Raw genomic sequence first — 43,332 nt, 5'->3', positions numbered from 1 at the left:
GAAAAATGGCAAAAGGAAAATTCGAGCGTAACAAGCCGCACGTCAACGTGGGCACGATTGGCCACGTGGACCATGGCAAGACGACGCTGACGGCAGCGATTGCCACGGTGCTGTCGAAGAAATTCGGCGGCGAAGCCAAGGACTACTCGCAGATCGACAACGCGCCTGAAGAAAAAGCGCGCGGTATCACGATCAACACCTCGCACGTCGAGTACGAAACAGGTGCGCGCCACTACGCACACGTCGATTGCCCCGGCCACGCTGACTATGTGAAGAACATGATCACCGGCGCGGCGCAAATGGACGGCGCTATCTTGGTGTGCTCGGCTGCTGACGGCCCTATGCCACAAACGCGCGAACACATCTTGTTGGCCCGCCAAGTGGGCGTGCCTTACATCATCGTGTTCCTGAACAAGTGCGACATGGTGGACGACGAAGAGTTGCTCGAACTGGTCGAAATGGAAGTGCGCGAGCTCCTCGACAAATATGATTTCCCAGGCGATGACACCCCGATCATTCGCGGTTCCGCCAAGCTGGCCCTCGAAGGCGACACTGGCCCGATGGGCGAAGAAGCCATCATGAAGCTGGCTGAAGCACTGGACACCTACATCCCCACGCCTGACCGCGCGGTCGACGGTGCTTTCCTGATGCCTGTGGAAGACGTGTTCTCCATCTCCGGTCGCGGCACCGTGGTGACGGGCCGTATTGAGCGCGGCATCATCAAGGTCGGTGAAGAAATCGAAATCGTCGGTATCAAAGACACCGTCAAGACCATCTGCACCGGTGTGGAAATGTTCCGCAAGTTGCTGGACCAAGGTCAAGCGGGCGACAACGTCGGCCTGCTCTTGCGCGGTACCAAGCGCGAAGACGTCGAGCGCGGCCAAGTGCTGTGCAAGCCCGGTTCGATCAAGCCACACACGCACTTCACCGCTGAAGTCTATGTGCTGAGCAAGGACGAAGGCGGCCGCCACACGCCTTTCTTCAACAACTACCGTCCCCAGTTCTACTTCCGCACAACGGACGTGACCGGTGCGATCGAGTTGCCTGAAGGCAAGGAAATGGTCATGCCTGGCGATAACGTGTCGATCACTGTCAAGCTGATCAACCCCATCGCCATGGAAGAAGGCCTGCGTTTTGCTATCCGCGAAGGTGGCCGCACTGTCGGCGCCGGTGTGGTTGCCAAAATCATCGCGTAAGTTTCAAAGGGGTATAGCTCAATTGGCAGAGCGTCGGTCTCCAAAACCGAAGGTTGTAGGTTCGATTCCTACTGCCCCTGCCACTTGAATGTGGCGCAAATCAAAGCCCACCAGTATCTGGCGGGCTTCGGCGTCTTTAGTGATGCTGAGAATCGAAGCAGGAATAAGCCAAAAATGGTTACGTCACAGGTTGAAACTGTCAGTTCTGGTGCCGATAAAGTCAAGTTTACCGCTGTGGCGGTCTTGGTCGTGGCGTCGGTGGCTGGATTTTATTTGCTGGGTAAGCAAGGATCTATTGCTCAGTGGGGTGCATTGCTGGTAGGTTTGGCTGCTGCAGTCGGTGTTTTTCTGATTTCCGAGTCTGGCAAGCGTTTGGTTGCTTTTACTCGCGATGCTTGGCGCGAGGTCAAGAAGGTTGTCTGGCCTACCCGCAAAGAAACTGTACAAATGACGGCATATGTTTTTGCCTTTGTCGTGGTGATGGCACTGTTCCTCTGGTTTACTGATAAAACTCTGGAATGGGTGTTTTACGATCTCATTCTGGGTTGGAGAAAATAAATGACGGCTGCAGTTGAGATGTCTGGTGTCGCAGGTGTTCTTGGCAATGCTGCCTTGGGCAACCCGGATCTGCGCTGGTATATCGTGCATGCATATTCTGGCATGGAAAAAGCGGTAGAGCGTAATATTGCCGAGCGCATCGGGCGCGCCAGCATGCAAGACAAATTTGGTCGTGTCTTAGTGCCGACCGAAGAAGTGGTCGAAATCAAAAATGGCCAACGCAAAACTACGGAGCGCCGTTTGTTCCCAGGTTACGTGTTCGTCGAAATGATTATGGACGACGAGAGTTGGCACTTAGTCAAGCACACTAACAAAGTTACTGGCTTTGTAGGGGGAGCCAAGAATCGTCCTGCACCGATTTCTGAGGAAGAAGTTCAGAAAATCGTCAGTCAAATGCAGGAAGGTACGGAAAAGCCACGCCATAAAGTGGAGTTTATGGTGGGCGAACTGGTGCGTGTCAAAGAAGGTCCGTTCACTGATTTCAATGGTTCTGTGGAAGATGTCAATTATGAAAAGAGCCGCGTGCGCGTTTCTGTCATGATTTTTGGCCGCTCGACTCCAGTAGAGCTCGAATTTAGCCAGATTGAAAAAACCTAAGTTTTTCAGCTGATTTTGGCCCGTACTTTTCGGCTCAGTACGGCGCTTTGAGTTTGAGTCGTTAACCCCCGGGGAGCCGAGCATTGCGCCGCAGTGCCAAGCGTTAAAACCCGCAAGGAGTAAAGCATGGCGAAAAAAATCGTCGGTTTTATCAAGCTGCAAGTTCCAGCTGGTAAGGCCAACCCATCCCCACCTATTGGTCCTGCACTGGGCCAACGTGGCCTCAACATCATGGAGTTCTGCAAGGCGTTCAACGCGCAGACCCAAGGCGTTGAGCCAGGTCTGCCGCTGCCCGTGGTCATCACGGCGTTTGCAGACAAGAGCTTCACCTTCATCATCAAGACCCCGCCTGCGGCTGTCCTGATCAAGAAGGCCATCAAGCTGGACAAGGGCTCCGCCAAGCCCAACAGTGACAAGGTAGGCAAGATCACGCGCGCTCAGCTTGAAGAGATCGCCAATACCAAGATGAAAGACATGAACGCTGCCAGCCTCGACGCTGCAGTTCGTACTATTGCTGGTTCCGCCCGTTCGATGGGTGTGACCGTGGAGGGCGTGTAAATGGCCAAGCTGACCAAAAAACAAAAAGCCCTGCAAGGTAAAGTTGAAAGCACTAAGCTGTACGCTTTTGCTGAAGCTGTCGTGATCGTCAAAGAGGCAGCGACTGCCAAATTCGACGAGTCCATCGACGTGGCTGTGCAGCTCGGTGTGGATGCCAAAAAATCTGACCAAGTGGTGCGCGGCGCTGTTGTTCTGCCAAATGGCACGGGCAAGACCACCCGCGTAGCGGTGTTCGCCCAAGGCGCCAAGGCTGAAGAGGCTAAGGCTGCAGGTGCTGACATCGTTGGTATGGACGACTTGGCCGCCATGATCAAGGCGGGTGATATGCCTTTCGACATCGTGATCGCCGCCCCCGATGCTATGCGCGTCGTCGGTACGCTGGGTCAGATTCTGGGCCCACGTGGCCTGATGCCTAACCCTAAGGTGGGCACGGTAACCCCTGATGTGGCTACGGCAGTGAAGAACGCCAAGGCGGGTCAGGTGCAGTTCCGCGTTGACAAGGGCGGCATTATTCACAGCACCATCGGTCGTCGTTCGTTTGACAACGACAAGCTCCAAGGCAACTTGGCTGCGCTGATTGATGCGCTGACCAAGGCCAAGCCTGCGACCAGCAAAGGTCTTTACCTGCGCAAGGTGGCATTGTCTTCGACTATGGGTCTGGGTGTCCGTGTCGATACACAATCCATCGCAGCGTAAGCGCGTGAAATCTTGAGGCACTGAAACGTGCCTCGGTGGTGGGTCGGTGCAGTAATGTGCCGGGCCATCCAAGACCGTTGGTGTGCATGCATAAACATAAGCAATGCGCTTAAATCCCTTGGGGCCAACGCAGATGGCGATCCCGCTGCAGATGGAAATTTTCCTCAACAGTTGGTCGCTGCAACAAGAGCGTGTGGGAGGGGCAGTCGCCCTGATTGCACTTTTTAAGGAGTAGACCTTGAGTCTTAATCGCAGTGAGAAAGAAGCGGTCATTGCTGAAGTGACCAGCCTCGCCGCTAAAGCTCAAACGCTTGTGATTGCGGAATACCGTGGCATCACGGTCGCCGACATGACCAAACTGCGCGCCGATGCACGCAGCAAAGGTGTGAGCCTGAGTGTTCTGAAAAACACCCTGGCCCGCCGTGCTGTAGCCGGTAGCGGGTTTGACGTGGTGGCCGACCAGATGACTGGTCCGCTGATCTATGGCTTCTCTGAAGACGCAGTGGCCGCCGCTAAGGTGGTGGCCGACTTCGCGAAAACCAACGACAAGTTGGTGATTCGCGCAGGCGCTTTCGGTGGTAAGGCTTTGGACGTCAACGGCGTCAAGCAACTGGCCAACATTCCTTCGCGGGAAGTGTTGCTGGCACAGGTGTGTGGCTTGCTGATGTCCCCCATGTCGCGTACGGCCGTTGTGCTGGGCGCCTTGGCGGCCAAGAGAAGCGAAGGCGTTGCCGAGCAGGCAGCCGAACCTGTTGCGGCCTGAGCGCCCGACAGTTAACCAACAAATTTGTTAGGAAATCAAAATGGCATTCGACAAAGACGCATTTTTGACCGCGCTGGACAGCATGACGGTTCTGGAACTCAATGACTTGGTGAAGGCCATTGAAGAGAAGTTTGGCGTGAGCGCAGCCGCTATGGCCGCTCCTGCTGCTGGCGGCGCTGCTGCTGCTGTGGCTGAAGAGCAGACCGAATTCAACGTAATACTGCTCGAAGCTGGCGCCAACAAGGTGTCGGTGATCAAGGCTGTGCGTGAAATCACCGGTCTGGGCCTGAAAGAAGCCAAGGACGTCGTTGACGGCGCTCCCAAGGCCGTGAAGGAAGGCATCTCCAAGGCTGACGCTGAAGCAGCCAAGAAGAAGCTGGAAGACGCTGGCGCCAAGGCTGAACTGAAGTAATCAGTTCCATATGAAGGCTGGGGACTCTGCAAAGGGTTCCCAGCCTTTTGCCGCTTATGAAATGAAAATATAGAGTAGTGTTGGTGCTATAGAGCACACCAAAAAATATCTTGAAGGTGTTTTTTAGTGTCTTCTGTCAAACCCGACAGCAGGAGATGCCTTGGTTCGGGCGATGTGCAACGCATCGCTGTCCGCCATGGTTGGTAGTGGCCAACCGCCAAGCCCGCAGGGTGTGCCGCCCTGCGGGTCAGTCGTCGCAGACCCAGGACTCAAGTCTTTGCCCGGAGATCTCATGGCCTATTCCTATACCGAACGCAAGCGAATTCGCAAAAGTTTCGGCAGCCGCGATAGCGTGCTAGAAGTTCCTTACCTGCTGCAAATGCAGAAGGACGCGTACACCGCATTCCTCCAAGCCAGCGTAGCTCCCAAAAAACGCACTACTGAAGGCCTCCAAGCGGCTTTCACTGCTGCTTTCCCGATTGTCTCGCACAATGGCTTTGTCGAGATGAAATTTCTCGAATACAACTTGGCCAAACCTGCTTTCGACGTGCGTGAATGCCAAACCCGTGGGTTGACATTTGCTTCCGCTGTGCGCGCCAAGGTGCAGTTGATCATTTACGACCGTGAGTCATCGACTTCGCAGTCCAAAGTGGTCAAGGAAGTGAAAGAGCAAGAGGTTTATATGGGCGAAGTTCCGCTCATGACCGAAAAAGGCTCTTTCATCATCAACGGCACTGAGCGGGTCATTGTTTCCCAGCTGCACCGCTCGCCTGGTGTGTTCTTTGAACACGACAAGGGCAAGACGCACAGTTCGGGCAAGCTGCTGTTTTCAGCGCGCATCATCCCCTACCGTGGCTCCTGGCTCGACTTTGAGTTTGACCCCAAGGACATCCTTTACTTCCGCGTGGACCGTCGCCGCAAGATGCCGGTTACGATCCTGCTCAAGGCCATTGGTCTGAATCCCGAGTCGATCCTGGCGAATTTCTTTGTCAATGACAACTTCCGCCTGATGGACAGCGGCGCGCAAATGGAGTTTGTCTCCGAGCGCCTGCGCGGTGAAGTGGCCCGTTTTGACATCACCGACAAGGCCGGCAAGGTGGTTGTCGCTAAAGACAAACGCGTGACCGCACGCCACACCCGTGAGCTGGAGCAGTCTGGCACCATGCACATCAGCGTGCCGGAAGATTTCCTAGTCGGCCGTGTGGTGGCCCGTGCCATCGTAGACACGGACACTGGCGAAATTTTGGCCAAGGCCAATGAAGAGCTGACCGAAGCGCTGTTGAAGAAGCTGCGTGGCTCGGGCGTTAAAGATCTGCAGTGCATCTACACCAATGAGCTCGATCAGGGTGCGTACATTTCGCAGACCCTGCGCACGGACGAAACCGTGGATGAATTCGCGGCCCGCGTTGCCATCTACCGCATGATGCGTCCTGGCGAGCCGCCGACAGAAGACGCGGTGCAAGCGCTGTTCCAGCGCCTGTTCTACAACCCCGACACCTACGATTTGTCGCGCGTTGGCCGCATGAAGTTCAATGCCAAGGTGGGCAACGAAGGCGCGACCGGCCCGATGGTGCTGACCAACGAAGACATCTTGGCCGTGGTCAAGATCCTGGTGGACCTGCGCAACGGTAATGGCGAAGTGGATGACATCGACCACTTGGGCAATCGCCGCGTGCGTTGCGTTGGCGAGCTGGCCGAAAACCAGTACCGCACCGGTTTGGCACGCATTGAAAAGGCCGTGAAAGAGCGTCTGGGCCAAGCTGAGCAAGATCCGCTCATGCCGCACGACCTGATCAATTCCAAGCCGATTTCTGCGGCGCTGAAAGAGTTCTTCGGCGCTTCGCAGCTGTCGCAGTTCATGGACCAGACCAACCCACTGGCCGAAATCACGCACAAGCGCCGTGTTTCCGCTCTGGGCCCAGGCGGCCTGACGCGTGAACGTGCCGGTTTTGAAGTGCGTGACGTGCACGTGACCCACTACGGCCGCGTCTGCCCCATTGAGACGCCTGAAGGTCCCAACATTGGTCTGATCAACTCGCTGGCTCTGTACGCGCGCCTGAACGAGTACGGCTTTATCGAGACGCCGTACCGCCGTGTGGCCGATGCCAAGGTGACCAACGAGATCGATTACTTGTCGGCCATTGAAGAAGGCAAATACATCATTGCGCAGGCCAATGCCACGCTGGACGCCGAAGGCCGCCTGACCGGTGACCTGGTGTCGGCGCGGGAGCAGGGCGAGTCGGTGCTGGTCGGCGCTGAGCGCATCCAGTACATGGACGTGTCACCCGCGCAGATCGTTTCCGTGGCGGCATCTTTGGTGCCGTTCCTGGAGCACGACGACGCCAACCGCGCGTTGATGGGCGCCAACATGTCGCGCCAGGCCGTGCCGGTGCTGCGCCCGGAAAAGCCATTGGTCGGCACCGGTATCGAGCGCGTGGCTGCGGTGGACTCCGGCACCGTGGTGACGGCGACCCGTGGCGGTGTGGTGGACTATGTTGATGCCACGCGTATCGTGATCCGCGTCAACGACGCCGAGGCGGTGGCCGGTGAAGTCGGTGTGGACATCTACAACCTGATCAAGTACCAGCGTTCCAACCAGAACACCAACATCCATCAGCGCCCGATCGTGCAAAAGGGTGACAAGCTGGTCAAGGGCGACGTGATTGCCGACGGTGCATCGACCGACTTTGGCGAGATCGCCATTGGTCAGAACATGCTGATCGCCTTCATGCCCTGGAACGGCTTCAACTTCGAAGATTCGATCCTGATCAGCGAGCGCATCGTCGCCGAAGACCGCTACACCTCGATCCACATCGAAGAGTTGGTGGTGATGGCACGCGACACCAAGCTGGGTGCCGAAGAAATCACGCGCGATATTCCCAACCTGTCCGAGCAGCAGCTCAACCGTTTGGACGAGTCCGGCATCATTTATGTCGGCGCCGAAGTCATGCCCGGCGACACGCTGGTTGGCAAGGTCACGCCCAAGGGCGAGACCACGCTCACGCCCGAAGAAAAACTGCTGCGCGCCATCTTTGGCGAGAAGGCTTCAGACGTCAAAGATACCTCGCTGCGCGTCAGCCAAGGCTCGCAAGGCGTGGTGATCGACGTGCAAGTCTTCACCCGCGAAGGCATCCAGCGCGACAAGCGCGCCCAGCAGATCATTGACGATGAGCTCAAGCGCTTCCGCCTGGACCTGAACGACCAGTTGCGCATTGTTGAAGCCGACGCTTTTGACCGTATCAAAAAGCTGCTGTTGGGCCGCGTCGCTAATGGCGGCCCGCAAAAACTCGCCAAGGGCACCAAGCTCGACGAGGCGTATCTGTCGTCGGTGGAAAAATTCCACTGGTTTGACATCCGTCCGGCCGAAGACGAGGTGGCAGCACAGCTCGAATCCATCAAGAACTCGTTGCAGCAAACGCGCCACAGCTTCGATCTGGCGTTTGAAGAAAAGCGCAAGAAATTGACGCAGGGCGACGAGTTGCCCGCCGGCGTGCTGAAGATGGTCAAGGTCTACCTGGCCGTCAAACGCCGCCTGCAACCCGGCGACAAGATGGCCGGCCGCCACGGTAACAAGGGTGTGGTCTCCAAGATCGTTCCGGTCGAAGACATGCCCTACATGGCCGACGGCACGCCTGCCGACATCGTGCTGAACCCGCTGGGAGTGCCTTCGCGCATGAACGTCGGTCAGGTGCTGGAAGTGCATTTGGGCTGGGCCGGTAAGGGCATTGGCCAGCGCATTGGCAATATGCTGCAAGACGAAGCCAAGGCGGCAGAAATGCGCGTTTTCCTCGAAGAGGTCTACAACTCGCGCGGTCGCCAGGAAGATCTTTCGGTGCTGAGCGATAGCGAAGTCATGGCCATGGCAGGCAACCTGACCAACGGTGTGCCTTACGCCACGCCGGTGTTCGATGGTGCCTCGGAGCAAGAAATCGGCGACATGCTGAAGATTGCTTATCCCGACGACATCGCCGCCCGCAAGGGTCTGACGGCCAGCCGCACGCAAGCCTACTTGCGCGACGGCCGCACCGGTGACCTGTTTGAGCGTCCGACCACCATCGGCTACATGCATTACTTGAAGCTGCACCACTTGGTGGACGACAAGATGCACGCCCGCTCGACGGGGCCGTACTCTCTCGTCACGCAGCAGCCGCTGGGTGGTAAGGCGCAGTTCGGTGGTCAGCGTTTCGGTGAAATGGAAGTGTGGGCGCTGGAAGCTTATGGCGCCGCCTACGTTCTGCAAGAAATGCTCACCGTCAAGTCCGACGACGTGGTGGGTCGTACCAAGGTGTACGAAAGCATTGTCAAGGGCGAGCACACGATTGAAGCCGGTATGCCGGAATCCTTCAACGTGCTGGTCAAGGAAATCCGGTCGCTGGGGCTCGATATCGAGCTTGAGCGTTCTTAATTGAAAAGGCAAAGAGTTTTATGAAATCCCTACTCGACCTGTTCAAGCAATTTACACCGGACGAGCATTTCGATGCCATCCGCATCGGCATGGCTTCGCCTGAGAAGATCCGTTCCTGGTCTTTCGGCGAGGTGAAAAAGCCCGAGACCATCAACTACCGCACCTTCAAGCCCGAGCGTGATGGCTTGTTTTGCGCCAAGATTTTTGGTCCTATCAAGGACTACGAATGCTTGTGCGGTAAATACAAGCGCCTCAAGCACCGCGGCGTGATCTGCGAGAAATGCGGCGTTGAAGTCACGCAAACCAAGGTGCGCCGCGAGCGCATGGGTCACATCGACTTGGCTGCGCCTTGCGCGCATATCTGGTTCTTGAAGTCCTTGCCATCGCGCTTGGGCTTGGTGCTGGACATGACGCTGCGTGACATCGAGCGCGTGCTGTACTTTGAGGCCTACGTGGTCACCGACCCCGGCATGACGCCGCTGAAGAAATTCAGCATCATGAGCGAGGACGATTACGACGCCAAGACCAAAGAGTTTGGCGACGAATTCGTCGCCAAGATGGGCGCCGAAGGTATTCGCGACCTGCTCGATTCGATTGAAATCGACAGCGAAATCGAACGCCTGCGCGGCGACCTGACCGGCTCCGAAGTCAAGGTCAAGAAGAACTCCAAGCGCCTCAAGGTTCTGGAAGCCTTTCGCAAGTCGGGCATCAAGCCTGAGTGGATGGTGCTGGAAGTGCTGCCGGTGTTGCCACCGGACCTGCGTCCGCTGGTGCCGCTGGACGGTGGCCGTTTTGCCACCTCCGACCTGAACGACCTTTACCGCCGCGTCATCAACCGCAACAGCCGTCTGCGCCGCTTGCTGGAGCTGAAAGCGCCAGAAATCATTGCGCGCAACGAAAAGCGCATGTTGCAAGAAGCCGTGGACAGCTTGTTGGACAACGGTCGCCGTGGCAAAGCCATGACCGGCGCCAACAAGCGTGCGCTCAAGTCGCTGGCCGACATGATCAAGGGCAAGTCGGGCCGCTTCCGCCAGAACTTGCTGGGCAAGCGCGTCGACTACTCGGGTCGTTCAGTGATTACCGTTGGCCCCACACTCAAGCTGCACCAGTGCGGTTTGCCTAAGCTGATGGCGCTGGAGCTGTTCAAGCCGTTCATCTTCTCGCGCCTCGAAGCTATGGGCATCGCCACCACCATCAAGGCGGCCAAGAAAGAAGTCGAATCCGGCACGCCCGTCGTGTGGGACATCCTGGAAGAGGTCATCAAAGAGCACCCGGTGATGCTGAACCGTGCGCCTACGCTGCACCGTTTGGGTATCCAGGCGTTTGAGCCCATCCTGATCGAAGGCAAGGCCATCCAACTGCACCCGCTGGTTTGCGCGGCCTTCAACGCCGACTTCGACGGTGACCAGATGGCGGTTCACGTACCCCTGTCGGTCGAAGCGCAAATGGAAGCGCGCACGCTGATGCTGGCGTCGAACAACGTGCTGTTCCCGGCGTCGGGCGAGCCCTCCATCGTACCGTCGCAAGACGTGGTGCTGGGCTTGTACTACGCCACCCGCGACAAGATCAACGCCAAGGGCGAAGGTCTGATCTTTGCCGACACCGGCGAAGTGCAGCGCGCGCTCGACGCCGGCGAAGTGGACTTGACCGCCAAGATCAACGTGCGCCTGACCGAGTGGACGAAGAACAAGGCCACCGGCGAGTTCGAGCCCTCGACCAGCATTGTGGAAACCACCGCCGGCCGTGCGCTGCTGTCGGAAATCCTGCCCAAAGGCCTGCCGTTTTCTAACCTGAACCGTGCGCTGAAGAAGAAGGAAATCTCCAAGCTGATCAACGTCTCGTTCCGCAAATGCGGTTTGAAAGAGACGGTGGTGTTTGCCGACAAGCTGCTGCAAAACGGTTTCCGTTTGGCGACCAAGTCGGGCATCTCGATCGCTATCGAGGACATGCTGGTGCCACCGCAAAAGGTCGGCATCATCGACGCCGCCGAGAAGGAAGTGAAAGAAATCGAGCAGCAATATGTCTCGGGTCTGGTCACTTCCGGCGAGCGCTACAACAAGGTGGTGGACATCTGGGGCAAGGCCGGCGACGACGTCTCCAAGGTGATGATGGCCCAGCTGGCCAAGCAGAAAACTATCGACCGCCACGGCAACGAAGTCGATCAAGAGTCGTTCAACTCCATCTACATGATGGCCGACTCCGGCGCGCGTGGTTCTGCCGCGCAGATTCGCCAGTTGGCCGGTATGCGGGGTCTGATGGCCAAGCCCGACGGCTCGATCATTGAGACGCCTATCACCGCGAACTTCCGCGAAGGCCTGAACGTGTTGCAGTACTTCATCTCCACGCACGGCGCCCGCAAGGGTCTGGCTGACACGGCGTTGAAGACGGCTAACTCGGGTTACCTGACACGTCGTTTGGTCGATGTGACACAAGATCTGGTGGTGACGGAAGAAGACTGTGGCACCTCCAATGGCGCATTGATGCGCGCCATCGTCGAAGGCGGCGAGGTCATCGAATCGTTGCGCGACCGTATCCTGGGTCGCACCGCCGCCGAAGAAGTGCTGCACCCGGAAACGCGTGCCGTACTGACCCCGGCCGGTACGATGATGGACGAAGATCTGATCGACGAATTTGAAGCCGCTGGTGTGGACGAAGTGAAAGTGCGCACGGCACTGAACTGCGAAACCCGCTTTGGTTTGTGCGCCCGTTGCTACGGCCGTGACTTGGGTCGTGGCGGCCTGATCAACCTCGGCGAAGCCGTCGGTGTGATTGCGGCACAGTCGATTGGCGAGCCCGGTACGCAGCTGACCATGCGGACCTTCCACATCGGTGGTGCGGCCTCGCGCGCAGCAATTGCCTCCAGCGTCGAAGCCAAGTCCAACGGCGTGATCGGCTTCAACGCCACGATGCGCTACGTGACCAACAGCAAGGGCGATCTGGTGGTGATTTCCCGCTCTGGCGAAATCACCATTCAGGACGAGCATGGCCGCGAGCGTGAGCGCCATAAAGTGCCTTACGGCGCTGCACTGACGGTCAAATCCGACCAGACTATCAAGGCCGGCACAATTTTGGCCACTTGGGATCCACTGACCCGCCCGATCATTACCGAGTTCGCCGGTAAGGCGCAGTTTGAGAACGTCGAAGAAGGCCTCACTGTGGCCAAGCAGGTGGACGATGTGACAGGTCTCTCGACCTTGGTGGTGATCGATCCCAAGCGCCGTGGTTCTGCCAAGGTGGTCAAGCCACAGGTCAAGCTGATCGATGCCACTGGCAACGAAGTGAAGATCCCTGGCACCGACCACTCGGTGACCATCGGCTTCCAGATTGGCGCGCTGATCCAAGTGCGTGATGGTATGGAAGTGGGCCCCGGCGAAGTGCTGGCCCGTATCCCTATCGAAGGCCAAAAGACCCGCGACATTACCGGCGGTCTGCCCCGTGTGGCCGAGTTGTTCGAGGCGCGTACGCCCAAGGACAAGGGCACGTTGGCGGAGAGCACCGGTACGGTGTCGTTCGGTAAGGAGACCAAAGGCAAGATTCGCCTGCAGATCACCGACCCTGAAGGCAAAGTGTCCGAAGAGCTGGTGCCCAAAGAGAAAAATATCTTGGTGCACGAAGGCCAGGTGGTCAACAAGGGCGAATCGATTGTGGACGGCCCGGCCGACCCGCAAGACATTCTGCGTTTGTTGGGTATTGAAGAGCTGTCGCGCTACATCGTTGACGAAGTGCAGGACGTTTACCGCTTGCAAGGCGTGAAGATCAACGACAAGCACATCGAAGTGATCGTGCGCCAGATGCTGCGCCGCGTGGTGGTGGAAGCCAGTGGTGACTCCAACTACATCGTCGGTGAGCAGGTCGAGCGCTCAGAAATCCTCAACACCAACGACGCGTTGCAGGCCGAGGGCAAGATTCCTTCGACCTACACCAACTTGCTGCTGGGTATTACCAAGGCGTCGCTGTCGACCGACTCCTTCATCTCGGCCGCTTCCTTCCAGGAAACGACCCGCGTGCTCACCGAGGCTGCCATCATGGGCAAGCGCGACGAGCTGCGCGGTTTGAAGGAAAACGTCATCGTCGGTCGCCTGATCCCTGCCGGTACCGGCATGGCCTACCACCAAGCCCGCAAGGTCAAGGACGCCATGGATGACGCCGAGCGCCGCGCCATTGCCGAAGCCGAGGCCGCTGAAATGGCCGGCCCCGGTGAAGACTTCGATGCCTCTGCCGATATAGGCGACGCCGCCACCGCTGCCGACTAAGCCCCCCGGGCTGTTGTTGCGCGCTCCCGCTCTGTCATGGCAACGACAGGCCGGGAGCGTTTTTTATGGACAACCCTTTTTAATCCTGCTGCGCACCCCTGCCCGCAGGAAGCTGTGCATGTTTTTGTCGTCTGTTTTTTCGGTGATTTTGCTGGTGTTGGTGCTGTGGGCCGTGGGCGCCTACCACCGGCTGGCGAGTTTGCGTCTGTCTTTTTTACAAGCCTTTGCGGCGCTGGAGGTGCATTTGGACCGCCTGCTGGCCTGGCTGGAGGAGTACGAATCTGCCCAGACCCGTGCCGGGGCACCGGCTGCGCCGGCACGGGAGGCTTTGCAGGTAGCCGTAGCGCAGTGCGCCGATGTGCTGGCACGGGCCCGCATCCAACCCTTGCACGCTGCATCGCTCGCCGCTTTGCAAGAGGCCTTGCAGGTGCTGGACGCTGCCTGGATCACTCAGGCGCACCAGTTGCCCGCTCTGGCGGTGCCGGCGGGCGCCATGCCCTGGGCGCAGCGCTGGGAGCAGCACCAGGCATACAGCGCGCAGGCACAGGAACAACTGCGCTTGGCGGCCGCGCCCTACAACGCCGCCATTGCCCAATTTCCGGCACAGCTGCTGGCATCGATTCTTGGCTTCAAATCAGCCCAAACTTCATGAAAAAAATGACCCCCTCTTCTGGCACAGGTCTTGGCACCGGTGCTGGTGCCGGCATGCACAGCATCGCGCTGGCGAGCCAATTGCAGCAGGTCGCTGGTGCGTTGCAAGACATTCTCGGCGGCCGCTCGGGCAGCGCAGTGCTCGACGACGTGCCTGCGCCATTGCGCCCCGGCGTGCAGGCGCTGCTGTTTCAGGTGTTGCGCAAGCTCGGCTGGGCGCAGGCGATTCGGCGCCAACTGGCTCCGCGTACGCCGCGTCCGCCGGTGGACGCATTGCTGTGTACGGCGTTGGCCTTGCTGGCCGATGCCGAACACTTGCCTTACGAGCCGTTCACCCTGGTCAACCAGACCATTGAAGCGGCCAAGCAAAGCAGCGCGGTGCGTGCCCAAGCCCCCTTTATCAATGCCTGCCTGCGCCGCTTCTTGCGCGAGCGCGCACCCTTGCAGCAGGCGATCGCCAACGACCTGCAAGCGCAGTGGAACCACCCGCGCTGGTGGGTGCAGCGGCTGCAAAAAGACCACCCGCAGCATTGGCAGCAGATTTTGGAAGCCAACAACCTGCAAGCACCGATGGTGCTGCGAATAAACAAGCAAAAAGGCACTTCAGCCCAATACCAGAAAGCGCTTGCAGCTATTGATATTGAGGCATCGCTTGTAGGGGAGTCGGGCTTGGTGCTACGCCGTGGCGTGCCCGTGCAGGCCTTGCCGGGATTTGCTGAGGGGATGGTGTCGGTACAGGATGCGGCAGCGCAACTGGCCGCGCCGCTGCTGCTGTCGGGGCTGGAATTAGGGCAAGACCCGCACCAGCCGCTGCGCGTGCTCGATGCCTGTGCTGCACCGGGCGGCAAGACGGCGCATTTGCTTGAATGGATGGGGCCAGAGGCCGCTGTGCAAGTCACGGCGCTGGACATCGATCCGCTGCGCTGCGCGCGCATCGACGACACCCTGCAGCGTCTGGGATTGCAGCGGCCGGAACAAGTGCAGGTGCTGGCAGCCGATGCCGGGCGCCCGCAAGACTGGTGGCCGCAGCGCTGTGGCGGCCAGCTGTTCGACGCCATCTTGCTCGATGCACCCTGCACCGCCTCGGGCATCGTGCGCCGCCACCCGGACGTGCGTTGGCTGCGCCGCGAAACCGATATTGCCCAGTTGGCGCAGACGCAAGCGCGCCTGCTAGCCACCTTGTGGCCGCTGCTGCGCCCGGGTGGACGCCTGTTGTATTGCACCTGCTCGGTATTTCTGGCCGAAGGCGAGCAGCAGGTCAAAGCGTTCCTTGCACACCACACCGATGCCGGGCTTCTGCCTTCGCCAGGGCATTTATGGCCTGGCAAGAGTGGCAAGCCGGGTACGGTACCGGACAATCTCTCCGGTGAACACGATGGATTCTTCTACGCCCTGCTGCAAAAAACAGCGCCCTGACCTGCACTGGGTGCGCGGTTGGGCAGCGCTGGTGGCCACCTTGCTGCTGTGCTGCTGCATGGCGTGGCCGACGCTGGCGCGCGCCCAGGAGGCGGCCTCCCAGCCGCTGGATAGCACGATGCAACTCGAACGCACTGACGACGGGGTGTACCTGAACGCTGCGTTGCACCTCGAATTGCCCAGTCTGGTGGAAGATGCCCTGTACAAAGGCGTGGCCATGTACTTTGTCACCGAGGCCGAGGTGGCGCGCGAGCGCTGGTATTGGGCTGACCGGCAACTGGCCCAGGCCGTACGCTACCTGCGGCTGAGCTACCAGCCACTGACGCGGCGCTGGCGCCTGAATGTCTCGCCCGTGCCCTTTGAAAAAACCGGTCTGGGCGTGGTGCTTGGACAAAACTTTGACGATCTGGCTGAGGCGCTGGATGCCATGCAGCGCATTGCACGCTGGAAAATTGCCGGGCCCGGCGCCGTGGCTGTCGGTACACGCTACCGCGTGGAACTGAGCTTTCGTCTGGACCTGTCGCAATTGCCCCGACCCCTGCAGATTGGCGCGCTGGGCCGCAGCGGCTGGGATCTGGCGGTGGTGCTCAGCCAGTTGCTGGTGGCGGAACCACCGCCATGACGCCGGTGCAGGACCCGGCGCGGCGTGCCCGCGCAGCGCGCTGGGCCATGGGCGTGGGCGGCGCCATCATGGTGGCCATCGGGCTGGTGCTGATGTTTTTGCTGACCCTGGCCACCAACAACCGGGCCTTGTATGAGCGCAATTACGCTTGGCTGTTTGGCGTCAATGTGGTGGTGGCGCTACTGCTGTTTGCCGTGCTGGTGTGGGTGGCGGTGCGTTTGGCCACGCGGCTGCGGCGCAAGCGCTTTGGCAGCCGTTTGCTGGTCAAGCTGGCGGCCATTTTTGCCTTGGTCGGGCTGGTGCCGGGGGTGCTGATTTATGTCGTCTCCTACCAGTTTGTCTCGCGCTCTATCGAGAGCTGGTTTGATGTGCGCGTTGAAGGCGCCCTCAGCGCCGGCGTGAGCTTGGCACGCGTCACGCTTGAATCTCAAAACAGCGAAGCTGCTGCACGCACGCGCAGCGCCAGCGCGCAACTGGCGCAGGTGCCCAACGCCGCCGCCGGTCTGGTGTTAGAGCGCATCCGCGACCAGCTCGGTGCTACCGACGTGGTGCTGTGGAGCGGTTCTGGCCAACTGCTTGCCAGCGTCGGCCAATCGCGCTTTAGCCTGCACCCGGAACGCCTGTCCACCCAGCAACTGCGCGCTGCCCGCGAGCAAGGTGCGATTGCGCTGATTGAAGGGCTGGATGACCTTGACGCACCGCAGCCCATCAAGGATGCGCGCGTCAAGGCCATCGCTCTAGTGCCCAACGCCAGCCTGGACATGTTCGATGAAGCACGCTTTCTGCAAGTCACGCTAGCGCTACCGCCGGTGCTGGTGGCCAACGCTATTGCGGTACAAGAGGCCAACCGCGAATACCAGGAGCGTGCCTTGGCACGCGACGGCCTGCGGCGCATGTACATCGGCACGCTCACCCTGAGCCTGTTTCTGGCGGTGTTTACCGCCGTACTGCTGGCCGTGCTGCTGGGCCGGCAGCTGGCGCGCCCGCTGCTGGTGCTGGCCGAAGGCGTGCGCGAAGTCGCTGCCGGCAACCTCAGCCCCAAGGAGGCGCTGCAAGGCAAGGACGAACTCGATGGCCTGACGCGCTCCTTTGCCCTCATGACCGAGCAACTGGCCGAGGCCCGCCAGGCAGTGGAGGTCAGCATGGCGGCGCTGGACGCCGGGCGTGAGCGCCTGCAAACCATCCTAGACAACCTCACCGCCGGCGTCATCGTGCTGGACGCGCAGGGCGTGGTGCGCACCTGCAACCCCGGCGCCACGCGCATCCTGCGCGTCCCCATGGCTGCCTACGAAGGGCTCCCGCTAGCCCAGGTGCCCGGGCTGGCCGATTTTGCCGACGCCGTGCAGCGCCAGTTCGATGCTTTCCTGGCACACAACGGGCACCATGGCCTCGACCATTGGCAGCAGGCGTTTGAATTGCACGCTTCGCCCAGCGGCGTGGCCCACCATGCCACCAGTCTGGTAGCGCGCGGCGCCGAATTGCCCGATGCCGCTCGACTGCTGGTATTTGACGACGTCTCTGAAATGGTCTCGGCCCAGCGCGCCCAGGCCTGGGGCGAAGTAGCGCGGCGCCTAGCGCATGAAATCAAGAACCCGCTGACCCCCATTCAACTGTCCGCCGAGCGGCTGGAAATGAAGCTCACCGGCAAGCTGCTGGTACCGGAGCAGGCACTGCTGACTAAATCTGTCAAGACCATCGTCGATCAGGTCGAGGCCATGAAGCGCTTGGTCAATGAATTCCGCGATTACGCCCGTCTGCCGGCGGCGGAGCTGCTGCCGCTGGATCTGAATGCACTGGTCTCGGATGTACTGCACCTGTACGAGTCCGACAACGCCAGCGTGCCGGTGGTGGCCGAACTTGACCCCCACTGCCCATCCATCCATGGCGATGCCCAGCAATTGCGCCAGGTGGTGCACAACTTGGTGCAAAACGCCCAGGATGCCACGGCCCCGGTGCCAGCGGATGTGGCCACAGGGGCCGTGCTGCCCGCCGTGCATATCAGCACGCACTGGAGTGCCGCCACGCGGCGCGTGCGCTTGTGCATCAGCGACAGTGGCAGCGGCTTTCCGCCGCACATCCTGCAGCGCGCTTTTGAGCCCTACGTCACCACCAAGGCCCGGGGTACGGGCCTGGGATTGGCAGTAGTCAAAAAAATCGCTGATGAGCACGGCGCGCGCGTCGATCTGGCCAACCGTGTGGAAGGCGGTGTGGTGCGCGGCGCGCAAGTGTCGCTATCATTCGCCACTGGGGACACGGTGGTGTTTTGACAACACCGTGCATTGCAGTTTCAAGGCACTTCATACATGGCAAACATATTGGTGGTGGACGATGAACAGGGCATTCGTGACCTGCTCTCTGAAATCCTGAACGACGAAGGGCACAGCGTGGACCTGGCGGAGAACGCCACCCAGGCACGCGTGGCCCGCACCAGCGCCAGCTACGACTTGGTGCTGCTGGACATCTGGATGCCCGACACGGACGGCATTTCGCTCCTCAAGGAATGGGCGACGAGTGGCTTGCTCACCATGCCCGTCATCATGATGAGTGGCCACGCCACCATCGATACCGCCGTGGATGCCACGCGCATCGGTGCGTTTTCTTTCCTCGAAAAACCCATTACCCTCCAAAAACTGCTCAAAGCCGTTGAGCAAGGTTTGGCCCGCCATGCGCAGCGTTCGTTGGCGCCGCCCCGCGCGGTAGCGACGCAGTCGGCGGAGTTCGAGGGCGCGGCGGTACCGGCCTTGGCGCCCCCCTTGGCGCCAGCGCCGAACTCGGGACCCCACGCACGCCAAGACTTTGACCTGGATCGCCCGCTGCGCGAGGCACGGGATACGTTTGAAAAAGCCTATTTCGAGTTCCACTTGGCGCGCGAAGGCGGCTCCATGACCCGCGTGGCAGAAAAAACTGGTCTGGAGCGCACCCACCTGTACCGCAAGCTGCGCCAACTGGGCGTCGATCTGGGGCGCAGCAAACGCAATTAATGGATATTTGAGTTTTTCGGCAAATTTTCTTGCTATAATTTAAAGCTTAGGCCCGGTAGCTCAGTCGGTAGAGCAGAGGATTGAAAATCCTTGTGTCGGCGGTTCGATTCCGTCCCAGGCCACCAAATTGATGAACCCATCCTCGTGATGGGTTTTTCTTTGGACCATGTGCGGGAATAGCTCAGTTGGTAGAGCGATACCTTGCCAAGGTATAGGTCGAGAGTTCGAGCCTCTTTTCCCGCTCCATATGGCCCAATATGCACTTAGCCCATCCACTGCGATGGGCTTTTGTGTTTCTGGGGTGCACAGAGGGCCGTAAGACGGATGCCCCTGCGTTGAGGGAAGTCCCACCTGCATTCCCCCTCCATAGGGCGATGCAAGCGGGAATTTCGACACAACGTCCGTTCAAGTGCGCGGCTCGCCTTGCGCGTTCACGGTGATGGTGCGCCCGGGCGGGGAGGCCATTTGGACGCGATGCTCTTGGCCGCGGAACGTATAGGTCACATCCCAAAACTCGGTGCGGGCTTGGCGGGGCACGTCTTCACAGCGCTGCACGTCTTGCATGGCGACCTGTGCGCCGCCGGCGTTATTGCCCACTTTGGAGCCCAGCACCGCACCGGCGATAGCGGCGCCGGCGGTAGCAATGTCCTTGCCGCTGCCGCCGCCCACCTGGTGGCCCAGGACGCCGCCCAGCAACGCCCCCAGCACGGCTGCGGGCGCATTCACCTGGTTTTGGTCTTGCGGTGCTTGCTCGCGTTCGATCCAGCAACGCTTCTCGGGTGTGCCGACCACAGCACGCACGGAGGTGACGTCCACCTCAAACAGCCGCTCTTCCTTGCGGCTGCGGTAGTCCGGCGTCGCCAGTCCTACGGGTGCATAACGCCGCTCGTCAATACGCGCATTGCGGTCGATCTCTCGCACCGATGAAATGCGGTTGTTCATCCCCATGGCCGCCAGAGAGGGGTACTGGCCCGGTCGCAACACCATGCAGCGACCGTTAAAGCGGTTGTCATCGCACACTTCCCACGGTCGGTTGCCCACTACCACCGCCGAGGACGCGCGGTCGTTAAAACCGTTTCTATTCAGATTTTCAATGGACTTGTCGGTGGTAAATGCGCGGCCCGCAAAACCTTCTTGCTCGAAAAAAGCGATTTGCGCCGTGGCCGGTGCCGGTGCCGGCGTTGGCGCCTTTGCGGCGGTGTTGCGGACCGAGGAAATGCGGTCGTTCAAGTTGGTACCGCGCAGGGTCGGATATTCGCCGGGGCGCAAAACGACGCAACGGCCGTTGAAGCGCACATCTTCGCAAGCCTCCCACGGGTCCGGGCCGTTCACTACCAGTGAAGAAACCCGGTCATTAAAGCCTTGGCGGCGGAAGTCCTCGACCAAGGTGTCTGTCGTAAACGAGCGTCCGCCGAACCTTTCACCTTCGTAAAAAGTGATTTTTGCGGCGACCGGGGTTGGCGCATAGCGCCGCTTGTCGACGCGCTCGTCGCGGCTGATGGCGCGTGCCGATGAAATGCCATCATCGAGGCCCATCGCCGCCAGATTCGAGTACGGCCCGGGGCGCAGCACCACACAGCGGCCCCTGAAACGCGCGTCTTCACACACCTCCCATCGCTCGCCCGTCACCGTGACGGAGGAGGCGCGATCATTGAAGCCAAAACGCTCCAAGTTGGCGATGTGCTTGTCTGAGGTGAATGCACGGCCCTGAAAACCCTCGTCTTGGTAAAAAGTGACCTCCGCGTGGGCCTGTGCTGCCACTGCCAGCACCATGGTGACCAAGGCTGCCCTGCTGATTGCTCTCATTTTTAACTCCCATCGAAAATTGTGTAGGACGCAAATGCCCGCCTTGCGTTGACGAGAAGCCAAGCACAGCGGTGGTTGAGTAGGCAATAACGCCGCGATGCGAGCAGACCTGCCTGCCGAAGATGCAGCGGCGCCATCGCCTCAGTCCAGCAACCCATTGATGATGTCGACGATCAGGTTGTTTTGTTGCTGGACCAAGACCATATCGCCACCGATGCGGGCGTAGCGGTAGCCGTAGGGTGCGGGCGGCAACAGCCGAACCACCGGTTGGGGTACCGCGTAAACCGTGACGCCTCGGGGCACTGGCTGGCCGACTTGCCAACTCCCGGCTTGCCCTGGAGGCATGCATCCATTGTGTTTTTTGACCAGTCCCGGCGGGCACCTTCTGCCTTGGCTGTAGGCCTGGGTGTAGTACTGGCGCACCGAGTCGCGCTGGCGGTCATCAAAGTAGGTGCCCTGTTGAATGTCCTCGCGCCGGCGTTTTTCAGCATGCTTGTACGCTTTTGCATCCTGCTTGCGCGCCTCTTTCTGGTCCTTGGCATATGCTTTATCAGCGTGTTTTTGGGCCTTTTGATCTTCCTTGTGCGCGTGCTTTCCATGGCCGTGGCCCTCGTCGTGGTCCTTGGCAAAGCTGGGGGCGGCCACAAGGAAAAGGGAGGCCATGGCCAGCGCGACAAGGCGACGCGGGGTGGTGAAGGGCAAAAAGCGGGTCATGTCGTTTTTCATTTAATCTGAAATAAGCGTATCAATCAGCATCACACCGCCGCTGCCGCGAGCTTGTAGGACGTGCCCGCATATTGCCAAACGGTTTGGCGGTCTCTTGGCTATCGCGCAAATGCCCATAGCCGCGCAGGTCGGCTGCGCACCGCATAATCCGACGTTAAATTTGATAGCTACAACCGCATGTGCATAGTGTGCTAGCGGCTGTTTCGTAAATTCTGATCACCACCATGCCCCTTCTCCGTGACGCCACTCTTGGCATTGACTTTGGTACTTCCAACTCAGCGATGGCAGTGCGCCAAAGGGGTGAACCGGCGCGTTTGCTGGCGCTGGAGGGCCCGGCGACGGGCTTGCCGACGGCGCTGTTTTTTAATACCGAAGACCATCGCACCCACTTTGGCCGCGATGCCGTTGAGCAGTATTTGACCGGTACTGAGGGCCGGCTGATGCGCTCGCTGAAAAGCTTGCTCGGCAGTGCGCTGCTGCAAGACAAAACCGTGGTGCACAACACCGCCGTGAGTTACCAAGACATCATTGCGCTGTTTTTGCAGATGCTGGCGCAGCAGGCGCGCGCAGCGCTGGGCGGTCTGCCCGAGCGCGTGGTGCTGGGGCGACCGGTGCATTTTGTCGATGACAACCCGGCGCGCGACCAGCAGGCGCAGGCGGCGCTGGGCCAAGCGGCGCGCGATGCCGGCTTTGGCGAGGTCAGCTTTCAGTTGGAGCCGATCGCCGCCGCGCTGGACTACGAGCAGCGCATCACGCAAGAAACGCTGGTGCTGGTGGTAGACATTGGCGGCGGCACGTCCGACTTCACCGTAGTGCGGCTCGATCCAAAGCGCGTCGGCCAGACCGACCGCAGTGCCGATGTGCTGGCCACCACCGGCGTGCACATTGGCGGCACCGACTTTGACCGCAAACTGAGCCAAGCGCGCGTGATGCCGTTGCTGGGCTTGGGTCACATCGGCCCGCACGGGCGCGAGGTGCCGAGCAAGGTGTTCCACGACCTGTCTACCTGGCATTTGATCCAGTGGCTGTACGCGCCGCAGGCCCTGCGCGAGGCGCAAGCGTTGCGCAGCGACTACAGCCAACCGGCCTTGCACGCACGGCTGATGGCGGTGTTGAACCAGCGCTTGGGCCACCGCGTGGCCGAGGCGGTGGAGCAGGCCAAGATTGGTGTCTCAGTCCACGGCCACGCCACACCGGTGCAGCTGGATTGGGTGGAGCCGGATTTGCAGGGGTTGTTGTCGCCCCATGAAATGGAGCACGACCTGCAAGCGCTGCTGGCGCAGGTGGTGGCCTGTGCGCGCGCTTGTCTGCAATTGGCTGGCTTGTCAGCGCAGGGCAAAAGCGTCGATGCCATTTACCTGACCGGCGGCTCATCGGCGCTGCGACCGCTGCGCCGGGCGTTTCAACAGGCCTTTCCCGATACGCCGCAAATCGAGGGCGATTTGTTTGGCGGCGTGGCGTCGGGGCTGGCCTGCGCCGGGGATTAAGCTATTCTAAAGATAGCTGCTATCGCACGTATCTAAAGGGATAGCGGCTGTTTTCATTCATATTTATCGCCTGATTCAGCCGATTTGCGCAGCGCCAGCGCCGTTTCGTACAGGGCATTGCGCGGCGCGCCGGTGATGTCGGCGGCCAAGCGGACGGCGGTTTTCAGTGGCAGTTCGGGCAGCAGCAGTTGCAGTACGCGCAGGCTGGCGCTGTCGTCCTCGGGCACGGCCACCGGGTGCAGCAGCACGACAAATTCGCCGCGCGCGCGCTGCGGTGCGCCGTCCAGCCACGCGGTCAACGCCTGTGCCGGTTGGGTGGTGATGTCTTCAAACTGCTTGGTGATTTCGCGCGCCAGCGTCACCGGGCGCTCGCCCAGCACCGCCAGCGCGGCGGCCAGCTCGTGGATGCGGTGCGGTGCTTCCAGCAGCACCACGCAACGCGGCTCAGTCGCCAAGCGCTGCACGGCGCTGGCGCGTTCGGCGTTTTTGACCGGCAAGAAGCCGGCAAAGACAAAGCCACCGTCGGCGGAGCCACTGGCGACGGCGCCAGCCACGCTCAGTGCTGCCGTCACGCTGCTGGCGCCGGGCAGCGGCACCACGCGCAAGCCCGCAGCGCGCACGGCAGCGGCCAAGCGCGCGCCGGGGTCGCTGACGCCGGGGGTGCCGGCGTCACTGACATAGGCCACGCGCTGGCCTTGCTGCAATAGCGCGATGACGGTTTGCGACGCTTGCGCCTCGTTGTGCTGGTGCAGTGCCAGCAGTTGTGCGCTGCTTTTGTCGATGCCATAGACGCGCAGCAGGCCGTGCGTGTGGCGCGTGTCTTCGCAGGCCAGCGTGTCGGCCAGTTGCAGCACATGCAGCGCGCGCAGGGTGATGTCGGCGGTGTTGCCAATCGGCGTGGCCACCACGTACAGGGTGCCCTGCGGATAATGCTGACCAGCTGCCGCGTCGCGTGCGGCACCCAGGGCGGAGGCGAAAGAGGCACTCAATGGAATTCCTTGGTAAAAAAACAGCTGCCAGCACGACCCGCCAACGCGGCGCTGCCGCCGAAGACCGGGCGCTGGCCCATTTGCAGGCGGCGGGCCTGCGGCTGGTGGAGCGCAATTATCGAACGCCAGGGCGCGGTGGTGGCGAGATCGATTTGATCGTGCGCGAGCCGGGCGGCACGCTGGTGTTTGTCGAAGTGCGCAGCCGCGCCAGCAGTGCCTTTGGCGGTGCCGGTGCCAGCATCACCAGTGCCAAACAGCGGCGCATCATTTTTGCTGCCCGCTATTACCTGATGCGCTTAGGTTCGCCGCCGCCATGCCGTTTTGATGCGGTGCTGGTCGAGGGCGACAGCGTGCAGTGGCTGCGCGCTGCCTTTGATGCTCAATAAAAAGTGAGCTGCTAGCGCCCGTGTTTAAAAGATTTAAGAATGTTTTCTATCTCAAACCCTTTAAACACCTGCGCTAACAGCTATTGATTTTGTAACATTTAGCTGGCTGCACCCAGGCAGGTATCATCACCGCCCATGCTAGAGCAACGTATCCAACAGCACTTTATTGACAGCGCCGACCTGAAATACCAAGCCGCGCAAGCCCTCGGAAAACCGATTGCCGACGCGGTGCAGGCCGTGCTGGCCTGCGTCACCAGCGGCGGCAAAATTTTGGCCTGTGGCAATGGGGCCTCGGCGGCTGACGCGCAGCAATTTGCCACCTTTTGTGTCGCCGGATTTGAGCGCGAACGTCCCGAGTTGGCCGCCGTCGCCTTGTCGGCCAACGCCGCTTTGCTGACGGCTGCTGCCGGCAATGGCGATCTGGCGCAGCAGTTTGCGCGCCAGGTGCGGGCGCTGGGGCAAGCCGGCGACGTGCTGCTGGCGCTGTGCCTCAGCGGCAACGATGCCAATGTGCTGGCCGCCGTCCATTCGGCGCACGAGCGCGATATGACGGTGATCGTTGCCAGCGGCCGCACTGGTGGCGTGCTGGCCACGGTGCTGCGCGAGACCGATGTGCTGATCTGCGTGCCGCACGACCGTGCCGCCCGTGTGCGCGAAGTGCATGCACTGGTGCTTAACTGCCTGTGCGATGGCGTGGACGCACAATTGTTTGGTGAACAGGAGACCCCGTGAAAAAACTTCGTATGACCCGCGCCGTGTGCGCGCTGTTGGCTGCCGCCGCTCTGGGCGCTGGTGTGGCGGGTTGTGTGCCGCTGGTGCTGGGCGGTGCTGCCATTGGCGGCATGATGGCGGTCGATCGGCGCACCGCTGGTACCCAGGTGGAGGATGAAGGCATTGAGCTGCGCGCCGCCAACCGCGTCAATGCCGAGCAGGGCGAGCGCGTGCATATCAACGTCACCAGCTACAACCGCCAGGTGTTGCTGACCGGCGAAGCGCCCACCGTTGAAATCCGCCAAGCCATCGAGCGCAGCGTGGTCGGCGTGGGCAACGTGCTCTCGGTCGTCAACGACCTGGGTGTGCAGCGTCCGAGCAGCCTGGCGCAGCGCTCTACCGACACCTTCATCACCGGCAAGGTGCGCGCCAGCTTGGTGGATGCCAAAGACATCTCGGCCAGTGCCTTCAAGGTGGTGACCGAGCGCAACGTGGTGTATTTGATGGGTTTGGTGACTGAGCGCGAAGCCAAACGCGCCACCTCGATTGCGCGCGGCGTGGACGGCGTGCGCAAAGTGGTGCGGACTTTCGAAATCCTCACCGAAGAGCAGCTGATCCGCCTGACCACCCCGCAACCGGCCCCGGTCAGCACCGACCGGGCGGTGCAGCCGCAGCCCCCGTCCACGCCAATGCAGTGATCGCCTGAGCGCTCAGGTCAGGCGCTTGATCAGGCTAGAGGTGTCCCAGCGCTGGCCACCCAGCTGCTGCACATCGGCATAAAACTGATCGACCAGCGCCGTGACCGGCAGGCGCGCGCCGTTGCGCTTGGCCTCGTCCAGTACCAGTTCCAGGTCTTTGCGCATCCAATCGACGGCAAAGCCGAAGTCGAATTTGCCATCGACCATGGACTGGCCGCGGTTTTCCATCTGCCAGCTTTGCGCGGCGCCTTGGCTGATCACCGCCAGCACTTGTGCCATGTCCAGCCCGGCGCGCTGGCCAAAGGCCACGCCCTCGGCCAAGCCCTCTAACAGGCCGGCGATACAAATTTGGTTGACCATTTTGGCCAGCTGGCCGCTGCCGCTGGCGCCCAGCAGCGTAACGGCGCGGGCAAACGACAGCGCCACCGATTGCATGGCGGCAAAGGCCGCAGCGTCGCCACCGCACATGACGGTGAGCTGGCCGTTTTGCGCGCCGGCCTGGCCGCCCGACACTGGGGCATCGATGAAGCGCAGACCCAGCGTGCGCGCTGCCCCGTACAACTCGCGCGCCACTTCGGCGGAGGCCGTGGTGTGGTCGATAAAAATGCCGCCCGGCTCCATGCCGGCAAAGGCACCATCGGCCCCGAGCGTGACCGCGCGCAGGTCATCGTCGTTGCCGACACAGCAAAACACCAGCTCTGCGCCCTGCGCCGCCAAGCGGGGGGTGTCAGCGTGCTTTATCGGGTGTTTTAGGCCGCTAGCGCCCGCGTACTCTGCGCATAAAGCTATGGCTTTGCTAGCGGTGCGGTTATAGACGGTCACGTCGTGACCCGCCAGCGCCAGGTGCGCGGCCATGGGGGTACCCATCACGCCCAGGCCGAGAAAGGCCACTTTGCGTGCGGGGGTGGGTTGGTAGGGGCGGGGCTGGGTGCTGGCCATAGGGCGTGCTTTCAATGTGTTAAACGATGGCAAAGTGCTCGGTGCCAGCAGACAGGTCGGTGCTGCGCGCGCGCTGGCTGTTGAGTTTGATCTGCAGGCGCAGATCATTGACCGAATCGGCGTTGCGCAGCGCGTCTTCGTAGGTGATGACGTTGTTCTCAAACAAGTCAAACAGCGCCTGGTCAAAGGTCTGCATACCCAGGTTGCGGCTCTTCTTCATCACTTCCTTGATCTCGGCCACTTCGCCCTTGAAGATCATGTCGGAGATCAGCGGCGTGTTCAGCATGACCTCGACCGCGGCGGCGCGGCCCTTGCCGTCCTGTTTGGGCATCAGGCGCTGGGAGACGATGGCACGCAGGTTCAGCGACATGTCCATCAGCAACTGGGTGCGGCGCTCTTCCGGGAAGAAGTTGATCACCCGGTCCAGGGCCTGGTTGGCGCTGTTGGCGTGCAGCGTGGCCATGCACAGGTGGCCGGTTTCCGCGAACGCGATGGCGTTTTCCATGGTTTCGCGGTCGCGGATTTCGCCCATCAAAATCACGTCGGGCGCTTGGCGTAGGGTGTTTTTCAGGGCGGCTTCCCAGCTCTCAGTGTCCAGGCCGACTTCGCGCTGCGTGACCACGCAGTTCTTGTGCGGGTGGACAAATTCGACCGGGTCTTCGATGGTGATGATGTGGCCAAATGAGTGTTCGTTGCGCCAGTCCACCATCGCCGCCAGCGTGGTCGATTTGCCCGAGCCGGTGGCACCGACCAAGATGCACAGGCCGCGCTTGGTCATGGTGATTTCTTTCAGCACCTGCGGCACGCCCAGGCCGTCAATCGTCGGCAGCGTCAGCGGAATGGTGCGCAGCACCATGCCGACGCGCCCTTGTTGGATGAAGGCGTTGGCGCGAAAGCGCCCGATGCCGGCGGGCGAGATGGCAAAGTTGCACTCTTTGGAGCGCTCAAACTCCGCCGCCTGCTTGTCGCTCATGATCGAGCGCGCCAGCGCCAGCGTGTGGCTGGCCGACAGCGGTTGGGGCGAGACCTTGGTGACAGCGCCATCGACCTTGATGGCCGGCGGAAACTCTGCGGTGATGAACAAGTCGCTGCCATTGCGGCTGACCATCAACTTGAGCAGGTCGTTGATGAATTTACTGGCCTGATCGCGTTCCATCAGAGCTCCTTCTGTGGTCTGGCACCGGGGTGCGCGGGTTTATTTTTGGTTGTCGCTCAAGCGTACGCTGACCGCGCGCAGGCGCAGCGACAGTTTGCGCGCCAGCAACGCCACCAGGATGGCGGCCAGTTGGGGGTCTTGGGTCATCATGTCATCCATGGCATCGGCGCTGAGCACGGCGATTTCGCAGTCGGTCAGCGTGGTGCAGGACGAAAAACGGATGCCGCTATCGAGCAGCGACATCTCGCCCAGGATGTCACCCGGGCGTGTTTCCGCCAGGCGCAGCTGCTCGCTCCAGGGCTGGGCGCGTTCAATGGCCATGGTGCCGGTCAGCAGCACCACCATGAAGTTGCCGTATTCGTCCTGGCGGATCACGTCGCGGTTGGGCTGCACTTGGACAAAGGTAAAAAACTGCTCCATGCGTTGCACCGCATCGACTTGCAGGTGCGCCATGTATTTGTCTTTGGCCCACAGCGCCTGCAGTAGCTGGGCGCCGCGCTGGCCGGTCATGCGCTTGGCGCCGACCTCCACCGCACGCGCCTCCCAGGGCACCAGCCGCGCTGGATCGGCGTCCTGGTCGGCAAAGGCCGAGGTGAAAAATCCTGAGTCCGAGCCAGTCGGCTCCGGCACGGGCCTGGAGCTGCGCGGCTGCCGGCGCCAGAAGCTCAAAATGCCCTTCATGGGGTGCTCCAGTGGGCTGCCTGCCAGCAGCCAGTTGCGGGGGTCATCACAAAAAGGGTGCCATGGTGTGTCGTGCCATCAGCCGGGGAAGTTGTCGGGAATCTTGGCCTTGCTGCGCGCCTCGGCCGGGCTGATCAGGTTGCGCCGCACCAGGTCGGTCAGGTTCTGGTCGAGGGTTTGCATGCCGACGCTGCTGCTGGTCTGGATGGTCGAATACATCTGTGCCACCTTGGCCTCGCGGATCAGGTTGCGGATGGCGCTGGTGCCGAGCATGATTTCGTGCGCCGCGACGCGCCCCGAGCCGTCTTTGAGTTTGCACAGCGACTGCGAAATGACCGCCTGCAGCGACTCGGACAACATGGCGCGGATCATTTCTTTTTCTTCGGCCGGAAACACGTCAATGATCCGGTCGATGGTCTTGGCGGCACTCGACGTGTGCAGCGTGCCAAACACCAGGTGACCGGTTTCGGCGGCGGTCATGGCCAGGCGGATGGTTTCGAGGTCGCGCATTTCACCCACCAGAATCGCGTCCGGGTCTTCGCGCAGCGCAGACTTGAGCGCGGCGGAAAACGACAGCGTCATCGGCCCGACCTCGCGCTGGTTGATCAGGCATTTTTTGGACTCGTGGACGAACTCGATCGGGTCTTCCACCGTCAGGATGTGGCCGTATTCGGTCTCGTTGAGGTAGTTGACCATGGCAGCCAACGTGGTCGATTTGCCCGAGCCGGTGGGGCCGGTGACCAGCACCATGCCGCGGGGTTTGAGGGCCAGTTCACCAAAAATCTTGGGCGCGTTGAGCTGCTCCAGCGTCAAAATTTTGCTGGGAATGGTACGCAGCACGGCGGCGGCGCCCCGGTTCTGGTTGAAGGCGTTGACCCGAAAGCGTGCCAGCCCTTCAATTTCAAACGAGAAATCGACCTCCAGAAACTCTTCATAAGCCTTGCGCTGGGAGTCGCTCATGATGTCGTAGACCATAGCGTGGACGGTTTTATGGTCCAGCGGCTCGACGTTGATGCGGCGCACATCACCGTGCACTCGGATCATCGGTGGCAGCCCCGCAGACAAGTGCAAGTCGGACGCTTTGTTTTTTACGCTGAAGGCCAGCAACTGGGTAATGTCCACGGATTTTTCTCTGGTTTGGTACGCTTGCAGCTCATTATGACAACGATTATTTACAACCTTGCCCAGGTGCAGCGCCGTATGGCGCTCGCCTGCGCGCGCGCCGGGCGCGACGTGGCCAGCGTGTCGCTGCTGGCCGTCTCCAAGACCTTTGGCTTTGATGCCGTACGCGAGGCCGCCGCTGCGGGCCAGCGCGCCTTTGGCGAAAACTATGTGCAAGAGGCGCTGGACAAAATGGCCGTCCTGCGCGATCTGCCGGGCCTGCAGTGGCACTGCATCGGTCCGCTGCAAAGCAACAAGACGCGTTCGGTGGCCGAGCACTTTGACTGGGTGCACAGCGTCGATCGCCTGAAGATCGCCCAGCGCCTGTCCGACCAGCGCCCGGCCCAGCGGGCGCCGCTGCAGGTCTGCCTGCAGATCAATGTAGATGGCGGCAGCACCAAGGCCGGCGTGGCGCCCGAGCAGGCGCTGGCATTGGCCCGAGCCGTCGCCATGCTGCCCCGCTTGTGTCTGCGCGGCCTGATGAGCATCCCTGAGCCTGCTATCGAATACGAAGCGCAATACGCACTCCATACCAAGGCTAGAGCCGTTTTTGACCAAATCAAAGCCGCTGGCACAGCGGGTGCGCCGGGGCTGGAGCAGTTTGACACCCTGTCGCTGGGCATGACCGCCGACCTGGACGCTGCCATTGCCGCCGGCAGCACCCTGGTGCGCGTCGGCACCGGTATTTTTGGTGGCCGCTGAGGGCGTTGTCGCGCGCAGTCTGCGTGCTAAGCTGATTCTTGATCCCCCACCTTTTCACGGAGAGCCTTCATGCCCGGACTTTTGCCCGATATCGATCCCGATGGTTTGCTGGAGTTTTCAGTGGTCTACACCGACCGCGCGCTCAACCACATGTCCCAGCGCTTTGTCGGCGTGATGCAGGACATATTGGGCACGCTGAAAGAGGTCTACGGCGCCCACACCGCCGTGCTGGTGCCCGGCAGTGGCACCTTTGGCATGGAAGCCGTGGCGCGCCAATTTGCCAATAACGAACGGGTGCTGATCGTGCGCAACGGCTGGTTCAGCTACCGCTGGAGCCAGATTTTTGACGCCGGCAGCCTGGGCCTGGGCGGCACCGCCGTGGTCTGCAAGGCCCGGCCGCAAGGCAGCGGTGCGCAAGCGCCCTGGGCACCGTGCCCGATCGATGAAGTGGTCGCCGCCATCCGCGCCGAAAAACCCAAGGTGGTGTTTGCCCCGCACGTCGAAACCGCCAGCGGCATCTTGCTGCCCGACGATTATTTGAGCGCCGTGAGTGCCGCCGCGCACGAAGTCGGCGCGCTGTTTGTGCTCGACTGCATCGCCTCGGGCGCGCTGTGGGTGGATATGCGCGCCACCGGCGTCGATGTGCTGATTTCGGCGCCGCAAAAGGGCTGGAGCAGCTCGCCCTGCTGCGCCATGGTGATGCTGAGCGAACGTGCGCGCCAAGCCATTGAGTCCACCGGCAGCAGCAGCTTTGCCTGTGACCTGAAAAAGTGGATGCAGATTGCCGAAGGCTACGAAAAAGGCCAGCACGCCTACCACACCACCTTGCCCACCGACGCCCTGGTGCGCCTGCGCGATGTGATGCTGGAGACGCGCGCCTATGGCTTTGCCAAAGTGCGTGACGAGCAGCTGGCGCTGGGCACGCAGGTGCGCGCGCTGCTGCAGTCGCACGGTTTTCCGAGCGTGGCGGCCGAGGGCTTTCAGGCGCCCGGCGTGGTGGTCAGCTACACCACCGACCCGGCCATCCAGAGCGGCAAGAAGTTTCTCGAGGTCGGCTTGCAAACGGCTTCGGGCGTGCCACTGCAGTGCGATGAGGGCGTCGACTTCAAGACCTTTCGCATCGGTCTGTTCGGGCTGGAGAAGTGGCACCACATCGAGCGTACCGTTGGCCAATTGGCGGCTGCGCTGGAGGCCATCGGCCCGCAGGCGTAGGTCGGGTTAGCGCAGCGTAACCCGACGTTTCCAGCGCTTCCGCCGCTTTTTTGTCACCGCGCCCGCGCTTGTTGGGTTACGCCCTTTGGGCTAACCCAACCTCCGGGAATTTTTGCATTTTTGGAGTTTTTTCATGACCCGTTTTTCTTCCGTGCTGAGCACTTTGGCCGCCGCGCTGTCGGTCGCCGCCTTCACCAGCGCCTGCGCGTCGTCGCCAGCGCCGGCCGTACCCGCCGCCACCCCGGCAGCGGTCGCACCCGCAGCGGCGGTTACCACCGCCAGCGGCCTGATCTACCAAAGCCTCAAAGACGGCACCGGCGCTGCACCCAAGGCCAGCGACACGGTGCGTGTGCACTACCGCGGCACCTTCCCCGAGTCGGGCAAGGAATTTGACAGTTCGCTCAAGCGCGGCCAGCCGATCGAGTTTCCGCTCAACGGCGTAATTCCCTGTTGGACCGAAGGGGTGCAGAAAATGAAGGTCGGCGGCAAGGCCAAGCTGACCTGCCCACCGGGCATTGCCTACGGCGCACGTGGCGCCGGCGGCGTGATTCCACCCAACGCCACGCTGAACTTTGAAGTCGAATTGCTGGGCATCAAAGGCCAGTAAAACCCGTAGGCGCCTGCTGCAGATTTTATTTTGATAGCACATGGCGCTGGTGGTCTGTGCATTTGCGATGCAATAGAGGCTGAAATGCAGACTGCACAAGCGCTATAAGCTATTTTTTCCATAGCGTAGGTTGCGTGCAGGCACGCGCTGCGCAGCCACCCGAAGGGCCGCCCGCATGTCCGACCAAGCCGCCGCGCTACTGCGCGCCAAACGACTGGCCCTGGCTTTGCTATTGGGCGTGACGCTGGTATTTGCCCTGACCAGTTGGGCGCCGCGCAGCCTGGGCATGGACTGCCTCAAGGCCATGGCCGAGGCGGCCATGGTCGGCGCGCTGGCCGACTGGTTTGCCGTGCGCGCGCTGTTTCGGCGTGTGCCGATTCCGTTCATTGCCCGGCACACCGCCATCATTCCGCGCAACAAGGACCGGATTGGTGAAAACCTGGCGCGCTTTGTGCGCGACAAGTTTCTCGACGACGAATCGCTGGTGGCGCTGATCCGCCGCCACGACGTGGTGGCGCAACTGGCGCAGTGGCTGGTGGTGCCCGAGCACGCCCGCCTGCTGGGCCAGCAGGTGGCGCGGATGCTGGCGGCGGCGCTGGACATGGTGCAAGACCGGCAGGTCGAGCACCTCATCGTCAAGGGCGCGCGCGCGCTGATTGGGCGTATCGACCTGTCGCAGGCCATGGCCACGGTGCTGGGCGCGCTGACGCACAACGGCCGCCACCAAGCGTTGCTGGACGAGGCCCTGGCCAAGCTGATCGAGACCCTGCAGGTGCCGGACACGCGCACGCTGATCGCCCACACCATCGTGCAGTGGCTGAAAAAAGAGCACCCGCTGAAAGAAAAGATGCTGCCCACCGACTGGCTGGGCGACAAGGGCGCGGCCATGCTGGCGCACGCGTTGGAGAGCTTGCTGGCCGACGTGGCCAGCAACCCGCAGCACCAGTTGCGCACCAAATTTGACGAGGCGGTGCAGCACCTGATTGCGCGCCTGCAGCACGACCCGGTGTGGGCGCAAAAGGCCGACGAAGTGCGCCGTTATTTGCAGACCGATGCCACGCTGGGCCAGTACGTGCAGGAACTGTGGCGCGGCATGCGCGCCGCGCTGCAGCGCGACTTGGGCAACGAACATTCGGCCGTGGCGCGCAACGTGCGCGCCATGGGCCAGTGGCTGGGCCAGGCGCTGGCGCAGGACGCCGCGCTGCGCCAGGCGCTGAACGCGCGCCTGGAGTGCTGGGTACAGGGACTGGCGCCGGAGGTGTCGCAGTTTGTCGCACAGCACATCCAGGACACCGTGCAGCGCTGGGACGCCGCCGACATGGCGGCGCTGATTGAGCTGAACATTGGCAAGGACTTGCAGTACATCCGCATCAACGGCACCATGGTCGGCGGCCTGATCGGGCTGGTGCTGTTTGCCGTGTCGCACTTGGGCGAACTGGCGGCGCTGGTGCGGATGCTGGGCCGCTGAAGGCGCGGGCAGCGCCGGGGCGCTCAGTCGGCCGCAGTCTCGGGCGTTTCAGCGTCATCCGCGGAGTCCGCCGTTGGCTGCTGGGCCAAGTGCCGGCCGATCTGCGCCCAGGCCTGCGCAGCCTCGGCGTCTTGCGCCCAGGCATAGGCACTGGCCACCTGCATGGCCGTAGCGGCATGTTGCGGGTCCAGCGCAAAGGCCGCTTCGCACTGCGCTGCCGCTTGGCGCCACAGTGCCACGGCATCTTCCGAGTCCTCTTTTTGCAGCGCATGGGCTTCGGCCATCCAGGCCTGGCCCAGGCGCAGGGCCGCCGTGTGGTGTTCAGGATCCACTGCGTGTGCGCGCAGGAACAGCGCTCCTGCCGCACGCCACAGCGCCCGCGCTGCTGCAAAGTCGTGCGTGGCCACGGCCTGTGCCTGGGCCACGAGGGCGTTGCCGGATTGGAGGAGGGCGGAGCAGGAATCGGAGGTCATGGCAGGGGCGGTGAAAAATACGTAGCAGGGGATTGTCTCTGGTCTGCTGGCTTGTGTCCTGTCACAGAGGGGGTGGTAAGCATCCCATGCCCACTCAGTAATTTATCATCAAATGAATATCTAGCTGATATTTCATGAATGCAGCATGAACGGTGATATGGCCATATTGATGGGTGTATTTGATCTGAAGTGTTTTTTCGGATATTCTGTATGATGATTAATTATTTGCGAGAGCAATAATAGTGAATTGTTTTTATATTAATACATTTATCTATAATTAATCATATTCTGAATTACTAAATGAAAAACTCCCTCTTGAGCTTGGCGTTGGTTTCCCTTTCTGCGTTTTCTGTGAATGCGGTTGCCGCCTGTTATGACTACAACTATGTGCAAATTCAGCTCCAAGGAGAGGTTGTGCTCAAGGCGCCCACGGAGCTCCCAAAAGAGGGTGTGACGCACCGCAATCCACAAGAAAAGCACACGTTCTTGAAGTTGGACCAGCCTATTTGTATGGCGGCTGGAAAAAACTCGTATGAAAGTGCCGTAGAAAATCAGGCGGAAATCACCCTCTACACCTTGAAGGGCGCTGGTTTAGGCCAATACGCCGGTAAGCGCGTGACGGTCAAGGGTGTGCTGATGCACTCGTTCGTGTCCGATGCGCACACGCCGCTGCAACTCTCTGTCAAAGATATCGACGAGATAACGAAATAAACCATTAAACAACTACCCGCTTCGGCGGGTTATTTTTTGGTGTTGGGCTGATGAACAGAAGATGAACGCGACTTTCAGCATTCGTTCAAGGTGAATCTTCCACAATGGAAGGAACGAAAAAGAAAAGGCCTGACCTCATGCGTATCAAAGTTGCACTAGGAATTTGGCTGCTGGGCATTACCCTGGCATGGATGGCCGTCGCGCCGGCGGAGATGGGCGTGTCGCCACTGGTCAACGCGCAAGGCGCTGCCTTGGGCTGGTGGCAGTTGCGCCAGCACACGATTTATGTGAGCGGGCTGTGGAGCATCAGCCTGATGGCGCTGATCATGCTGCTGGCCCTGCGCCTGCCGCTGCTAGACCGCTTGATGGGTGGCATGGATCAGGTGTATCGCCTGCACAAATGGACGGGTATCGCGGCTGCCTTGACCGCTATCGCCCACTGGGGCGCGAAAGAATCTAGCGGTTTGATCAAGTCCTTCTGGGGCCGTGCTGGCAAACCTGAGCACGACGCGGTTATCCCGTGGCTGACGGATGCTCGGGGTTTTGCCAAAGACTTGGGCGAGTGGGCCTTTTATCTGCTGATCGCCATGGTGGTGCTGACGCTGATTGCACGTTTGCTGCCCTACAAGCACTGGCGCTTGCTGCACCGCGCCATGCCGCTGCTGTTTTTGGCGCTGGCATTCCATGCGGTGGCGCTGATGCCGCTGACCTTCTGGGCATTGCCGCTGGGCGTGATCATGGCACCGCTGCTGGCACTGGGCAGTTTGGCTGCACTGTGGTCGTTGGCGGGCTGGGTCGGGCGTTTGCGCAGCCATGCGGCGCGGATTCACTCGATCACGGTGCTGGGGGATGTGGCAACCGGTGTGGAGGCCGGCGCACCTATCGAGGTGATTTGCGCCATGCCACCGAGCTGGCGCGGCCACCGTGCCGGTCAGTTCGCCTTTGTGCGTTTTGATGCGGCCGAAGGCGCCCACCCGTTCACCATTGCCAGTGCGCCGAATGCGCTGGGTAACAGTCCTGAGGGCGAACAACTGCTGCGCTTGGTCATCAAGCCGCTGGGCGACTACACCCGTACTTTGCAGCGGCAACTGCGCGCCGGTCAGCGCGTGGATATTGAAGGGCCCTATGGCCGTTTTGACGGCGAGGGCTCCCGCCGCCGCCAGCAGGTGTGGGTCGCGGCTGGTGTCGGTGTGACGCCGTTTTTGGCACTGCTAGAAGCGCGCCAGCCGGGCATAGTCCCGGCTGATCGCGATGCTGCCCCGGTACATATGCACTACTGCACGCCCCATGCCCAGCGCGATCCACTGATGGCGCGCTTGCAGGATTTGTGCGCGCAGGCACAGCCGCCGGTGCAGCTGACGGTGCATTGCGGTGCCCAAGGCCAGCGCCTACAGCCGCAGGATTTGCAAGTCGGTTCCGCCCCGCTGGATATTTGGTTTTGCGGCCCGCAAGGTCTGGGCGATGCGCTGCACCAGCACGCCCGCGGTCCCAGCCGCTGGCGCTTGCACCGCGAGTCGTTTGTCATGCGTTAATGTTTTGAAAAGGAGCCTTCCATGAATCACCTTCCTTGCCTGCGCCGTGGCTTGCTGGCTTTGTCACTGGGCCTGGCCACTTTGCCGACCTTTGCCGATGACGATTGCAAGGCACCGATGGAGCATTGGCAGTCCCGCGAGGCGGTGCGGCAAATGGCGGCCCGCGAGGGCTGGCAAATCCAGCGGCTGAAGATCGATGACGGCTGCTACGAGATTCGCGGCACCGATGCCCAAGGCCGCGCCTTCAAAGCCAAGATCGACCCGGAAACCTTGAAGGTGTTGAAGATGAAGCAACGCGACCGCGAGCGTTCCAAAGAGCGCGACCGGGATCGGGATCGCGAGCACGCTGCGCCGCAGCCACCGAGCGGCGCCGCTGCGCCAGCGCCCCTGTTCACCCCTGGCACCGCACCGCGCGGTCAGGTGGAGTAATTTTCTCCCCACACACTGGAGCATCACCATGTCCAAACCCCTTTTGACCACTCTGGCCGCCGCTTGCGTGCTGGCCGTTCCTGCACTGGCGCACAGCCGCCAAGTCACTTTGAGCATCCCACTCAAAAGCTACAGCGGCAACGGCGCTTATGTGGCCGCGTACCTCACCGATGCCAAGGGTGCCTATGCCGGCACGCTGTGGGTGGCCGGCGGCAAGGCCAAGTACTACAAGCACCTGTCGGACTGGAACCGGCTTTCCAGCGGTGACGCCAAGCGCCTGACCGGCGTGACCGGTGCCAGCGTCGGCGCGGGACGCACGCTCAAGGTGACCGCCGACATTGCCGATGCACTGATTGACGCTGGCTACGAAATTCGCCTCGATGCCGCGGTGGAAGATATGCGTGACAGCCCGTCGGAAATCCGCGTACCGCTGACCACCGGCAACGCTGGTAAGCCACAGGCTGGCAAGCAATACCTCCAGTCGCTGACCTTCCAACTGCCATAAAGGACACACGCATGGGCTGGAAAGCAATCCACCGCTGGCTGGGTCTGACGCTGGGCACTTTGGCCTTGGTGCTGGGCATCAGCGGCGCTATCTTGGCATTCGACCCGGTGCAGCAGGCGTGGCAGGCCCCTGCCGCGCCGGGCGGTCTGTCGGTCGCCACGCTGGTGGAGCGCGTGACACGCACCGTGCCAACTGTCGAGGAAATCCGCCACCTGCCCTCAGGTGCCATCGTGGTGTTCAGCTTCGATGGCGACCAAGCGAAGGCGTCTTACGTCGACCCGGCCAACGGCCAAGTGCTGGGCGCTTGGCAGCCCTCGGCGCTGCCGCGCTGGGTGAAGAATCTGCACCGCTCACTGCTGTTGGACGACGCCGGTCGTTGGGCGGCGGCGGGCATTGCGCTGGCGATGGCTTTGATCTGCGTCTCGGCTTTGGTCTTGCTGCTGCGCCGCATGGGCGGCTGGAGCCGGCTGGCGGCGCGGGTACGTGGGTCGCTGGCGCAGCGCATCCACGTAGTCACGGGCCGGGTGGTGTTGGCGCTGTTGTGCCTGACCTCGATCACGGCGCTGTATATGAGCGCGACCACCTTGGGGTTGGTGGCGCTGGACGCTGGAACCGAACCGGAGGTGGTTTCGGTGGTGGCCGCCAATCAGACCGCCTTGCCTGCCCTGCCCGCTGCGCAGTTGATTTTGTTGCAAAACTTGTCCGCACAGGACTTGCACAAGCTAAATTTTCCCGACGCGACAGACCCTGAAGATACTTGGAAAGTTGCCACCAGCCAAGGCGAGGGCTGGATCAACCGCTACTCGGGGCAGACGCTGGCTTGGCAAGATGCCACCTTGGCGCAGCGCGTGTACGACTGGGCGCGGGTGCTGCACACCGGCGAAGCGGCTTGGCCCTGGGCCGTGGTGCTGGCGCTGGTGGGTGCCAGCGTGCTGCTGTTTTGGCTGTCGGGCGTCACCATTTGGTGGCAGACCCGCGGCCAAGCGCCGCACATCACCGGCAACAGCCCGCTGGCGCAGGCCGACGTGCTGATTTTTGTTGCCAGTGAAGGCGGTAGTACCTGGGGCTTTGCCCAAGCGCTGCACGACGCGCTGGGCCACAACGGCCACCGTGTCTACACCGGGGCGCTGGAGCAGTTTCAGACCACGGCCACTACGCGACAGGTGTTTGTGCTGGCCGCCACCTATGGTGAAGGCCAAGCCCCGGCCCACGCTAGCCATGCGCTGGAGCGCATCGCCCAACTCAGCGCCAGCGCGGTACCGGTGACGGTGCTGGGCTTTGGCGACCGGCAGTTTCCGGCCTTCTGCGCTTTTGCCGAGGCGCTGGAGACCACGCTGCGGGCACAGGGTTGGCCTGCGCTGTTGCCGCTGGAATGCATCCACCAGCAGTCGAGCCAGCAGTTTGCACGTTGGGGCAGGACGCTGGCGCAGGCGTTGGGCGAGCCCGTGGTGCTGGACTATGTGCCGCGCATGCCGCCCACCACCGCGCTCACGCTGGTGGCGCGCCAGGACTACCCAGGGAGCACCGGAGAGCCCACCGCCATCCTGCGCTTTGCGTGGCCCGCCCAAGACGGCGGCAGGCACGGTCTGGCGCACTTTGCGGCGGGCGACTTGGTCGGCATCGTGCCGCCGGGATCGGCCGTGCCGCGCTTCTACTCGCTGGCGTCGGGCTGGGCAGACGGTTTTCTAGAAATCTGCGTGCGCCAGATGCCCGGCGGCCTGTGCTCGACGCACCTGCTGGGCTTGCAGCCGGGCCACTCCATGGCGGCCTTTATCCGCTCCAACCCCGGTTTTGCGCTGCCACGCACGCGCCGGCCGGTACTGCTGATCGGGGCTGGCACCGGCGTGGCGCCGCTGGCTGGATTCATTCGTCGCAACGATAAGCACACCCCCATGCACCTGTACTTTGGTGGACGCGATCCGGCGCAGGATTTCTACTTTGGCACCGAAATCCAGCAATGGCTAGGCGAAGGACGCTTGGCCAAGGTGCAGACAGCGTTCTCGCGCGTGCCCGACGGTGGTGGTTATGTGCAGGACGCCTTGCGCCGCGACGCCGAGCGTGTGCGCGACCTGTTGGCGCAGGGGGCCATCGTGCGCGTCTGCGGCAGCCGCGCCATGGCGCACGACGTGGCTGAAACGCTGGATACCCTCCTTGCGCCGCTGTGCTTAAGCGTGTCGCAGCTGAAAGCCAAGGAGCGCTATGCCGAAGACGTTTTCTGAAGCCGCTGCGCCCGCCGTATCTGGCCAGCGCACGACCCTGCATGGCCCGACCATGGGCACGCGCTGGTCTGCCAGTGTGGACGCTGACGCCAACATGGATGTGGTGGCCCTGCAGCAAGCGCTTGCCGCTGCGGTGGCGCAGGTGGATCAGCAAATGTCACCGTGGAAGTCCGACAGCGACCTGATGCGCCTGAACTGCGCGCCGGTGGACGCTAGGGTGGATTTGCCCGCTGAAATACTGGAGGTGCTGGCCTGCGCGCTGGAGATTCACCGCCTGAGCGCGGGCGCGTTTGATCCGGGTGTCGGCGCGCTGGTCGATGCCTGGGGCTTTGGTGCGCTGCGTGATGCGCCGGATGCGGCGGCTATCCACACCGCGCGCCACGCTGTGCCGCGCACGACATCTGAATGCTTGGAACTTGACCTTCCCGGTGGCCGTGCCCGCAAGCACCACCCTGTGCAACTGGACCTGTGCGGCATTGCCAAGGGTTACGCGGTAGACCGCATGGCAACCGTATTGCAGCAGCACGGTGTGCGCCATGCGCTGCTGGCGCTCGATGGTGAGCTGCGCGCCGTGGGCAGTCAAGCCAGTGGTGCGCCTTGGGCGGTGGCGCTGGAGTCACCGCAATCGGGGCAGCGCGCGGTGCATGGGGTCATCGAACTGCAGGATGTGGCCGTGGCCACCTCGGGCGATTACCGGCGTTATCTGAAAGTGGGTGATGCGCGCTTGGCGCACAGCATGGACGCCCGCCGCGCTGCGCCAGTCAACAACGGCGTGGCCTCGGTCACGGTGCTGGCGCGCAGTTGTATGCACGCCGACGCCTGGGCCACCGCGCTGTTGGTGGCCGGCCCCGGCGAAGGCTTGGGACTAGCGCAGCGGATGGGGCTGGAAGTGCTGTTTCTGCTGCGCCGTCCACACGGACTGGTGGAGATGGGGCTGGGGCGGTTTCGCTCCACCCCAACCTTTGTCCCTTAATGCGGCAGCTTGATGGATTTCCAGCCGGCATGGTCGAAGTGCTTGCCGTAGGCATTCGCGGCCTGGGCGACTTCCACTACACCCGCCGCGCGTTTCTGCTCGCCGTGCTTACCCTCGGCGGCTTCCGCGCCGTTCATCAGGTTCGCCACGATGATGTGCAGCTGTTCATCAGCCTTTGGGTCGAGTTTGCAGTTTTCTACGATGTAGGTAATTTGCGCCGTGACGCCCTTGCCGAAGGCGTCGTAGTCGGCGACGGTCGCCTTGCCTGAATGGGCTGCTGGCAGCGTCTGCTGGACCGAGGTGTGGATGGTTGACATGGCTTGGCGCAGCGCGTCGTCGGTGCCCCACTTCTTGCCGGCGTTGAGCTCCAACTTGTGGGGGGCAGCTTGGCTGTGGCCATGGGCGTCGGCAGCGGCCAGTGCGGCCAAGGGGGAGGACAGGGCCAAGGCCAGCAGCAGGGCAAGGGGTGATTGCATGAAACGACTCCAGTAGAGGTTGAACGAGTTGAGGGCCGCTTGGTTGCGGCGGCCTTGTTGTCTTCAACGAACCGTCGCTTGAAATGTTCCCTGTTTTTTTGCGTTGGTTTTTGCCCGCGCAATCAATCGCGGTGCAGCAGCTCTTCTTCTGTGGTTTCTTGGGCGTAGCGGCTCAGCAGCAAGTCCATCAGGCGCTGGCGCTGTGAGTCGTCCAGTAGCTGACGCTCGGCCAGCAACTGTGCAATCACGCGCTGTTGTTGTGCGCCTTGCAGGCCGGCAATCGCCGCTTGTTCGGCATCGATAGCGGCACGGTCTGGCGTGGCGGCAAAAATATGCCGCACCAAGGCCTCGCGACGCTGTTGGATGTCTTGCCAGTTGGTGGTCAATGCCTGTAGAAATTTCGGCTCCAGCTGCTGCCATTGGGTGCGCTGTTCGGCGGTCAGTTGCAGGTAGTCCTGCAAATTTAGGTGGGCCGGCTGCGCGGCCATATCTGCCGGTCGGGGTGGTGCTGGGCGCATGGCGAGGGCGGTGATGATGCCCAGATTCAAAGCCAAGGAGGCGACCAGCAGGTAGCGGATCCAGACGGTGCGGCTCATGGCCTTCCTTTCGACAGGCGGCAAATTTCGACGGCGGCGCACAGTCCGCCCGGTGGCACCGGGTCGAATACGCGCACCATGGTGACGGGGCGAGTGACCGCCGTGGTGCCGCCACCGAGCAGCAGGCCGCCAAGCCAAACGCCCGAAACCAGCGCCAAACCGGCGGTCAGCCCGGTGGGCATCCAGCCGCCCCCGCCCCACAGCGCCGACCAGCGGCGCTGTGGTTGTGGTGGCGGGCGCTGCAGCCGATCTTCCAGACGGGAGGCCAGGTCGAAACCCAAGGTGGGTGACGGCAAGGCGCGCAGGCTTTGTTGCAGTGCCTGCAAATCTGCAAGTTGCTGCTGGCAGCGCGGGCAAGTCTGCAAGTGCTGCTGAAAGCGGGCGCGTTCGCCCGGCTTCATCGCCTGATCGGTATAGGCGGACAGTTCATCGTGTCGGGGGCAAGTCATGGGGTTTCCTCCTATCAACGCGGCATTTTTTCTAGCAGCCCAGCACGGGCACGGGCGATGCGTGATTTCACGGTACCGAGGCGAATGTCGAGCACCTCAGCGATGTCTTCGTAAGACATTGCCTCGATTTCCCGCAGCAGCAGGATTTCGCGGTGTTCGGGGGGCAGCCGCGCCAGCGCGCGTTCGAGGTGGCGCAACCGCTGCACGCTTTCCAGCGTCACATCCGGTGTGGGTGCGGGGTCGGCAAACCCGACATCCTGTTCGTCCCCCAAAGCGACAAACTCGACCCGCTTGTTGCGCCGCAGCCAGTCAAAGGCTTGGTTGCGTGCAATGCGAAACAACCAAGTGGTAAAGCGCGCTTCGGGCCGCCAGCGTGCCAGTGCTTGGTAGGCGCTCAAGAAGGTTTCCTGGGTCAGCTCCAGTGCATCGTCGGGCGAGCGCGTCAATCGCACCAAAAAGCGATAAATGCGGTCCTGGTAGCGCGCCACCAACTCTGAAAACGCCGCCATATCGCCCCGCTGTGCGCGGGCGATGCATTCGTCTTCTTCGAGAGGTTGGAGGGCGCGCATGGTCGTTGCCAGTGTCAACGAACGCGGCGGACAAAGGTTCCATGTGTTTGTCCGTGTATAGAGAAAGGGGGTGGTAGAGCAAGAAGTGCCGCGCAAATAGTTACCAGCCTTGTGTGCGCAATCGCACGGACGAGCGCCATCGTGGTGTTTACTGTGCGGCGTGGCTGACCTGATTTCCCATATACGCAGTCCGCAAGAAATTCAACCCTTCTTGGCGGGTGAGCGGCGCATCAGCGCGCTGGTCACGCGCATCGGGCTGGAAGGCATGCAAGTCCATCTGGCACGGCTGGTGGACGAGGGTGTGGATGCCGGCCACTTGGCCGATCTGGCTGTCACGACCTGGCAGCGTGTCGCCAGGGTTTTGTCGCCTGTTTTTGGCCAGCAGGGTGTGTCCGCTCTTTTCAGGCGCAGCCTGCATCTTGCTCGGGCCCAATACCCGTGGCTGGAGGAAGTGCACCCCGGTGCCACTTCGGCCAGCGACTTTGATGTGTTGCGCGCAGTTCTGGCACAACGCGAGCCGTCCCTGGTGCTGGCCGCCCATGGCTGGCTGCTGAAAACCTTTT

The 43,332-nt window shown here is 61.6% G+C and carries 41 protein-coding genes and 3 tRNA genes (1 of these 44 running past the window's edge); 32 read left to right on the top strand and 12 right to left on the bottom strand.

Going from position 1 to position 43,332, the window contains the following annotated elements; genetic code table 11:
• Positions 1-5: 5 nt before the first annotated feature.
• From tuf to Q390_RS0112640, 17 genes are all read left to right on the top strand, one after another.
• Positions 6-1,196, top strand: coding sequence for an elongation factor Tu (tuf, locus tag Q390_RS0112725; protein ID WP_027996407.1), 1,191 nt, complete (start codon positions 6-8; stop codon positions 1,194-1,196).
• A 7-nt stretch (positions 1,197-1,203) separates the two neighbouring features.
• Positions 1,204-1,279 (top strand) — tRNA-Trp (locus Q390_RS0112720).
• A 7-nt stretch (positions 1,280-1,286) separates the two neighbouring features.
• Entirely contained in the window at positions 1,287-1,754 is a 468-nt protein-coding gene (gene secE / locus Q390_RS0112715) for a preprotein translocase subunit SecE (RefSeq protein ID WP_156949899.1), read from the top strand.
• On the top strand, positions 1,755-2,351 hold the full coding sequence (nusG, locus tag Q390_RS0112710) for a transcription termination/antitermination protein NusG (RefSeq protein WP_027996405.1): 597 nt from the start codon (positions 1,755-1,757) through the stop codon (positions 2,349-2,351). It abuts the gene before it with no gap.
• Between the two features lie 126 nt (positions 2,352-2,477).
• Positions 2,478-2,909, top strand: a complete 432-nt coding sequence (gene rplK, locus Q390_RS0112705) for a 50S ribosomal protein L11 (RefSeq protein WP_027996404.1) — start codon at positions 2,478-2,480, stop codon at positions 2,907-2,909.
• Positions 2,910-3,605 carry a 50S ribosomal protein L1 gene (gene rplA / locus Q390_RS0112700; protein ID WP_027996403.1) on the top strand — a complete coding sequence of 232 codons (696 nt, stop codon included), beginning with the start codon at positions 2,910-2,912 and terminating at the stop codon, positions 3,603-3,605.
• 238 nt (positions 3,606-3,843) lie between these two features.
• A complete protein-coding gene (gene rplJ, locus Q390_RS0112690; protein WP_027996402.1) occupies positions 3,844-4,368 on the top strand; it encodes a 50S ribosomal protein L10 in 525 nt (174 codons plus the stop codon).
• 40 nt (positions 4,369-4,408) lie between these two features.
• Positions 4,409-4,780 carry a 50S ribosomal protein L7/L12 gene (gene rplL / locus Q390_RS0112685; protein WP_027996401.1) on the top strand — a complete coding sequence of 124 codons (372 nt, stop codon included), beginning with the start codon at positions 4,409-4,411 and terminating at the stop codon, positions 4,778-4,780.
• A 292-nt stretch (positions 4,781-5,072) separates the two neighbouring features.
• Positions 5,073-9,185: a DNA-directed RNA polymerase subunit beta gene (rpoB, locus tag Q390_RS0112680; RefSeq protein WP_027996400.1), complete on the top strand. Its 4,113-nt coding sequence runs from the start codon at positions 5,073-5,075 to the stop codon at positions 9,183-9,185.
• Positions 9,186-9,205: 20 nt separating this feature from the next.
• Positions 9,206-13,438, top strand: a complete 4,233-nt coding sequence (gene rpoC / locus Q390_RS0112675) for a DNA-directed RNA polymerase subunit beta' (protein ID WP_027996399.1) — start codon at positions 9,206-9,208, stop codon at positions 13,436-13,438.
• A gap of 118 nt (positions 13,439-13,556) precedes the next feature.
• Complete coding sequence (locus Q390_RS0112670) at positions 13,557-14,090, top strand: hypothetical protein (protein WP_051603222.1); 534 nt, start codon at positions 13,557-13,559, stop codon at positions 14,088-14,090.
• Positions 14,091-14,095: 5 nt separating this feature from the next.
• Positions 14,096-15,505: a 16S rRNA (cytosine(967)-C(5))-methyltransferase RsmB gene (gene rsmB, locus Q390_RS0112665; protein ID WP_051603225.1), complete on the top strand. Its 1,410-nt coding sequence runs from the start codon at positions 14,096-14,098 to the stop codon at positions 15,503-15,505.
• A complete protein-coding gene (locus tag Q390_RS18440) occupies positions 15,465-16,127 on the top strand; it encodes a DUF4390 domain-containing protein (RefSeq protein ID WP_084153903.1) in 663 nt (220 codons plus the stop codon). The genes rsmB and Q390_RS18440 overlap by 41 nt, the downstream gene beginning before the upstream one ends.
• Positions 16,124-18,394, top strand: coding sequence for a sensor histidine kinase (locus tag Q390_RS0112655; protein WP_027996396.1), 2,271 nt, complete (start codon positions 16,124-16,126; stop codon positions 18,392-18,394). Before Q390_RS18440 ends, Q390_RS0112655 begins: the two co-directional genes overlap by 4 nt.
• Positions 18,395-18,430: 36 nt before the next feature.
• A complete protein-coding gene (locus Q390_RS0112650) occupies positions 18,431-19,108 on the top strand; it encodes a response regulator (protein ID WP_027996395.1) in 678 nt (225 codons plus the stop codon).
• A gap of 49 nt (positions 19,109-19,157) precedes the next feature.
• Positions 19,158-19,233 (top strand) — tRNA-Phe (locus Q390_RS0112645).
• Positions 19,234-19,278: 45 nt separating this feature from the next.
• Positions 19,279-19,354, top strand: a tRNA-Gly gene (locus Q390_RS0112640).
• A 159-nt stretch (positions 19,355-19,513) separates the two neighbouring features.
• Here Q390_RS0112640 and Q390_RS19570 read toward each other — a convergent pair.
• The gene (locus Q390_RS19570; protein WP_027996394.1) at positions 19,514-20,914 is read right to left on the bottom strand and encodes a beta/gamma crystallin-related protein; all 1,401 of its coding nucleotides are present in this window, start codon (positions 20,912-20,914) and stop codon (positions 19,514-19,516) included.
• A 141-nt stretch (positions 20,915-21,055) separates the two neighbouring features.
• Positions 21,056-21,640, bottom strand: coding sequence for an RcnB family protein (locus Q390_RS19185; protein ID WP_051603221.1), 585 nt, complete (start codon positions 21,638-21,640; stop codon positions 21,056-21,058).
• A 224-nt stretch (positions 21,641-21,864) separates the two neighbouring features.
• Here Q390_RS19185 and Q390_RS0112625 point away from each other — a divergent pair, with 224 nt between their 5' ends.
• Positions 21,865-23,127: an Hsp70 family protein gene (locus Q390_RS0112625; protein WP_027996393.1), complete on the top strand. Its 1,263-nt coding sequence runs from the start codon at positions 21,865-21,867 to the stop codon at positions 23,125-23,127.
• Positions 23,128-23,180: 53 nt separating this feature from the next.
• Here Q390_RS0112625 and rsmI read toward each other — a convergent pair whose 3' ends face one another.
• Positions 23,181-24,116 carry a 16S rRNA (cytidine(1402)-2'-O)-methyltransferase gene (rsmI, locus tag Q390_RS0112620; RefSeq protein ID WP_027996392.1) on the bottom strand — a complete coding sequence of 312 codons (936 nt, stop codon included), beginning with the start codon at positions 24,114-24,116 and terminating at the stop codon, positions 23,181-23,183.
• Here rsmI and Q390_RS0112615 point away from each other — a divergent pair.
• The 3 genes from Q390_RS0112615 to Q390_RS0112605 all read left to right on the top strand — a co-directional run bounded on the left by Q390_RS0112615 (position 24,116) and on the right by Q390_RS0112605 (position 25,911).
• Positions 24,116-24,502 (top strand): YraN family protein, encoded by a 387-nt coding sequence (locus Q390_RS0112615; RefSeq protein WP_027996391.1) that lies wholly within the window; start codon positions 24,116-24,118, stop codon positions 24,500-24,502. The two genes, rsmI and Q390_RS0112615, sit on opposite strands and share 1 nt — an antisense overlap.
• A gap of 135 nt (positions 24,503-24,637) precedes the next feature.
• The gene (locus Q390_RS0112610; protein WP_027996390.1) at positions 24,638-25,234 is read left to right on the top strand and encodes an SIS domain-containing protein; all 597 of its coding nucleotides are present in this window, start codon (positions 24,638-24,640) and stop codon (positions 25,232-25,234) included.
• Positions 25,235-25,245: 11 nt separating this feature from the next.
• Complete coding sequence (locus Q390_RS0112605) at positions 25,246-25,911, top strand: BON domain-containing protein (RefSeq protein ID WP_027996389.1); 666 nt, start codon at positions 25,246-25,248, stop codon at positions 25,909-25,911.
• Between the two features lie 12 nt (positions 25,912-25,923).
• Here Q390_RS0112605 and Q390_RS0112600 read toward each other — a convergent pair whose 3' ends face one another.
• From Q390_RS0112600 to Q390_RS0112585, 4 genes are all read right to left on the bottom strand, one after another.
• Positions 25,924-26,850: an NAD(P)-dependent oxidoreductase gene (locus Q390_RS0112600; RefSeq protein ID WP_027996388.1), complete on the bottom strand. Its 927-nt coding sequence runs from the start codon at positions 26,848-26,850 to the stop codon at positions 25,924-25,926.
• Between the two features lie 19 nt (positions 26,851-26,869).
• The gene (locus tag Q390_RS0112595; RefSeq protein WP_027996387.1) at positions 26,870-28,006 is read right to left on the bottom strand and encodes a PilT/PilU family type 4a pilus ATPase; all 1,137 of its coding nucleotides are present in this window, start codon (positions 28,004-28,006) and stop codon (positions 26,870-26,872) included.
• A gap of 39 nt (positions 28,007-28,045) precedes the next feature.
• A complete protein-coding gene (locus Q390_RS0112590; RefSeq protein WP_027996386.1) occupies positions 28,046-28,687 on the bottom strand; it encodes a cyclic nucleotide-binding domain-containing protein in 642 nt (213 codons plus the stop codon).
• A 78-nt stretch (positions 28,688-28,765) separates the two neighbouring features.
• Complete coding sequence (locus tag Q390_RS0112585; protein ID WP_027996385.1) at positions 28,766-29,809, bottom strand: type IV pilus twitching motility protein PilT; 1,044 nt, start codon at positions 29,807-29,809, stop codon at positions 28,766-28,768.
• 36 nt (positions 29,810-29,845) lie between these two features.
• Here Q390_RS0112585 and Q390_RS0112580 point away from each other — a divergent pair, with 36 nt between their 5' ends.
• The 4 genes from Q390_RS0112580 (at position 29,846) to Q390_RS18420 (ending at position 33,837) form a co-directional block, all read left to right on the top strand.
• Positions 29,846-30,550, top strand: coding sequence for a YggS family pyridoxal phosphate-dependent enzyme (locus Q390_RS0112580; protein ID WP_027996384.1), 705 nt, complete (start codon positions 29,846-29,848; stop codon positions 30,548-30,550).
• A 69-nt stretch (positions 30,551-30,619) separates the two neighbouring features.
• Complete coding sequence (locus tag Q390_RS0112575; RefSeq protein ID WP_027996383.1) at positions 30,620-31,762, top strand: aminotransferase class V-fold PLP-dependent enzyme; 1,143 nt, start codon at positions 30,620-30,622, stop codon at positions 31,760-31,762.
• A 133-nt stretch (positions 31,763-31,895) separates the two neighbouring features.
• The gene (locus Q390_RS0112570) at positions 31,896-32,369 is read left to right on the top strand and encodes an FKBP-type peptidyl-prolyl cis-trans isomerase (protein ID WP_037472940.1); all 474 of its coding nucleotides are present in this window, start codon (positions 31,896-31,898) and stop codon (positions 32,367-32,369) included.
• A 175-nt stretch (positions 32,370-32,544) separates the two neighbouring features.
• Positions 32,545-33,837 carry a DUF445 domain-containing protein gene (locus Q390_RS18420; RefSeq protein ID WP_051603220.1) on the top strand — a complete coding sequence of 431 codons (1,293 nt, stop codon included), beginning with the start codon at positions 32,545-32,547 and terminating at the stop codon, positions 33,835-33,837.
• 23 nt (positions 33,838-33,860) lie between these two features.
• Here the strand turns inward: Q390_RS18420 and Q390_RS0112560 are convergent, their stop codons facing one another.
• A complete protein-coding gene (locus tag Q390_RS0112560) occupies positions 33,861-34,310 on the bottom strand; it encodes a hypothetical protein (protein ID WP_027996381.1) in 450 nt (149 codons plus the stop codon).
• A 300-nt stretch (positions 34,311-34,610) separates the two neighbouring features.
• On the opposite strand from Q390_RS0112560, the gene Q390_RS0112555 reads away from it, so the two are divergent.
• The 6 genes from Q390_RS0112555 to Q390_RS0112530 all read left to right on the top strand — a co-directional run bounded on the left by Q390_RS0112555 (position 34,611) and on the right by Q390_RS0112530 (position 40,679).
• Positions 34,611-35,021: a DUF4431 domain-containing protein gene (locus Q390_RS0112555; protein ID WP_027996380.1), complete on the top strand. Its 411-nt coding sequence runs from the start codon at positions 34,611-34,613 to the stop codon at positions 35,019-35,021.
• Positions 35,022-35,158: 137 nt separating this feature from the next.
• Positions 35,159-36,553, top strand: a complete 1,395-nt coding sequence (locus tag Q390_RS0112550; RefSeq protein WP_027996379.1) for a ferredoxin reductase family protein — start codon at positions 35,159-35,161, stop codon at positions 36,551-36,553.
• A gap of 21 nt (positions 36,554-36,574) precedes the next feature.
• Complete coding sequence (locus Q390_RS0112545; protein ID WP_027996378.1) at positions 36,575-36,982, top strand: PepSY domain-containing protein; 408 nt, start codon at positions 36,575-36,577, stop codon at positions 36,980-36,982.
• A 28-nt stretch (positions 36,983-37,010) separates the two neighbouring features.
• Entirely contained in the window at positions 37,011-37,487 is a 477-nt protein-coding gene (locus Q390_RS0112540; RefSeq protein WP_027996377.1) for a DUF2271 domain-containing protein, read from the top strand.
• 11 nt (positions 37,488-37,498) lie between these two features.
• Positions 37,499-39,706 (top strand): PepSY domain-containing protein, encoded by a 2,208-nt coding sequence (locus Q390_RS0112535; protein ID WP_027996376.1) that lies wholly within the window; start codon positions 37,499-37,501, stop codon positions 39,704-39,706.
• Positions 39,687-40,679, top strand: coding sequence for an FAD:protein FMN transferase (locus Q390_RS0112530; protein ID WP_027996375.1), 993 nt, complete (start codon positions 39,687-39,689; stop codon positions 40,677-40,679). The genes Q390_RS0112535 and Q390_RS0112530 overlap by 20 nt, the downstream gene beginning before the upstream one ends.
• Here the strand turns inward: Q390_RS0112530 and Q390_RS0112525 are convergent.
• From Q390_RS0112525 to Q390_RS0112510, 4 genes are all read right to left on the bottom strand, one after another.
• Positions 40,676-41,155 carry a hypothetical protein gene (locus tag Q390_RS0112525; protein ID WP_027996374.1) on the bottom strand — a complete coding sequence of 160 codons (480 nt, stop codon included), beginning with the start codon at positions 41,153-41,155 and terminating at the stop codon, positions 40,676-40,678. The genes Q390_RS0112530 and Q390_RS0112525 overlap by 4 nt on opposite strands.
• Positions 41,156-41,277: 122 nt before the next feature.
• Entirely contained in the window at positions 41,278-41,751 is a 474-nt protein-coding gene (locus tag Q390_RS0112520; RefSeq protein ID WP_027996373.1) for a Spy/CpxP family protein refolding chaperone, read from the bottom strand.
• Positions 41,748-42,200, bottom strand: a complete 453-nt coding sequence (locus tag Q390_RS0112515) for an anti-sigma factor (RefSeq protein WP_027996372.1) — start codon at positions 42,198-42,200, stop codon at positions 41,748-41,750. The genes Q390_RS0112520 and Q390_RS0112515 overlap by 4 nt, the downstream gene beginning before the upstream one ends.
• A 14-nt stretch (positions 42,201-42,214) precedes the next feature.
• Entirely contained in the window at positions 42,215-42,769 is a 555-nt protein-coding gene (locus tag Q390_RS0112510; protein WP_027996371.1) for a sigma-70 family RNA polymerase sigma factor, read from the bottom strand.
• Between the two features lie 160 nt (positions 42,770-42,929).
• Between Q390_RS0112510 and Q390_RS0112505 the strand changes: the two genes are divergently transcribed.
• Positions 42,930-43,332, top strand: the 5' portion of a protein-coding gene (locus tag Q390_RS0112505) for a hypothetical protein (protein ID WP_156949898.1). The gene runs 107 nt beyond the window's last position; only the first 403 of its 510 coding nucleotides appear in the window; its start codon is at positions 42,930-42,932; its stop codon lies beyond the right edge, outside the window.

The organism is Simplicispira psychrophila DSM 11588, from assembly GCF_000688255.1.
GTDB classification, from domain to species: domain Bacteria; phylum Pseudomonadota; class Gammaproteobacteria; order Burkholderiales; family Burkholderiaceae_C; genus Simplicispira; species Simplicispira psychrophila.
The sequence above is the reverse complement of the archived record's forward strand: the minus strand, read 5'-3'. Positions and strand labels throughout refer to the sequence as shown.

Bases quoted from the DNA above. Each gene is read 5' to 3' on its own strand.
- Q390_RS0112575 (WP_027996383.1), top strand. From the start codon at position 30,620: ATGCCCGGACTTTTGCCCGATATCGATCCCGATGGTTTGCTGGAGTTT.
- Q390_RS0112520 (WP_027996373.1), bottom strand. From the start codon at position 41,751: ATGAGCCGCACCGTCTGGATCCGCTACCTGCTGGTCGCCTCCTTGGCT.
- Q390_RS0112600 (WP_027996388.1), bottom strand. From the start codon at position 26,850: ATGGCCAGCACCCAGCCCCGCCCCTACCAACCCACCCCCGCACGCAAA.
- Q390_RS0112510 (WP_027996371.1), bottom strand. From the start codon at position 42,769: ATGCGCGCCCTCCAACCTCTCGAAGAAGACGAATGCATCGCCCGCGCA.
- Q390_RS0112605 (WP_027996389.1), top strand. From the start codon at position 25,246: ATGACCCGCGCCGTGTGCGCGCTGTTGGCTGCCGCCGCTCTGGGCGCT.
- Q390_RS0112560 (WP_027996381.1), bottom strand. From the start codon at position 34,310: ATGACCTCCGATTCCTGCTCCGCCCTCCTCCAATCCGGCAACGCCCTC.
- Q390_RS0112555 (WP_027996380.1), top strand. From the start codon at position 34,611: ATGAAAAACTCCCTCTTGAGCTTGGCGTTGGTTTCCCTTTCTGCGTTT.
- Q390_RS0112580 (WP_027996384.1), top strand. From the start codon at position 29,846: ATGACAACGATTATTTACAACCTTGCCCAGGTGCAGCGCCGTATGGCG.
- rpoC (WP_027996399.1), top strand. From the start codon at position 9,206: ATGAAATCCCTACTCGACCTGTTCAAGCAATTTACACCGGACGAGCAT.
- Q390_RS0112570 (WP_037472940.1), top strand. From the start codon at position 31,896: ATGACCCGTTTTTCTTCCGTGCTGAGCACTTTGGCCGCCGCGCTGTCG.
- Q390_RS0112515 (WP_027996372.1), bottom strand. From the start codon at position 42,200: ATGACTTGCCCCCGACACGATGAACTGTCCGCCTATACCGATCAGGCG.
- Q390_RS0112670 (WP_051603222.1), top strand. From the start codon at position 13,557: ATGTTTTTGTCGTCTGTTTTTTCGGTGATTTTGCTGGTGTTGGTGCTG.
- rplA (WP_027996403.1), top strand. From the start codon at position 2,910: ATGGCCAAGCTGACCAAAAAACAAAAAGCCCTGCAAGGTAAAGTTGAA.
- nusG (WP_027996405.1), top strand. From the start codon at position 1,755: ATGACGGCTGCAGTTGAGATGTCTGGTGTCGCAGGTGTTCTTGGCAAT.
- Q390_RS18420 (WP_051603220.1), top strand. From the start codon at position 32,545: ATGTCCGACCAAGCCGCCGCGCTACTGCGCGCCAAACGACTGGCCCTG.
- Q390_RS19570 (WP_027996394.1), bottom strand. From the start codon at position 20,914: ATGAGAGCAATCAGCAGGGCAGCCTTGGTCACCATGGTGCTGGCAGTG.
- rpoB (WP_027996400.1), top strand. From the start codon at position 5,073: ATGGCCTATTCCTATACCGAACGCAAGCGAATTCGCAAAAGTTTCGGC.
- Q390_RS0112590 (WP_027996386.1), bottom strand. From the start codon at position 28,687: ATGAAGGGCATTTTGAGCTTCTGGCGCCGGCAGCCGCGCAGCTCCAGG.
- Q390_RS0112625 (WP_027996393.1), top strand. From the start codon at position 21,865: ATGCCCCTTCTCCGTGACGCCACTCTTGGCATTGACTTTGGTACTTCC.
- tuf (WP_027996407.1), top strand. From the start codon at position 6: ATGGCAAAAGGAAAATTCGAGCGTAACAAGCCGCACGTCAACGTGGGC.
- Q390_RS19185 (WP_051603221.1), bottom strand. From the start codon at position 21,640: ATGAAAAACGACATGACCCGCTTTTTGCCCTTCACCACCCCGCGTCGC.
- Q390_RS0112655 (WP_027996396.1), top strand. From the start codon at position 16,124: ATGACGCCGGTGCAGGACCCGGCGCGGCGTGCCCGCGCAGCGCGCTGG.
- rplL (WP_027996401.1), top strand. From the start codon at position 4,409: ATGGCATTCGACAAAGACGCATTTTTGACCGCGCTGGACAGCATGACG.
- Q390_RS0112610 (WP_027996390.1), top strand. From the start codon at position 24,638: ATGCTAGAGCAACGTATCCAACAGCACTTTATTGACAGCGCCGACCTG.
- Q390_RS18440 (WP_084153903.1), top strand. From the start codon at position 15,465: ATGGATTCTTCTACGCCCTGCTGCAAAAAACAGCGCCCTGACCTGCAC.
- rsmB (WP_051603225.1), top strand. From the start codon at position 14,096: ATGACCCCCTCTTCTGGCACAGGTCTTGGCACCGGTGCTGGTGCCGGC.
- Q390_RS0112595 (WP_027996387.1), bottom strand. From the start codon at position 28,006: ATGGAACGCGATCAGGCCAGTAAATTCATCAACGACCTGCTCAAGTTG.
- Q390_RS0112540 (WP_027996377.1), top strand. From the start codon at position 37,011: ATGTCCAAACCCCTTTTGACCACTCTGGCCGCCGCTTGCGTGCTGGCC.
- Q390_RS0112650 (WP_027996395.1), top strand. From the start codon at position 18,431: ATGGCAAACATATTGGTGGTGGACGATGAACAGGGCATTCGTGACCTG.
- Q390_RS0112535 (WP_027996376.1), top strand. From the start codon at position 37,499: ATGGGCTGGAAAGCAATCCACCGCTGGCTGGGTCTGACGCTGGGCACT.
- Q390_RS0112615 (WP_027996391.1), top strand. From the start codon at position 24,116: ATGGAATTCCTTGGTAAAAAAACAGCTGCCAGCACGACCCGCCAACGC.
- Q390_RS0112530 (WP_027996375.1), top strand. From the start codon at position 39,687: ATGCCGAAGACGTTTTCTGAAGCCGCTGCGCCCGCCGTATCTGGCCAG.
- rplK (WP_027996404.1), top strand. From the start codon at position 2,478: ATGGCGAAAAAAATCGTCGGTTTTATCAAGCTGCAAGTTCCAGCTGGT.
- Q390_RS0112545 (WP_027996378.1), top strand. From the start codon at position 36,575: ATGAATCACCTTCCTTGCCTGCGCCGTGGCTTGCTGGCTTTGTCACTG.
- Q390_RS0112550 (WP_027996379.1), top strand. From the start codon at position 35,159: ATGCGTATCAAAGTTGCACTAGGAATTTGGCTGCTGGGCATTACCCTG.
- Q390_RS0112525 (WP_027996374.1), bottom strand. From the start codon at position 41,155: ATGCAATCACCCCTTGCCCTGCTGCTGGCCTTGGCCCTGTCCTCCCCC.